The organism is Scytonema hofmannii PCC 7110, from assembly GCF_000346485.2.
Lineage (GTDB): Bacteria > Cyanobacteriota > Cyanobacteriia > Cyanobacteriales > Nostocaceae > Scytonema > Scytonema hofmannii.
The window spans coordinates 984702-1042372 of record NZ_KQ976354.1; the positions used below are offsets into that span (position 1 = coordinate 984702).

Genomic DNA, 57671 nt, shown 5'->3' on the forward strand with positions numbered 1-57671 from the left:
TGTGCTTGGAGAAGATTGATTTGTTCTGTCGTGACTGGGTCCCATATTCGAGCTACGCTATCTCTACCCACACTAGCTAAGGTATTGTTTTGTGGATTGAAGACAACTCCGGTGACAGGGGTATTTAGATGTCCTGGTAGGGTTCTTTTTTCTTTCCCAGTATCGGAGTCAAATACTAAGACTCGACCATCCTTAATCCCAGTCGCTAGGTTTTGTCCATCCCGACTAAAAGCGATCGCAGTTACGCCTACATCATCGTTTGATGATACGTTTTGTGCTAGGGTATAGCCATTTACTTGACTAAAGAAGAGTGCTAGTAGTAGGCTACAGCAAAAAAGAGACAAGTACTTTATATATCGTCTCATAATCTCATATCCTGATTTTTTGTTATGTGAAATGAATAATTAACCGCAGATGAACGCAGATGCACGCAGATGAAATCTCTTGATGTAAGGGGTCTAATGTTAAAAATTGAAAAAAATGTAGAGACTAAGCATGGCTAGTCTTTAGGGATTTCCAAGAAATAAATTACTCAATCTTGTGGTACGGGCGTCCCCGCCCGTTCTATACTCATGACGTTTAATGTGTAAATTTCATCTGTTTAAAGTTTTTAAGGTTGGACTTTGCAACTTTCTTTGCTTTATAGGTTGAGCAGGGTTACCTGCATAAATTGTCATCGGCTCTAAAGAATGCCCAGTCACACCACCAAGGGCTAGTACTGCTCCTAGTCCAACAGTCACTCCCGGTCCGATCGCGGACTTTGCAGCAATCCAGCTCCCTTCTTGAATGTAGATGGGGGCAGTTATCAATTTAAAATCCGGATGGCTCCAGTTATGATTGCCAGTACAAAGGTAGACGCCTTGGGAAAGGCAAACGTGGTTTTCGATGGTGACATGAGCTAAGTTGTCTATCCAAGTGTCTTCCCCAATCCATACAAAATCACCTATTGTTAAACGCCAAGGAAACTTTACCCGCACTCCTGGTTTTACGCGAACACCTTGACCGATTTGTGCTCCAAAACGACGAAGCACCCAAACTTTTATGCTAGAGAAAGGTATCACACGGCTTTCGACTAAGGGCGATCCCAGAAAATACCACAGAAGTTGTTTCCAGTAGGAAGCACCAGGGGTATAACTACCAAGGGAGTATCGATCTAAACGCATATGGTAAACAATTAAGAAAAAAGATGAGGAATTGCCGCCCGAATCAAAATTTTATGACTAAATCGGTTGACAAAGGCTGTTTGTTATAAATAGCTTTATAAGCTCTGGTTAACTTTTCAGCAGCACAATCCCAGGTATAGTTTTGGAATATGAAATGGCGAGCGCGGTTACCCATTGCTTTTGACATTTGAGGATGATTTAAACATTGAATCAAGCCATCAGCAATGCCATTAATATTGATATCCACAATAAGTGCTGCTTTAGCAATTTCTGCTTCAGGAAAATTGCAGCCAGTCGTAATGACACATGGCAACCCTGAAGCCATACCTTCTAGGACAGACATACTAAAACCTTCTGAATATGAAGGTGCAACATATAAATTGGCTGCAGCAAGAGCTGCATATTTTAACGATCCTGTCAGCATACCTGTAAAGGTAACTGCATCTAAACACCCCACCTGCTTAAAAGCGGTTTTAACTTTAGGTAAGTATCCGATACTATCTGGACCCGCTACAACTAAATGAGTTTGTGGAAATTTTTTATGAACTTTTGCAAAGGCAGGTGCAAGTAAGTCTAAACCTTTTTTAGGGTCAATACGACCAAGAAACAAAATCAAAGTTTTATTGTATGTGGAAGGAAATTGCTGATAAAAAATTTCTGGTTCTGGTAAGCTGATAAATTCTTGGCTATGAACTCCATTAGGAACAACAACAGGGTTTTTTAATCCAAGAGACTTAACATGACTGGCTTCAGAATTAGCAATCACTTGTATGGCTTTTGCTTTCTGAAGGGCTGGTTTTTCAACAAGATTAAAGTAAAGTTTCTTTTTCCAGGCTTTGTATGACATTGCCCAAGGCTCTAACATCCCGTGAGGGGTCATAACATATGGAACTCGATGCTGCTGACAGAGCCAATGAACAAAGGAAACAATTGGAGCAAAAATTGTATTGGTATGGACAATGTCGTAATCACTAATATGCTTTATAAGCCATTGAATTAAAGGTAAGCTAATAATAAAATCATTGCGATTCCAACAAGCAAAGTATTTGATTCTATAATTGTTCCCTTCTATCCATCTATTAAGAGGAACAGGGAGTTTCTCTGATTGATTAGCGTTTGTTGTGATGAAATCAACTTTAGTGCCAAAATTGCTCACTGATTCAACCAATTCTTTAACTGCCTTAGAAGTTCCACCATAATTGGAGCCAATATAAGGCGTGAAAATCAAAATTCTCATAACAAAATATCTACCTATTTAAGGTTTTGTATGTAGCATGAATTGCCTTGAAAAGACCATCAGCAAAATTTTGAGGACTACATTTATCTACTATCTTTTGGCTTAATTGTCCCATTTTTATTCTTGAAGCTGAATCCATTTGATGGATAGTTAACAAAGCACGAGTTATATCTTGTTGACTTTCTGGATCGAACAGCAGACCATTTTGGCGATCGCAAACAAGTTCACGAGCAGCTCCTACGGTATAACTACATAAGATTGGTAGCCCAGCTGCACAAGCTTCGTTAACGACTAAACCCCACTGTTCTTGCAACGCAGGATGTACAAAAGCGTTAGCTAATCCATACCAATATCCAATTGCTTGATAAGCAATAAAACCGGGTAAATGAACACAGTCCTGTAGTTTGTTTTCTCGGATTAGATTGCGAATATATGGTTCTTCTTCTCCACTACCACAAATCACAAGATCCCAAGCTTGTTTGGTACCAATTTGGTGGTAGTAAGTGGCGAAAGCTTTTACAAGACGGGATACATTTTTGCGTTGGAGCAACCGAGTCACAACAATGAAATAAGGTTTGGTGGGAATTCCAGGGTGTTTTTGCCTTGTCAAAGATTGCTCGAACCTTGCCGTTCGAGCAATCTCTGTGAAATAATCGTTATCAACCGCATCGTAACCTAGAAAAATTTGTTCTTGAGGAAAACCTAGCTTCGTTAGATAATCACGGTGTAGTTCTCCACCAACAAGTGCAGCATCATACTTTCTGATATAAAGCCAAAATTTGAGTTGCTCTTTCCACCATTGCCGTGTTTCATCATCCCACTTTGTTTCACTCATCACAATGGCTGGTACTTGTTCGCGTTTACACCACGTTAATGCCGCACGCGATATGGGAAATCCCCATCCAGGGATAACAACAATGTCTGGCTGAAGATGATTAAGAAAAAAAGGTATTAAAGAAGCAGCATTTTCTTGGATGTCGGTGAAGGAATCAGTTTTAGAGACAAGTGTTTCTAAAGGAAATGTTATTTCACGCTTTAAGTCCCCCCAAGGATGTTCTAAGGTATTATCTGTAACTTGAACTGCTGTTAAACACCACCCTTTTTGTTGACAAGCAGAATGTGCAGCACGCAGTCTAGCAGCATGATAGCTACCAACGTTCATAAATAGTATAACGATATGCATTTCTCTCGGAAAAATAGAGTGTAATGGTCTTAAAGGTTTAAATTTCCTAGTTTTTTAAAACTTTGTGAAAGACTTCCTGATATTTTTTGACATACAATTCATTACTAAAGCGGTTGCGAATCATCTCTCTTGAACTGAATTGAAATTTTTGATAGATGTCATTATGTTTTATTACCTGTAAACAATATTCTGCTAGTTCATTAACATTATGTTCTTGAATTAAATAACCATTTTCTTGATGAACTAAAACAGAGTTGGTTCCACCTTCTAAGACAGAAGCAACCACTGGAATACCATAACCCATTGCTTCCATGACTGTACGACCAAAAGCATCAGAATTGGAGTTAAATAACAATAAGTCTATAGCTTGATAAAAAGTCTCTATTTCCTTTTGCCAACCCAAAAATTTAACTTTCTTAGTTATCCCTAAATTATGAGCGAGTTCTTCCAACTCTTGACGGAGCGGACCATCACCAGCAATCAGGAAAAAGACATTTGGATAAGATTGAGAAACTTTGGCGCAAACCTGCAAAAAAACATCAAATCGCTTTCGCTCAATCAGCCAACCAGCATTACCAATCACAAAAGCGCGATCGGGAATTCCAAGAGTTTGACGAATTAACAGTTTTTTATCTTTGCTAACTAACGGTTGTAGCTGAGTTGAATTCTCAATTAAGTGTAATTTATGTTTGAGAAAAGGTGCTATCTGCGCGGTTTGCTCGAGTAGATAAGGCGAATGACAAATAATTGCATCATAATCATTACCAAAATATTTATAAAAGACTTTCCATCTTAATAAATTGGGATTATTATATTTATGACAAAAATGAATGCCAAGTATTTTTTTATGTTTATTACCTTTTATACTGAGACAACCGGTTAGGGTGGGACCTGTGACTAAAATGATGTCGCCTGAAAAGCGCTGAATTTTTCGTTTTAAAGAGAGGTGAGACTTATAACCAAAAGTTCCTTTATAGGAGTTATCTTCTACAGGTATATTTAAAGTTGTAAATATTTGTTGACCAGAACCTGAAGGTGTGACGCTTTGTATCTCCCACTTGATACCTTTATTCTGAGTTTCATTGACTAAAATGTAGGCAGCTTTTTCCATGCCTCCAAGGTTTAAACACTGAATTAAATTGAGAATTTTCATATTTTAATACTGAATTTATCTGTCAAAATTTTGTGATTGAATATACGAAAAATGATTCTTTTTTCTAGCATATAAAGCTACCAAACCTATAAAAATAGCTTGAAAGATAGCCTCTTGTAGAAATCTTCCTATACCATGTGTTAGACCAACCATTGCAGGACTTACGAGTCCCATATAAAGAATTCTACTAAAAGTACTTTTTTGATAAACAGATGATATCCAAAGATGCTTGAATAGGTAGGCTATCAATCCAAAAGTAAAGCATCCAAAGTAACTAAATTCTATAAAAGAATCGCCAACGCCAGTTATAGTGTAACCGTTAGGTATAGTATAACCATAGAAAGAGGAAAGATACTCAACATACTTATCAAATAAGTTCACTTGTAAAGATTTTTTTAATTCAAAACCGACAATTTGTCCGGGTACATATTGAAATATAATGCTATCCCAATAACCAGAACCAAAACCATATAAACCTGTACGTTCTACTACGTCCATCAATAATGCTGCATTTCTGATTTCTAAAAGCTCTCCTTTTAATAACTGGTTAAATGCCTTTTGCGCGATCGCTGAGACTGCTTGCCAATTACCGCTAAAAACTAAATTCCAAAAACCACTACGTACTTCACCAAATAGAGGAATCAGAATAGTCATGAAGATTAAAGCGGTAATAACTGACCATCTTGGTGGTATTAAGCGACGACCCATCCATAATGAAAGACCTATGATAATGATCAGCGTCATTGTCGGTTGACGACGACCACCAAGAACACTTTGTAATAGAGGCCAACTAGAAATTGCTGCACAAGTTAGATTAAGAACATTAGGACGCTTCAATAATTGCAACAGAAAAATGGCGAAAGCAATATTTATAACCTGACCTAAAAAAAGATATATGGTTGCTGGTCCTGTCCAGTTACCATTCGCTGCAGTTTGAACAGCAGTACGAGAAAGTAAAAAATTAAAGAAATAGCCCTGAGCCATCAAAGCTATTCCTCCTATAAACAACTTACGCTCATCAATCGCAATATTTAAATTTGACAACCAATTTCTATTCGGCTTCATCTCATAGCCGATGAAACAAGCAGCAGCACACATAGTTGAAAATAATAAGACTCGTTCTACAGATGCTAGAGATGCTGCACCTGGATTACTTATTAAGGCAAACGCTTGAGGTAGGAAAAAGGAAACAAACATACTACCCATAAAAAATGGATATTGGTAAATTCGTTCTACACGAATCACTCCCCAACCTAACAAACTGATGCAAACTATAATAAATAAATTTTGATACAATTCAGTCATTAAAGTAATATTACTCTCTCAATTTCTGTAAAACATCATCTTCTTTTTCTCTTCCTCTTACTTTGCGCTCTTTGCGTCTTTGCGGTTTTTTTCACTCGTCAATTGTTAGTTAATAAACTACTAGAGTGTCAATAGTGTTTTGAAGGGTTCGTAGTTGCGCTGTCTTCGCGCTTAGCGCAACTACGAACTTAAATTAGTAACCCTCAATTTAAACTTGACAGAGTACTACCTGCCTCAGTTTATTTTCTGATTCTTGCATTAAATTATCTAAATACTCTTGCGTGTTAGTTGTTTTTAAAGAAAGTTTTCTGGTGGTATACATATTCAACAGTTGATTGGCAATTGCATCTATTTCTCTAATAGGGACAATAGCACCATCAATTCCATCTCGGACAACGGAACCCGAATTGTCAGTCGTAATAGTAGGAACACCCGCAAGCAATGCTTCATAAGTTACCATTGCTGAACCTTCACAAATAGAAGGAAGTACAAATACATCCGCCCAATTATACAGATCTTTCATTTGAGCACGTGGAACTCTTCCCAAAAAATCGCACACATCACTGTATTCAGTAACACGCTGAGGGTTAATCTCTAAGGAGCCTATAACTTTACAAGTAAAAGGTATTTTTCCTTTAATTTGTCTCAGGGCTTTGAGTAAATAGGGAATCCCTTTCCGCAGGTTAACTGAACCGACAAATAATATTTTTAACCTATCATTACAATCTTGCGGTACAATTTCAAAAGATTGATGTTGTATTGATTGCTTATTTTTTAAGCGTCCTAATGGTACAACAGATATCTTTTTCCCATCTACTCCCCTAGCAATCAAGGAATTTTTGACAAAACTAGAGCCACAAATAATTTGATCTGCTAAGTCTTGTTCGCGTTGTTCTCGCTGCAATAGTTCTAAATCAGCATCACCTACTTTAAAGGGCGATAGCGACCAACCCAACCAGCGCTCCTCTTCTTCTAGTAAAAGTTTATGTACGAGTGACCATTCAGCGAGTGTTTGATCTAGAACACAGCGGATACCTCGTTTTTTGGCATATTCAAATAACTCTAGGCATGCACTATTAAATCCATAGATAGTATTGGCATCTCCTAAACCGTGTTGAAGAATTTGTTGGCAAAATTCTTGTCCCGCCCAAATAAATATTTTCGGTGCTTGTTCGGGTGAAGCTTTCTTCAAAGCTTGAAGATATTGATATCCTAATTTGGGGAAGTGAATGATTTGGGCATTTTTAAGTTCTGGTTCATATCTATCTAGACCTTTTTTAAGGAAATTGGGAAGATGATTGTAAATTCTAGGTCTTCGGAAGAAATTAGCAAATTCATTATGACCTGAGTAAAAGTCAGTGTAGAAACTATCCAAAATACCCCAATGATTAAATAGAAGAGGCTCTTGGTAATGTTTTCTGGCTCCTAGTTGTGCTACTAAAACCTTTGTATCAGACATTTTGATTGAGAATTTTTATTTGAAATTGCTGTATTGCCCACTTAGTCTAATTGAAAAATCTAATAAACATTCTGATGAAACCTCTTACATATTTAGAAAAATAGAGAATATAAACAAAATTCCATAATGGTATATAACATTGGGTTTTGTTGAGAAATAAAACGTCTCCATTATTAGCCTTTGAAAAGACTATGCAAGCAAATCCTAAAGATTTTAAGCGTTCTTTTATGGCTTCAACTTCTTTGTGAATGGGAAATACAAAATCGTGAAATTCAACAGTTAATTGTTTGACTTTACAAAGTGTTTCATCATTAATCGAGTTAAATAAATCAATTTCTGCACCTTCAATATCTACTTTTAGTAAATCTATACTTTGGATCTGACACTTTTTCATAAAACTTTCCAGAGAAATTCCTTCAACAGTAATCTTTTCTTTAACAGCACTAACAGCCCAGTTACCTATATGATTAAATTCTGGATTATCTGTCACGCAAAATTGTACTGGCTCATTTGAGTCAGATATTGCATAGTTAAATTTTTTGATTAAATGTGTTTCCTGAATCTTTTTGTGTAAAGAAGGTAGAGCTTCCACTGCATAGCATTGGCATCCAAATAGCTGACTGACTTCATGAGAGAACTGACCTAAATGAGCACCTAAGTCAATAACGACAGAGTCAGATTTGATTAAATTGGCGTAAAAGTGATGACCTCTAATTGAGACCAACCCAGATATATCTTGGATAGATTTCATAAGCTTAATTAATGTTGTGTATTGATTTATTTCAAAGAATCCAATTTGCTTTTTGAACAATGACTGAGCCTGAGAAACCAGGTATCTCCCAGATACCTGGTTTCTGACTCCCTTCGGTGCTATAAGACTACCGAAGACATATTCCTCTTTCTTCGTGCTCTTTGCGTCTTTGCGGTTCATTTAGATAGATAATCTTTAGGCGGGAAGGGAATATTTCAGGGTTTCTGATTTCACGATTCAATTAGGATTTCTATACTACATTGTTGTTTTATACGAAACTTCATACCATTTCCGATCGGATTTTTGAAATTTCAGTTTTAGTTGTTCGCCCTTACCACTCAAATATCTATCACTTTGACATTTAACAGTAGTAGAGCTTTGAGGAAATTTTACTTGTGCGTTACTTGCACCACCTATAATAAGAACCTCTTGCCCATTAACATAGCGTTCGGTACTCATATCGACGTTGATGATTGGATTACCTGTATGGTTATGTACTATAATTTCTTCACATTTTGGCTCAACAATGTAAGGTGGTTTCTGCCAGAAATTAGCTATTCCCTGTAATTCTCGTCGCTCAACCTTTATATATTGATTGTTGCGAAATAAGGGTCTCTCATTTGTCAAACTAGTAGATTGTTCAGGAGTTCGACAATTTTCAAAATGATTTTCTTCTATCACTATATTTTGGAAATCTCCAAAATAAAATATGCAAGCATTTTTCTCAAGCCGCTCGTTACAAAAATGATAATTATTGTAAATATAGATATTACTTATTTCACCTGTTAAATTTGCTGTAATTGATGGTTTAGTCTCTCCAATAATTTTATTGTTGACAAATTCAATATCATTGTTTTTTCTACTTGTTAAAAAAGCACTATCGCAATCATAAAAGTTATTATCTTTTATCAGAAGATTATTAATCTCAAAAGCACAAATACCAGAAAGTGATTTGTGAAATGAGCAGTTAGTAATGATGTGCTTATGAATGGACGGGAATTTACCTAGTGTTAAAACTAAACCATGATAAGTAGAATTTTGAAAGATACATTGCTCAAAATAATAAGACTTGTTGGGTGATAAAGCTGCATTTTCAACCCAAGCGGTTGCCGTTTGAGAAAATTCACAGTTAGTTACAATTAAATCTGCTTCAATACTCAGCATTGCCGCATTGGAATTATGCAATTTACTGTTTGATAAAATGACTTTTTGAATTCCATCTCCACCACCATAAATGACCTCTCCTCTAAAGTCATGCACGTAAACAGAATCAATAGTGATGTTGTCTAAGCTGGTATTAAAATCTAAAACAATCCCTTTATGGCTCAGATCCCAGCCATCTCCACTCATGGGGTCAGCTGGCCATTTATTATTTCCTGTGAATCCATTTATACCACCACTTAATTCTAAATTTTTGATGACAACATTTTTCCTTGGTTGTTTGGGGTTGAGAGTACCCTGAACCATAATTCCGTGACCCCTGACAACATTTCCATCAATAACAGACCAGTCTCCTCGACTATGAAGAACCGTTTTTCCAATACCATCCCCGAAAAGCACGATATTATCGTAGTTAATCACAATTGAAGATGGTTCTTTAACAGTTAAAGAAGGTGGAGTCACTTGATATTGACCTGCAGGTATGTAAACATTTCCGCCACCTTTTGTCCCAACTGAATTAATGGCAGACTGAATGGTAGCTGTGTTGGCTGCAATAATATTAGGGTCGTTAGTAATACCACTTGTGAGCGGTCCAAAGTCTACAACATTCACAAAATCTGTCGGTAAAATTTGAGCTTGTACAGATTGAATTGGGTGTAAATTTTTGGTTACAGCTTTTAATAGGGAAGTTTTACGTAGCAATCGTAACACACTGGCTAAGGAGCCTAAACTAATGAAAGCGATTAGAGTACGACGATTCAACATAACTACAATTGCCGTAGTAAATTTTCAAGAGCCTGGGCGCGAACTTGCCAAGTATTTTGCTGAGCAAATCTTAGTTGATGCAAGCTTTTTTCGTAGGCTTCAGGCTGTTGAGAAAAGGCTAGTTGCTTGCGTATGTACGTGACAGCATTTTCTACATTGTGAACAATAGTAATCCACTCAGGATATAAACGGCATTCTGGGATATCAGTACTGAGAATTGGGCGACCACTAGCAATACCATCCATAATTTTGGTAGGACAAGCGGCTTGATTAAACGAGTGCTGCACTACGTAGGGAATCCAATTGATTGCAAAAGATGAGTAATACTGTGCAACTTGGTCGGATGGGACTTTTCCAACATAACGGACATTAGGCATTTTAAGAACTGCCTTCAGGGCTGTATGCCAATCTGCGCTCATTTCTTCAGCAGATACATCGATACCACCAACAAAAACAAAGGTCACTTCTGGGCAAGCTTTTATGACATCATAAATCAAGTGCCAATCTAGACGATCGCCTAGGTTACCAACATATCCAACAGTCATTGCTTCTGGTGGGTTTTCTAGTTGGTTGTTTAAATAGGTTTCTACCGTTCCATGTGGGTAATGGTGTATGCGATCGCTTGCATAAGGATGATGTTTTTGAAGCGCCATTTGTTGGGAGTGGGAAGAGCAGAGCGTAATCGCAGCACGTTCTATTAATTCTTTTTCTTGTGCTAAGATTTGGTGCTTGCGGTTAGGTCGATACAGAGCATAATCATCAAAATTGTAGTATATTAACCGCTCTGAAGGAACCTTGCGAACCCAAGGGGCAAAGTGCGGTTCAGAAGCTACGATCCAAGGGCTTTGTCCTGAAATTTGTTTCAGTTGTTGGTACCAGCTTTTAACGAGTTGTTGTAAGTAGATTCTAAATAGCTTCTCTAATCGTCCTGCGTAGCCCGTGGGTAGTGTTTTAATTGACCGTTTGAGCAAGGGTGGAGGAGTGCGACTAGACCAATTGGGGCGGAGCCGATAGTAAGTTTGCCAATCATAAAAATGTACAGCGTGGGTAGAGTATTGTTGAGATAGAGCTTCTGCTAGACCATAAGCCCAAGGACTGTTTGCACCCAAAAATAGAAAACTTAGTTTTCCCATATAATTTATGTATATTTTTATCAGTTACTGAGTCTTGCGCTCACCAACCACGCAAATCTCTCAGCCAGTAACCAAGATAAGGCGATCGCCCAATAAATTCTCTAATGGCTGAACGTAAAGGGGTGGGCAAAAGCTGAAAACGTCGAATTGGAGGTTGATAAGCTGTTGGTTGCTGACCCCTTTGACTCCTTTCAATTGGTTCAAGGGTAGAAATGCGATCAATCAGAGATTCGTATCCCTTCCACATGACTGCTGCATTAAAGTTTGACCGTGCATGTTCAATCACAGCAGCATGAAAAGTTTGATAATTTTCACAAACATCAAGCACTGCTTTAGCCAAGGCTTGTGTGTTACCTAAAGGTACAAACAACCCTGTAGTTTTCGCCTTGACTATTTCTTTTGTTCCCGTGTTTATATCCCAGGCAACTGGTACACATCCCATACTCATTGCTTCAATTGTAGCCATACCAAATGGCTCAACTCGACTAAGCATCAGCAAAACTTTGGTTGATGCAGCAGTAGAAAAGATAAAGTCACGTTGAACATGACCGCGAACATGAATATGTTCGGAATTAGGCAACCGCTCAATTTGAGCCTTAAATTCTGCACTCACATGACCGAACCAATGTAACTTTCCTGCAAACCCCATTTTAACTAACTGTTTCCACAACTTCAGGACATCAAATGCTCCTTTGAGGGGATTATCACCACCCAAGAAAAGTAGGTCATTTTCCTGCAAAACGTTCAGTTCGATTTGTTCTGGGAAAACGCAACCGTTGGAAATCACAAAAAGTTTCTGAGTTTGTTTTAACCGATGTCGGAACTGATTAGCTACAGTCTCTGATACAGCAACTATTGCCTCTAAATTTTGTTCTTCTTTAAGGGCTTGATGCCAGTACTGAGAAGCAGTATCATGAACAACATAAACACACTTAGTGTTCGGGGGTACGTAAGGAATCGCAACATCAAATTCTCCACAGGCATTAAAAAATACCACGTCCTGTGGATTGTCTTTCAACCATCGCAGTAGAGCTGCGGGTGCTTCTGGTGCATTAGCATACAACCCTAAAGACGATACTTGGAAATTATTGTTAGTACTTATTCTAGTGGGTGTAGCCAGCAAGAGCATAGTTGTTTTATGCCCCGCTTTGGCAGCTTGTTCGCAACAAGATAAAGCAACAGGAGTGATTCCACCACTGCGATCGCTAGGAATTAGCCAACAGACTTTCATTGGTATGATTTGATTTTTCAGAATTTTCAAATTTATAAAGAATTATGATGCCGTGAGAATTGATTGATCTCACAACTTGTTTTGAACAGCGATCGCGCTCTGGCTAAGTTGAAATGAATCGTTATGAGAAACTAAATTTTCAACATTGGCACATTGTTGAATCATCTCAATATAAGAGGGACGAAGTTGCTCCCAACTAAATCGATTGTAGATGTTGCGATGACGAAGGTAATATTTAGACTCACTATAACCTTCTGCTAGTACCTGAGTTATTAAATTTGCTAAACTTCCTGTCAATTGAAAATTCGCTAAATATCCATCTTTTCCTACTACAAATTTGGTGATTGCATAATCATGTACCAAACAGGGAAGACCGTAAGACATCGCCTCTACAAGCACTCGTGGTAACCCTTCTCGTAAAGAAGCTAGTACAAAAAGATCGGCAACTTTATAATAACTCAAAACCTCATGCTGTTTAACAGTTCTTACTTGAAAATTCTCAGAACCTAATAATTGAACCCCAAGGTTAATAACTTCATAAGACTCTATGTCTTGTTGTCCCAATAATAAAAGATAAGGTCGTGGCTGAGGTAAGCTAGCAACCTCACGAATCAGATAATCCATTCGCTTGTGAGATTTATCAATCATTCCTACAGAAAGGATTAAGGGCTGATTGTCAGGTAATCCGAGCTTAACGCGTAAACTTTTCTGTTCAGAAGGCGTAAGTCTTTGTAATTGTGGTGAAATGTGGAACCCATAAGGAACCAAACTTTGGTTTTCTACTGGAACTCCTGCATCTAAAGCTTGTTGCAAGTGAAATGGAGTCAGTTGTTGTATGTAATCCCATCTTGGAAAAGGAGGTTCTTGTGGAGAGCCATTTGAGAATAAAAGTTTATATCTTTTTTTAGTGAAACGTCGCCAGTGCCAAAGCGCGTGACCTAAGTTGATATCACTGAAGTAGATTATGTCTGGGTTTTCTCGATAAATATGTGGTAACAGACTCAAAAAAAATGTCGATTGTTCTATGTTGTAGCCAGTTCTTCCTGTTAATTTACCTAGTTGAATAGCTTTCCCATCACTGCGAGGTAAATTCCACAAAGTCACCTCTTTCTCATGAGGTTGTCCGGCTCCTTTAAAGAGTGTTAGCTGAATCGAGGGTTCACCTATTAATGTATCAAAACATTCACGTGTAAACGACTCGAAACCACGCTGTACGTGTCCAAGCCCAGAGCAAGCTATAAAAACTTTAATCATATATATAGCAGTCCTATTTGAGTTGTAAAGTTATTAACCGCAAAGACGCAAAGAGCGCAAAGAAAAGAGAGAAGAGAGTATTTTACAAATGACTTAGTGAAAAGAAACCCGGTATCTGGGAGATACCGTGGTTTGGTGAGGCTCTGTGAATTTCATCTCAAACTTCTTTTAATTTGCCAAAGCAGCCATTCGGGTATTAAGAATTTGAAAGGTGCAAGCTGACCAAGGGGACTACTTGTATGACGAAAACCATGATTTTTGTACAGCTTCAACCAGTGATGTAAACGTTGTCTGATAGGCATGATTGTGAGATGAGATCGAATCAGTTGGTCAAAATCGAAATCACAACCATAAACGTGTGGTATAAAAACATCTGGTTCTTCAAGCAACATTCGATCTATTGCAGCTGATGGTGGAGTGTGTCTGGACACAGTCGCTGCAAGGTGATAAATTTTATCTAAAGAACTCAGCCAATATTCGCCTACGTGGGTTTGTAGAATTTTGTTTTTGGTTGCTTCTCCAAGGTTTAGCCGCAAATCTTCATCTTCTACTAACCGTGATAAAACTACCGTATATTCTTTAAGATCTCGCACGCGTATAAGATTACCCGTCAAACCGGGCATATCAGCACCTAGAATTTCACATATATCTGAGGAATAGGGGTATCGAGTTACCAACGGGACTCCGTAACTCCCTGCTTCTAGTAATGAAGTATTTGAGATAAAGGGGTATGAATCAACGTAAATGTCAGCAGCTTGGTAAAAAACAGCTGTGTCTAACCGCTCTGGTAATGAGATGATTCTCCCCTGAGTTCTCTCAATCGCATCCAACCAATCGTCTCTCTCTCCTGAACCAATGACAATCAGAACAGCTTGTTGATATTTTTGTAACAGGGGAACATGAGCATCAGCATAGCTTATGCCATCAATGGTTTGATACTTAGTTGCTCTAGCAATGGAAAGCAGCAAGACACCGTTCTCCGATAAACCTAGCTGTTGCTTTGCCTCTTGGCGAGAAAGTACCCTCTGAATAGGTTCCACAAGAGTCGGAAGCAGTGCGTTACGTTCTGGTTCAATTCCTCTGCGCTTTTGTGAAAGGCGCATCCCAGATTCACGGAGGTTTGCCAAAACATCGCAAATACTCCCTCCTAACCAAAAGTTATGGTCAGTGTGATTAAGAAAGATAATCGTTGGCAAATTTTCCCGATCCGCAAAGGCAATTATCGGAATAACATCGTAATTATATATATGTAGTACTATTGTATCTGCTGCTGCTGCAATTTCCCGCAATTGTTTTGCCCAAGAGATTAAACTGCCAATCGTTTCATTGAGTACGTATATCTTACCTCCACTCTTCGTTACCGCTTCACTGAGAAGTTTTGGTATGACTGCTCGTGGCTCCTCTGTGATGACAAGGGAATGATAACGTTCTGTATCCTGTTGAATCCAACGGCGCAGCATCCTACCATGTCCACCGAAACCCACTACACTGGTAGCAATATGGAGTACGTTCTTTGGTGTTGGGGGTGTAGCCTTACCCTTGTTTGAATAACAGTCTTTTGGCAGGGCTTTTCTGCCAATCTCTATGAGCACCTGTTCAAGTTCGGGACTGGCAAAAAGACCGCAATGATTGAAATTTGCACAAACAGCTGCCATTTTGGCATAGACAGCGGCTGCATCATAATTACCGCATCGGACAAAATCTCTCGCTTGTTCCAGCAAACTGCGGAACACCTGAAAATTTTTTTGAATGATGCGCTGACCTTCTTCTCGCCAAAGGTTGAGTCTATCGTTAGCGATCGTCTCCATATTATTCTCTTGCTAACTTTTGCAATCTTTTAGACTTTACAAATCGTTGTCAAAGTCCCGACGACACAATCTTGTTCTTGTTCAGTCATTTGATGGAACAATGGCAAAATTATGGAACGCTCCTGAGCCTGTTCGCTTTCAGTTAAGCGCTGACACTTTCCCTTTTGGCAATCACAGGTATTAGCATCTATTCCACAAGACCAAGCTTCACTTTGATATGCACTTTCGCGGTGAGCGCACATAATTCCACGCCGTGTCGAAATACCTGCATCTAACATCGCCTGCATGACTTGCACTTGGTCACACTTCTCTGGTAAACGTACACAATAGCTTTGCCAGTTGCTTCTTGTCCACGCTGGCTCAGTCGGTAATTTCAATCCTGGCACATCTGCTAACAGTTCCTGATATCGCTGTGCCAAATAACGGCGGCGTTCTACAATTTCTGGTAGGCGTTTGAGTTGTTCCCGCCCGACTGCTGCTTGGATATCAGTCATGCGATAGTTGAAACCCAACATGGGGTAAGACTCAAAAATAACTTGCTTGGCACCGTGACGCACTGTATCAGGAACGCTCATCCCATGTTGTCGCCAAAGGCGAAACAGCTTATCCCATTCAGGATTGTTTGTCGTTATCATCCCACCATCGCCAGTGGAAATCACTTTGCGGGGATGGAAGGAGAAACAGGCAATATCCCCATGGGGTTTGCCAATTTTTTCCCATTGCCCATCCCAAAGAATTTCACTGCCGATCGCACAAGCTGCATCTTCTATGACTGGTAACTCATAGCGACGGGCAACATCTAAGATGGCTTTGAGGTTACAAGGCATTCCCATCTGATGAACAATGAGAATAGCACGAGTGCGATCGCTAATCGCCGACTCAATTAATAACGGATTAATATTGTATGACTGCGGTTCAATATCCACAAACACGGGAATTGCGCCACAGTAACGAATACTATTAGCCGTAGCAATATAGGAGTGGCTGACGGTAATCACCTCGTCCCCAGGCTGCACACCGACAGCTAACAATGCCAGATGCAGTGCTGTGGTGCAATTAGAAACAGCACAAGCATACTTTGACCCCACATATGCTGCAAACTCCTGCTCAAAAGCCGCAACTTCGGGTCCTTGGGTAACCCAACCAGACAGAATAGGACGTTTAGCCGCCTCAACTTCTGCTTCACCCATCCATGGTTTAGCAATGGGAATACTTTGCATTTTCTCAGACATTGCTTGTTTCCTTTGCCAATTTTTGTTCCCGCCACCAATTGACCAAACGAGCCAATCCTTCTTCCAAGGAAACTTGTGCCTCAAAACCAAGTAATTTCTTAGCTTTGCTTGCGTCTGCAAGTCGGCGCTGCACGGCGTTCACTTTACGTTCTGGACCGTATTCTGGTTTTAAATCTGACCCCATCACTTTTGCTAGAGTACAAGCTAAGTCATTAAGACTGGTTTCAACGCCACTTGCAACGTTAAACACTTCGTCAGTCACATCCGCTTTAGCAGCCAAAATGTTAGCTCTGGCAATATCTTCAATATAAACAAAATCCATGGTCTGCTTACCATCACCAAAAATCAAGGGTGGCTGACCTGCGGCGATGCGATCCATCCAGCGAATCAACACCTCAGTATATACACCGTAAATATCCATGCGCGGACCGTAAACGTTGAAATAGCGCAACGCTACATAGTCTAAGCCATACATATCATAGAAACTGCGTAACAAACCCTCGTTAAAAGTCTTAGCCGCACCGTAGAGGGTGCGGTTATTATAAGGGTGATGGGATTCTGTCGTAGGAAACTCTTCTGCCATACCGTAAATGGAAGCGGATGAAGCCGCGACTACTTTTTTCACCCCGGCATTGACTGCTGCTTCCAATACATTAAAAGTCCCATCTGCCAGTACTTCCAAAGCCAGACGCGGTTCTTCAGCACATTGAGTGATACGGATAGCTGCTTGATGAAAGACGACATCTACACGTTGCATGACATCAGCTAACAGTTCGCGATCGCGAATGTCACCTTCAACAAGAACCAAATGCCCGTTTTCTCTTGCCCAAGCTAAGTTCTCACGCCGCCCACGTGTGAAGTTATCTAGGATAATAATCTCAGAAGTTCCTTCTTTAACTAGCAGATCGGCAATGTGTGAGCCAACCAAACCGGCTCCACCTGTAATCAAGACTCGTTTATTTGACATTTTCTTTTAACCTGATTATTTCCTGTTCCAGAGTTTGAATGCGTTCTAGTAAGTCAGATGCCTTTAGACCTAAAGTACTTTTAACAGACTTAATGATGTTTGCTGCTGCTGTCTTTTCTTCGCCTTCAAATTGAACTTCATAAATTCTTAGTACTCCATCCCCTGTCAGCACATCAACATAACCTTCTGTTTTCGATCTGTCGATTATTCTGCCTGGGATGCGTCCTATATAGGAAGGAGGATCGTTAACTATCTTGGCTTGCCATATCAGCAATTTTCGCCCAAGTAAGTGTGTATAAGCGCCAGGGAAGGGAAAGACTAATGCCCGAATCAGACAGTCTATGCTTCTGGTTGATGCAGACCAATTAATTTCACCATCTTCAGGAAGGCGAGTACAACCATAGGTAGCTTCGGCGTTATTTTGTACAGTTCCTTGATAACCATGTAATAATTTAATAACCGTTTCTCCTAAATGCTGTCGCTGAATCTCATTTAACTGGCGATATAGATCGGCTACAGTATCCTCATAACGAATGGGAATAAGTTTCTGAAAGAGAATATTTCCCCCATCTAGTTCAGCGCTGAGCTTATGAATTGCGATCGCTGCACAAGATTCATCATTAACGATCGCCCAATTCACATTGGCACGACCCCGATAATGAGGTAAGGGGGAATAATGAACATTGACAAAAGTAGACAGTTCAATGAGACCCGGTGGCAGAATGTAATTGTATGATGAAACCACCACACAATCTGGCTGAAATTTTAATACTAGCGATTTAATCTGCTCCTTGGAAGTCTCTGAAAATATTGGGATACCTGCTTTGTGAGCAAAATTAACAACAGGATCGTCTGTATTGGAATCGGGGTTTACATTTCTGACTACTGCTTGAACGTGGCATTTAGAAGCTAAAGATTCTAAAGCACTTAAGGTGGTAATACCCATTCCAATTAAAAGGACATTAGCCATTTCCAACTTACCCTTACAACAGTTGAACAAATTTCATTTCTGCGTCGCTGGAAGATTTCCGCCAAATCACTTCTGCGGCTTTCAGTCCTCCTGCTTGCAGACGGATAATTGGTTCTGGTCCCACTGCTGATGGCAAGATACCCATATGTCCTGGCTTTGGCTCAACTTCTGGGCATACAGGTATGTTATGGGATAAAAAGGCAGATCGATCTATGTCTCCCCAGTACTGAGCCACCAACGCTCCAGGCCAATATTTGGCGATCGCAGTTGCATCTGTTGCAGATAGTAGCGGTTCAAAGCGCAGTTGCAAAGCCACTAAGATAGCATCGTATGTTTTATCGGTTGGAGCAGCTGCCAAACTATCAACGGTATCTACACAAGCACCAGCATTGACTAAACCACGTTCAATAAAGGAACGAAAAGGGTTATCGCACAACAGCAAAATATGACTTGTGTAAACTGCGATCCCAGCGTCTAATAAGAGCTTCACTGCCATGATTCCCAAAAAGGAAAATACGTCTACAGATGGATGTTGCTCATTCACTCCAACCACATTGATACTTCGCTGGCGACAAGCTATCAAATCCACGTCTTCTGGTCTAAACTCCCATGCTTCATACATTAAGCCAATAACTGCATTTGGCTTCATCCAGGCAATCATTTCTGCATTAATAGGACGCACGTGTCCGCTATTGGTAATGATGTCGGCTTGGGCTACGACATCTTTGGATTTATTTGTGAGAAATTCGATCTGCTTGCTGACCCCTGCAATTTCAGCTATATGCTGTATATTTGCTTTTACCTCTTTTACAGTACCGTAACGGCTGTTCCGAGCGATCGCGAATACCTTATCTGCCCCTGCCATTGCTGCCAATACAGGTGTGACTGCATATGCTCCCGTTGCTGCTTCGGTTAGGACTGTCAGATCTTGAAGTTGCAAATCGCAACGCTGAATTGCCTGCTGCATTAAGGTAACAAGGCGGTGGGGATTTAAACCAGGACGCGTGTCGGACATTAAACTTTTACCCCTTGAGGAATTTTGATATTATCCGCAACAGTATAAATTTGTGCTGTTGTAAGTTCAGCGTACATTGGTAACGAAAGAACTTCTTTTGCGGCTTGTTCTGAATGAGGAAAATCTCCTGGCTTGTATTCTAAGTATGAGTAAGCTTTTTGTAAATGTACTGGAATGGGGTAGTGGATACCTGTTTGAATGCCTTGTTCCTGTAAACTCTGTTGTAGTGCATCTCGGTGCTGTGAGGCGATCGCATAAACATGATAAACGTGATGGCTGTAGGGCATAACAGTTGGAGTTGTGACACCTGTATCTGCCAATAATTGGTCGTACAGCGCTGCGTGAGTTCTCCGTGCTTCAGTCCACTTATCTAAATAGCGTAACTTCACCCGCAAAATAGCTCCCTGGATACCATCCATCCGATAGTTGTAACCCTTAAGAACATGGTGATATCTGCGTTCTTGCCCCCAGTCACGCAGCATTCGCATAGTCCGGGCATATTCAGGATTGCTAGTAACAACCATGCCTCCCTCACCATAAGCACCCAAGTTCTTACCAGGGTAAAAGCTGAAACATCCTATGTCCCCCAGACTACCAACTCGTTGCCCTTTATATTCTGCCCCATGAGCCTGAGCCGCATCTTCTATGACAATCAAATTATGACGTCGAGCAATCTCCAGAATTGGCTCCATATCTACTGGTTGACCGTACAAATGCACGGGCAAAATAGCTTTAGTGCGTTCGGTGATTGCTTTTTCGATTTGCGTAGTATCTATGGTGTAGGAAACAGGGTCAATATCTACGAAAACGGGTGTAGCACCAGTATAGTAAATTGCAGCAACGGTAGCAACAAAGGTGAAAGATACGGTTATGACTTCGTCACCAGGACCAACACCAGCTGCTAGTAATGCTAGGTGTAATGCACTCGTACCTGTATTGACAGCAATCCCGTAATCAGCGCCACAGTAGCCTGAAAATTCCTTCTCTAAATTGGCTACTTCATCTCCTAAAATAAATTGAGTGCTTTCCAGTACCTTGAGAACAGCAGAATTGATTTCATCTTTAATACTGGTATACTGAGATTTTAAATCCACAAATGGAATCATGCTGCTACCCTCGCTAAATCAAGTTCAACCAATCGACCTTGTCTCTTCATAGACTCTGAAGCAGCTTCAAGAATCCTGACGATTTGCAGTCCTACTTCTCCGTCTGTGATGGGACGTTCTCCTTTACGAATACAATCAAGGAAGTGTAACGCTTCTACTCGAATTGCTTCCGTCATCTCTAAATGTGGTGCCCACATATCCCCAGCGCGATAACCAATCAGCATCTGGTACACGCTCTCAGAATTGCCATTGACTGTCGTAATTCCTTTGTCGTAAATCTTGACTTTTTCACTAGGTTCTAAGTCATCGTAAACAATCATTTTTTGCGTACCGCCAATCAGCGTGCGCCGTACTTTCACTGGTGCTAACCAGTTGACATGGATATGAGCAATTAAATTACCTTCAAAGAATAATGTCAAGTAGGCAATGTTTTCTGGTTCTCCAGAAACATGACTCATACCTGTAGCAGAAACAGCATATGGTTGAGATGACAGTACATAGTTCATGATTGCAAGGTCGTGTACTGCCAAGTCCCAAATGACATTGACATCGTGCTGAAATAGCCCTAAATTGACTCGCACAGAATCGTAATAATAAATATCGCCTAAGACTTTGTTGGCAATTAGATCTCGCATTTTGCGTACAGCACCCGTGTAAACAAAGGTGTGATCCACCATCAACACTAAGTTACGGCGTTCTGCTTCCTCAATCAGCCTCATTGCTTGATCGGAGGTGGCTGTCATTGGTTTTTCTACAAGTACGTGCTTACCTGCTTGTAACGCTGCTAAGGCTAAGTCAAAATGTGTACTGACTGGAGTCGCGATCGCAACAGCATCAATCTTTGGGTCAGAAAACATATCTCGACAATCCGTCGTCACCTGAATAGACGGATAACGAGATTGTACTTTTGCCAGCAATTCTGGTTTAAAATCGCTGACCATTGTCACTTGAGAGCCGGGGATTTCTACAAAATTTCTGACTAAATTTGGACCCCAATAACCATAGCCAATGACACCAATATTAATGTTGTTTTCCATTGTTTCTTGCTCACTGTTTTATAAAGGATTGGACTTCTGACCAAAGCTAAGAAAATGAATAATTAACCGCAGATGCACGCAGATGTACGCAGATGAAATCTACTGATGGCAGAAGTTTATTAATTTCTTTTGAGGAGTTGGTTTTTCATATTTTTCAAGCTCATAGTAAAAGAAATTCCAAAAACTCCGATAATTAGATTATTTTCTGGAATCTGTTGGGGCTGTTTGGCAGTAAATAAAGCATAATTGGCTTTTTCATGACTTAGGGTAAAAATGTCTTGGCTTTCTCCTCTAAAGTTAGACCATCTCGTTATATAGTCATCTATTTTGTTGACTATAAATAGTGACTGATTACTAGCAATTATTCCTCTATAAGGAACTAAAACAGAGGAGCTATTATTGAGTTTTGATGGAATAGCTGGCTGACTATTCAGTAATAATGCTATATCGTCAACAACTTTTCTAGCTGCTGGTTGGTTGTTCCAAAAAGTAGGTGTATTGAAACCAGGGTTACTAGGGAAGCCAAACAAGTTGAGAAAAGTATCAGATTTGAAGGTTATATCATAAGTCACACCATCAACTACAAAGTCTTCAATTTTACTGACACTCCCCGTGCCATTGTATATGATTTGAGTGGCTTCAGCAGGATTTACAGTGGTTGTGATGGCAAAGCTACTAAGGATAGACACCACACTCCAAGTTAGTTTTGATTTCATGAACTCTAGCTTAGTTTCTTAATTGTTTAATCAAGGTGATGATTGAAAAACAAGTATTCTCTTCGCGCTCTTTGCGTCTTTGTGGTTAAAAAATGTTTTTGAACCGCAAAGACGCGAAGGACACGAAGGAAAATGACAGAGCTAGGTGAGCAAAGCCCTACCTACAGTACTTAAAATTTTTTACGAGTGATTTAGGATTCTTAGATCTGTCATTTCTAAGTTTTGACAGCGATCGCGAACATCAGCTACTTTCTTAGCTGGTACTCCCACGACAATGGCATAGTCAGGAACATCACAAGTAACGACAGCCCCAGCCCCAACGATTGCCTTTTCACCAATTGTCAGCCCTGGAAGAATCGTAGCATTACTTCCGATAGAAGCACCGTGCTTGACTTTTGTCTTGATTACACACCAGTCATCAGCTGTTTTTAAAGTGCCATCTTCATTAGTAGCGCGGGGGTAAAGGTCGTTAGTAAACATAACCCCATGACCAATGAAGACCTCATCTTCAAGAATGACGCCTTCACACAAGAAACTGTGGGATGAAATTTTACACCGACTTCCGACTTCAACATCTTTCTGGATTTCCACAAAAGCTCCAATTTTAGTGTCATTGCCGATTGTACAGCCATAGAGGTTAACTAAATTAGAGTGGAAAACTTTAACATTTCTACCCAACTTTACATCATTGTTTACTGCCATTCATTCACCTTTTCATGACTAGATGTGATGGATTTGTGCGTTGTCCAAACAGAATCTTCCAAATAAAGACACTCATCAGATTGCCATTGATACTCTTGCCGCTCAATATTATGCATGCTGACTTCAAACGGGCAAATTTCTCTGAGGTTCTCAAGCAAAGTGTCGCTACGGCGTTCTGAAAACCATGTTGTTAAGGTATATGAACCCATGTAGAGCCGGAATTTCGGTATTTCACATCTTATAACAAATGTTCCAGGCTCTCTACGAAAGGGCGCATCGGGTTCACAAAACCAAAAAATACAAATAGGTTGTTGAAAAGCACTGATGACTTGGAAGGAGAACCACAGACTCTCATGAGGATGAGTTACGTGTAAAGCAAACTCAAAGATAATTGGTTTTCCCCAACAATGAAAACCATCTCCTTCAGAGGTATGTACTCTCGCCCAACCCACATGATTACCCGTTTTTGTCAACGGAGCTTCGTAGTAAGCTGGTTGTTCATCAACAAGTTTTTGACCTGCGAGATATAATCTTACAGCTTGTTCGGTATTCCCATCGTACTGAACTTGTCCTTTAGAAAGGAGTATACATCGCTTGGTCAATTGGGCAATAGCCTGCATACTATGGCTGACAAACAAGACTGTCCGTCCTTCTTTTATGGCGACATCTTCCATTTTCCCAAGGCACTTCTTTTGAAATGCTGAATCTCCCACCGCCAGAACTTCATCCACAATTAAAATTTCTGGTTCTAAATGGGCTGCAACGGAAAAAGCAAGGCGCACATACATTCCAGAGGAATAACGTTTTACTGGAGTGTCTAAGAACTTTTCTACCTCGGCAAAAGCAACAATTTCATCAAATTTCTTCTTGATTTCGGATTTGCTCATACCTAAGACAGAACCATTGAGGTATATGTTCTCTCGTCCGGTCAGTTCTGGGTGAAAGCCGGTTCCTACTTCTAATAAACTGGCGACTCGTCCTTGAATAGTGATGGTTCCTTTGGTTGGTTCGGTAATTCGGCTTAGGACTTTTAGCAGTGTTGATTTTCCTGCTCCATTGCGTCCAATCACACCGATGGCTTCACCTTGCGAAATTTCAAAACCAACATCCTTCAATGCCCAAAACTCTTCACGAAATGAATTAAGTACTTTCTTACCAGAAGGTTTGAGAAAGCTTTTAGCGAGAGTTTTCGCTCCTGTGGCGATCGCATCCCGGAGAGATTTGTAACGATAGCGACTAGAATGTTCTTCTTGGTGATTGAGGATGTACTTTTTACCTAAATTTTCTACACTAATGACTGAATCAGACATCTGCTTTATTTCTCCTTAAATGACATCAGCAAACGTCCGTTCCATTTTACGGAAGTACCAAATGCCAGTAACTAGTAGAAGGGCTACTAACCCCACAGATAGGGTGAATCCGGGCAAATACAGTTTCGACTCTCCACCTAAAATTGCCCAACGAAAGCCATCAATCACGCTGACCATTGGATTTAAAGAATACAGCAATCGCCACTTTTCTGGAACAATGCTGCTACTAAAACCTACAGGCGATATGTATAGCCCAAACTGGACAATAAACGGTACAATGTAGCGAAAATCTCGGTACTCAACATTCAGGGCTGCTAACCACAGTCCCGCGCCTATAGCTGCAGCAAATGCGATCGAGGTAAACAACGGCAACGTTAAAATTCGCCAATCTGGTACAAAATTGTACCATGCCATTAACCCAAGCAAAATCATGCCAGAAACCATAAAGTCTACAAAACTGACTATGACTGCACTGACAGGCACAATCAGACGCGGAAAATAGATTTTTGAGACAAGATTGGCATTAGCAATCAAGCTATTGCTACATTCACTAAGTGAATTGGCAAAAAATTGCCAAGGCAACATAGCAGCAAACACCAGAATGGGATATGGTACACCTTGAGAAGGTAGCTTTGCTAAACTACCAAACACTACAGTGAACACGACCATCGTTAAAAATGGTCGGATAAGTGCCCAAGCAAGACCAATTGCAGTTTGTTTGTAGCGCACCAAAATATCACGCCAAGCCAGAAAATAAAAAAGTTCTTGATAGCGCCATAAATCTTGCCAATACTGGCGTTCGGTGTGTCCCGCCTCAATAACTAGTTTTTGTTTAGAAGCAATCTCTTGATTCCGCATAAATTATTGCTGCCTTAATTGCTTAATCCATAAATTTATAATCATTGATGTTTTTATAGGTGAGAAAACGCGCTTGCCTGCGAGTAAACTCTCCCACAGAAGGGTTCCCTTCTGGGGAAATCACCCCTGTTGCTTGCTGCCAAAGTTCTGATGGTGCCACTGAAATTTCATAAGTGCGGTTATCACGCTTGCGGACGTGATACCATTTTGTTTCCTCACATTCTTGGCACCAAAAAGCCTCTATCCACTCTCCATCTAGAGGGACTGCTGTCTGACTTGCTACTAACAGCATTGCATTGCGTCGGCTTATGCCCCTCGCTTCTAATTGACTCGAGCGATCTGCATATAACTGATGTTTAGAACTCATACTGTCGAGATAACAACTATGGATTGGACAGTAAATAGCTCGTCTTTTTGAACGTTTTCGATTTCGATCGCACCTTCTCTGCAATTTGACCTCCCACGGCAATAAAAAAAGGAAGGTTACATTGGATAGACTGAGATCAAAACGACCATCAAAGCCCAGCGCCCAAATTTACTAAAGATTATTAAATTTCCAACAATTAAGCAATTGTTTTAGTTTTTGTTTAATTGTAGATTATCTCAAAATTCTTACTTATGTTTTTCTTGGTTTTGCTGTGTTTTTTTTGCTCTCTTTGTTTTTTAATGCTTTTCTAAGATTATTATACGAAACCTCACTAAATATACTTAAGTATATTGTTTAATTACTATAAATTTTTCGTTGTAAAAATAATAAGAAATTATGAAGATTATATAAATTAATGCTAGCAAGGTTGTTTATTACTTTTAACTTATGGTTTGCGAGAAACAAGATCCCCGACTTCTCAAAGAAGTCGGGGATCTAAACACAGTCGATATTGCCTTTAAAGCACAACTTTCTCCAAAACCTTCAAGTACTGCTGAGAGATAATTTGAGGGGTAAAATGGGATTGCATATACTTACGACCTGCCATCCCCATATGCTTTGCAAGCTGACGATCGTTACTTAGCAAGCGAATAAACTGAGCTAAGCCTTGACTATCTCCATTTTCAAAAACACCACCGCAGTTAGCGTCTGTAATCATTTGCCACAAATAAGAATATTGAGAACAAACCACTGCCATTGGTCGTCCAGTTGCCAAAGCTGGATACAGTTTGCTAGGAGCAACTAGGCTTTCCATACCCGCGTCTACACTAACCAAAGACACATCACAAGCTGTCAGAGAATAAGGGAGCACTTCTTTGTCTTGATAGGGTAAAAACACCATATTATCTAGCTTGAGTTGATGTGACTCTCTACGCAAATCCTCACCTTTTGCGCCACCACCAATGAATACAAACTGAATAGGCTCATCTTTTAAAAGTTTTGCCGCTCCTAAAATAGTTTCCATGTCATGGCAGCGACCCATATTTCCTGAGTAGAGAACAGTGAACTTTTCGACTAGCTTATGCTTCCAGGCAAACCAGTTTTGCTGCTTAGGTATAGGCACAATCAAGTCGGGGTCACCCCAACTGTGAATTACGAAAATTTTATCTGCTACCTGTGGGCAATGAGATATTATTCGTACTTTCATCGCAGGGCTTAAAACTATGATTGCCTTAGCTTTTAGCCAAATCTTTTTGTTAATAGCTCGCCAAAGACCGATTAGCCAATGATCTTTAGATATTACACCTAAAGAAATCGCAATATCTGGATACAGGTCATAGAGGATACAAACATAAGGAAGTTGAAAGATGGTATCTGCTAAATATCCGAGAATAGTCAAAAATGGAGGTGCTGTAGTCAGCAACAAAACATTACAACGTCGGCTTGTTTTAAACAGATGGAGTATTGCTCGCAAGGTGAATAAGACTCCACTAATCGCTTTACCGCGAATTCTCCCCAACCAAAGCTGAGCAGAACGCGATCGCTGAATTAAGATTCGTCCAAATTGTTCAACTGTTGGGGCAGAAGAGGTCTTAAAAGCATATCCGGGTTGACTTGTAAAAACCTCAACCTCTACACCCTGCTGCCCTAAGTTTTTAACGAGTTCCTCAATTAACTGTCCGGTAGGAGCGTAGTCGGGTGGAAAGAACTGGGTAATGACAGATAATCTGATGCTCTGTTTAGCCTTAATAGACTCTTGAGATTTACTCCCTCCTATATAAGTAGAGCTAGACTGCAACAATTTTTCATTAATCCGGTGTCTGGGTGTCATCGAATCCGTCCTTAAGAAAGTTTTTAATCATGAAGCTACAAACCTCAAGATATCAATTAGTAAAAATCCAGCTAGTGGGCTGTCTCATAAGTTCTGGTGGATAAGTTTGCTTAGATCCCCGACTTCTTGAAGAAGTCGGGGATCTTAATCCCCTCAAAATTAATGTGGTGGACTACTAGAGCGCCAGTAAAGTCGTCAAGATGGAGGCAAAAAACCCGGTTTCTTCGCCTGCAAAGCTTGATATCTCGTTGACTCAACTTAAAGAAACTGGGTTTTTGGTATTACTGTACTGACGCTCTAGGCTAGATTTTATACAAAAAAACCTATTTACACGAACTAAATTAGTGAAATAGGTTTAGATAACTTAGTTGACAATACCTTGTAGCATCAAGAAACATGATGTAGTATACTAAGTCAAGCCTATTTGGCGTTGCATAGATACACTTTCTCCGGCAATCGGTTCTCTTGATTGTTCTATACCACAAACAAAGAGAGATCCGTTGGACAGACTGAGATCGAAACGACCCTCAAAGCCTAAATCCTAAAATTAACAAAAAACTATTCAATTTAAAGGCATAAAACTTACTCTGCTTGTAATACTAGTGATTGGACAATTCTTGCCAAAATCTCTTCGTCACAAAACCTAGTATTCAGCTCATAGATTTAACTTTTTCCCAGCCACCTAACTCCCTTTAAGTATTACACCTAGATTAGAGTTCTTAATCCTCATTACAACATATACAACATTTTTTTATTTATAGATAGATAAGTTATGTTATTTTTGTTGAAATATCTCTGAGCTAGAAAAATTTAAAAAACTGAAGTTATTCTAAGCCTTTACATGTGTAAGTAAGCTTCTGTAAAAAGCTCCTACACGAAGTCTTTTTTTACCAAAATAACTTAAGTGTGCTTACGCTACCTCATACATGACGAAGTTTTAGATAACTATACTTTATATTTAGTATTTTGTTTCATTTTATTATCCTGTACCATACACAGAGCATACCACAGTTTAACTTTAGGTAGATATATAGTTATGCATAAAAATAAATTATGTGAATTTACTTAATAGAACCCTCAAAAAATTTTCATATACTGAAAGTAAAATACGATTTTATCAGTAAAATTACTTATACTATTTGTTGTATAATAAATACAAAAAACTCCATATTTTGATACTTTAAGCTTTAAGAAAGGGATATAGGATATTTAAAGAGGTATTATTTAAGTCTACATAGTCATGTCAAAATTTATATTAGAATTGCTTATATTAAACTTTTTTTTACATGACTTAACTATACGAAAAAGCTGTAACCTTTTTATCAACCCTAGTGTAAAAAATCTAATTTAAACTTTTATTAGCTTGATACTGGCATAATAATGAGCAGTCAATTTTGTGTAGACAGACATAACAGAGCTTTGCTGCAGAGGGAAATCGGGTTTTTACCTCAGTAACCAGTGACCAGTAACCAGTGACCAGTGACCAGTGACCAGTGACCAGTGACCAGTGACCAGTGACCAGTGACCAGTGACCAGTGACTGTTCTGATTAGTTAACTTTAATTGTGCGAACATAAAGTTTTACCGAAATCAGAGTATTTATCTAGAACCATATAGCCTAATCTGATATGATTAAATTCTTGCCCTTGGTCGCTTCAAAGCAGCCACACTCTGTGAACATCTGATAAACCCACAGTAAATCCTACTTAGTTGCCATTTCAACGACCATTTCCTGTGCTTTACAAATCCTGCTTTTATTTTTTTATTATTGCTTTCATTAATAAATCATGGAGAATCATTCTTCTCAATCCCTAAGTTCTGAGCAGAATAAGAACTCAGTCGCAATAGTCCCTTACACTCAAGCTCCTCCGTGGTCTGAAGCACAAGGAGATGATTGGAATCTACATGAATTTTTGGGTATTATACGGCGACGAGGGCTAGTTATTGCAGCCATAACCATGGTTGTGATGGGTGCTGTTGTCTATTCAACTTTGAAACAGAAACCAGTCTATGAAGGCAATTTTCGGCTGTTAGTAGAGCCTCTCAATCAAGAGAGCACATTGCTAGGTCTTACCTCTAGCAAACAAAACTCTAACTCAAGCCAGCCCAATCTCGATTACGAGAGCCAAATACAAGTTCTTAAAAGTCCTGGGCTGATAACAGGCATTGCGAAGCTCTTAGAGCGATCGGAGCCAAACATTAACTATAGTTCTCTTGTAAATTCTCTGACTATTACTCGCTTAGGTGAAACCAAGATTATAGAAGTGCGCTATCAAAGTAACGATCCTAAACAGATCAAAGTGGTGCTAGATCGGGTTGCTCAAACTTACTTAAAGTACAGTCTTGAAGAAAGGCAAACAAGCTTGCGTCAAGGACTTCAGTTTGTGGAAAAACAACTGAAGTCTATGCAGATGCGAGTCGATCAGTTGCAAAAAGAACAGCAAATTTTTCGACAAAAGTATAAGTTAACCGATCCAGATGTTCAGGGAGCACAAATAAGCGATCGAGCTAATTCTCTGGCACAACAAAGATTAACCGTGGATCAGCAGTTAGCAACATCCCGTGCTAAATTAACCAGTCTACAGAAACAAACTGGAGAGTTAGCGGCGCTAAATGGAGCAACAGTGTATCAGCAGCTTATGAGTCAGGTGCGTCAATTAGACACTCAGATAGCTACTGAATTAACTCGGTTTCAAGAGGATAGCCCACCCGTTCAAGCATTGAAAGAAAAACGCGAAAAACTGTTGCCCTTACTCAGCCAAGAAGCAGGACGTTTTTTAAATGTAGAAATGGCTAAGCTAACCACTGAAGTACAGACGTTAGAGGTGCAAAGCCAAGAGCTGGCAAAAGCGGAACAGAAACTCGAACAACAACGCAAGCAGTTACCAGTATTGGCACGAAAGTACACTGAATCACAACGAAAATTACAGGTTGCAACTGAAAGTTTGAACCGTTTTCTCAGTACCCGCGAATCTCTCCAAATTCAGGTAGCTCAGACAGAACTTCCTTGGCAATTAATTCAAGCACCTATTCAACCAACAGCACCTGTATCTCCTGACATCCGTCGTAGTTTGATATCGGGATTTGTCCTCAGTTTGATTTTGGGTATCAGTGCTGCACTACTTATAGAGAAAATGGACAATACCTACCATAGTCTTGATGCCCTCAAGAAAAAAGTTAAAGAACCGATATTGGGAGCTCTACCCTTTGAAAAACAAGTTCAAAATATTCCAGTTGGTACCTCTAAGCCAAAAATTTCCATCAAGGTAGTACCAGATTCTTTTTCTAAACACATTTATCCATTAACTGCAACGACTGAACAGAGATCTAACAAGTATTCCACAAAATTTTTGGAAGCTTTGCGTGTACTATATACAAATATTCAACTGCTGAGTTTCGATCGCCCTATCCGTTCCCTAGTAGTGAGCTCGGCAATGCTAGAAGACGGCAAGTCTACGGTGGCATTCCATTTAGCTCAGACAGCAGCAGCTATGGGTCACAGAGTATTACTTGTAGACGCCGATATGCGCCGACCCGTGATTCACAGCCTATCAGATTTAAATAACCAATGGGGATTAAGTAACTTAGTTTCGACAAATTTACCAGTGGTAGAAGTCATCCGGCAACCATCATGTGTCAGTCAACTATCTGTACTGACTGCTGGACCCGTACCACCTGACCCGACAAAATTGCTTTCCTCTGAAAAGATGAAGCGATTGATAGAAAGTTTTCATAGCAGCTTTGATTTAGTGATTTATGATGCTCCTCCTTTGGTTGGACTAGCGGATGCTAGCTTACTAGCACCTCACACAGATGGTATTTTGCTGGTAGCAAGACTACACAAAACAAACTGTTTAGTATTGAAACAAGCTTTGGATAATTTAAAACGATCTCGCATGACCGTCTTAGGGATTGTTGCTAACGGTCAAACAACTGGTAGTCTACTATATTGATTTTGATGGGTTAAGTTGGTGTAGTGGTGTAGAACCGGTTAAAGGATACAAGCAGGTATATGAGGCAAACGCATCAACTTACTGCAATTATTGAGCGTGAAGGAGATGATTATGTCGCACTTTGCCCAGAACTCGATATTGCCAAGGTCATACGATTGAGGAAGCACGAAATAATTTGGTTGAAGCATTAGAACTATTCTTTGAGGCTGCAGATCCATCTGAAATTCAGCAACGCCAGCTATTTTACTTGATGTCGTCGCAAAGATAGCGATCGCTCTTGTATACGTTTGAACAATATTGAAGTGACAGTTCCCCTACGTTGTTTTACGCAGGGGGTAATTGGAACTGAGCCAATGCGAGTGAAGACTTTTGCGGCTCAAACCAGCATTACGCAATACCCAAGACTTTCCGCAGCACAGCTTGGTCTTCTAGCTTGGCTTTGAGACGACCATTTTCCAAATCACGAATCCAGCTTTGGCTTTTACCTGCCAATTTTGCCAATTCCCTCTGGGAAAGATTCAAATTTTGTCTTGCTTGCAGGATTTGTTCACCAAGCAAATATCCTGCTGTGCTTTTTGACTTTTTTTTGTTCTTAGTAGCAGTTCGTTGCTTTTTGTCTGGTTCAGTAGTCTGATGTTCCCACTCCTGAGGTAACTCAAAGGATAATATTCGAGCATTCATGAGCATATTCCACTTACCACGGGGACTTGCATCTGTTAGACGGGTATTACCACTTGCATCATTAATCCAAAACTCTAAGGCTTCATCTGGATCTTCGGGGATATCGACTAATTTTGCCCACAACGGCTGAATCTCTGGTGGGTATGTCACGGGGTCGAATGTCGGTTTCATGCCATAATGGTTAAGGACTTCCAAATCATTTTCAAAAGTCCGTAGCAGCCGCTTGCGTTCCTCTCTCTGTCTACAAGCAACAGAGATTTTCTCTTCGCCGTAAGCTACGCGCAGTAGGGTAGGAACTGTGATGCGTTGTTCTTTACCCATTTTGGTTTTAAACAACAGCCATAACATTAGTCGTGCTGTACCCTCATGTTGCTGCCAAATACTCATGACTGTGGTTAACAGGGATTTAGGCAAACTGCCATATTGATAAAATGCAGTTCTTTCCTTACAACCTTGTTTATTTAAGAAATATTGAGACCAGATACCTGCTCTCACTTTAAAAGTTAACCCAGTTAAATATTTACACCCAATATTATCTTCTTGAAAGTGATGCTGAACTTCTATCAAATGCCACAATCGGCTGTCTTGTACAGAAAACCCCTTAATATAACCTTGCTGGGGCCAATTTATGGAAACAATCAGCGAACAAGCCTGCTGAACTAAATTTTTCATCAACCCTAGCTTAGCGGCTTTACTCAAGTCTTTGCGCTTCTCCATCCCCAAATATTTCTCAATTTGGCGGTCATCAATCGTAAATTCTTGGTTCCAAGGCTTATCCAAAGCTGTTATATGAGCAGCAAAAATCAGGTTGATACAAGCCGATTTAATATCAAGATTCTCTATTGCCTCTAATTCAGTCAACAGTTTACCCTTGTTGTGTAAATCAGAGAAATGAAAAGAGATTTCTCCTTTTCCTTGATTAACTTGTCGGCGATAAGACACCTTCTGAGATTCATCAATTGCCCAAGGTAGTGAAGTTCTTTGAGCGAGAACATTACAAGCTTCCCATATGACTAGTGATGATGCAAACGGATGGCTCTTACCGTTAGCGAATAAATCAGGGCTAGTGACTTCTCTCAGGTCAATTTTGCATCTCCCTCTTTTTGCCTGTAAAGGAATTGGTGACTGCGTTGGACAAACAATGACACATTGAGGTTTGGGGTAATAGCCTTCGCAATTGTTACAAAGACTAGGGTCAATCCAGTATTCATCGTTCTCTAGTTTGATAGCACCAGTAGGACATTGGGGACGGCAATTGTCACATCCAACGCAACTGTTGTTAGGAATTGTATAAGGCATGAGGCTTCTTCCCACTCTAATCGTTGAGATGTTTGGCTCAGTCTCCCCTAGATGTGTCCTTTATCCTCTCCACTCTTCACCGCATTATTTTCTGGCAAAAATGGATTTTTTACCGTACTCATTACCCACATCTTGATTGGGACAATGCATCCAATTGGAAGCTATTTAAGGTTTTTAACCAGAGCCTGTTTTTTTAGTTTACTACTTTATAACATTTCATAAATATTTCTAAAAATGTGTTATTGATGAGCTAAAAAAGTTTTCGTTAACTACGCTTAAGAAGTAATTCTATAACACTTATGGGTGATTCGTTAGTGACTTTAATAAGTGTTAATCTCGAACATTTAATATAAATAATTTTTAGTTTTTTATTCGATTATTAATATTATTAATATTTTTTTATTGTTATCCTTATGTTAGATAAATAACATTTTCAAGTATTAAAAAAGAGATGATTTTATAATAGTTTTACAGAAACAGAAAGAATCAATAATTTTGTATAGCTCAATACTCTTTACCATAGCAATCCTAACTGAATCGTGAAATAAAGAAACCCGGTATCTCCCAGATACCGGGTTTCTGAGGCTTATTAATTGTTCAAAAATCAAATAGGATTCCTACATTATCTAGATTATAGAAAATCATTTATTGCTAAATAATATCATCAAGTTGTAGGTTGATGCAATGTTTTTAGTTGTGTTTTAGCGAAGATAACGCAACTAAAAACGTTTTTAAAACTGCCTCTTTACCTTGATTTTGATAAGAAATAATCGCATTTAAATGCCAAACAAAATACTCTTAAATTTTGTAAGTCAGAAAACTTTAATGAAATGAGAGATTGTTGGAAGAAGTTAAGAATGCAAAAATAACCTTATGTTAATATGAACGAAAGAGTCACATTTGTAGATGTACTGACAGAAGGGAAAATCATGGCAACAGTAACAGGATTGACATTTGGTGGTAAAACTTGGACACCTAAATTTGTTGAAGCAATTGACCAAGAAAAATGCATCGGCTGTGGCAGATGTTTTAAAATTTGCGGACACAATGTGCTGCTGCTGAAAGCAATGAATGAAGAAGGTGAATTTGTAGAAGATGAAGAAGATGATGAAATTGAAAAGAAGGTTATGACGATCGCTAACAGAGACAATTGTATTGGTTGTGAAGCGTGTGCCAAAATTTGCTCTAAAAATTGCTACACCCATACTGCTTTAAATAACTAAGGATGAAGCAAGGTTTTTAGAGAGGAATTTAGATATAGGACTCCTATTTGATTTTTGAAATATACGTAGGTAGGGCTTTGCCGCACACAAGCTTTATATGGTGGGCATTGCCCACTTTACTGAAATTATTTTCATAAATCATAAATGATTTCTATATTTACAGTGACTCAGCAAAAAGTTCGCAGTAAACAAAAACGAAAATCACAATTTGTCTGCTATTAACATATTAAACCTTGCGACCAATACCCTAATCAATTGTTAAGACTAGAGTGGTTTTCTCTACTACTGGTTTATCTTGAAGAAGAAGGCTTCTCTGTCCTAAAGTAGAGAGATAGTCTCAATGAGAGTAGATAGTAGTTAGTGGTTAGAAAGCAACTAACAACTAACAAATAACTACTAACAACTAACAACCAACCCTTAACCCGTTCTTTGTAAAGAGCAGGCATTTATGCAACAAATTCCTGTTTCACTATTGACCCTAGTTGCTGGAATGGTCGTCACGATTTTCAGCATTTGGGTTGGACAAAACCATAGTTTATTACCAGTACAAGCATCGCAACAAGCGCCTCTGGTAGATGGGTTTTTTAACGTTATGGTCTCCATTGCTACTGCTTTGTTTGTTGTAGTAGAAGGAACCATTTTGCTTTTTCTAGTTCAGTTTCGTCGCCGTCGCGGAGACGATACAGATGGCGTACACGTAGAAGGAAACCTTCCCTTAGAAGTTTTTTGGACTGCGATTCCATCAATTATTGTTATTTGTCTTGGAATCTACAGTGTTGATGTTTATCAACAGATGGGAGGGTTATCAGCAGGACATCATTCCCCATCTCATGTAGCCCAAATGCCAGGAAGTGCGATTGCTGCTACTTTGAGCGATCCCTCATCAAGTCAGTCAGAAATAGCAACGGCTTCCTCAGCAACTCCAAAATATGGCTTTGGAGCAACTCCACAAAAACAAAATAACCCAGCTGACTTGGTTGTTAACGTTTCGGGAATGCAATTTGCTTGGGTATTTAACTATCCTGCGAGTGGTATAAGTACAGGAGAATTACACGTTCCTGTTGGCACAGATGTACAACTTAACATCTCTGCAACCGATGTGATTCACTCTTTTTGGGTTCCACAATTTCGTTTGAAGCAAGATGCAATTCCCGGTATTCCTACCGAGTTGAGATTTGTAGCTACCAAACCAGGTACTTATCCTATAGTTTGTACTGAATTGTGCGGCGGCTACCACGGTTCAATGCGATCTTCTGTTGTTGTTCACAACTCCAAAGAAGAGTTTGACAGCTGGTTGAAAGAAAACCTCGTCGCTCAAAAGCAAGAATTGCAAGAAGCTGTTGCAATGAAACCTGCAAATTTATCAACATCCGAGTTTCTCGCCCCTTATGTTCGAGACATGGGAATCCAAAGCGAAACTCTCAAGTCATTGGTTGGTAGTTAGTAGGGGCGCAAGGCATTACGCCCGTACAGTAGTTAGTAGTTAGTAGTTGGTAAAAAATCTAACTAACAATTAACAACTAACGATGACAGGCGAGACGCCTGTCCTACACAACTCAGGCGAGACGCCTGTCCTACACAACTAACCACTAACAGAGGAAAAAATATGACCCAAGTAGGACTTCCACCCAACACTCCACCAGAAAAGAATCAAAGCGAAATTCAAGTAGCTGCACATCAAATCCATTCCTCGCATCCTCCAGCATGGAAATGGTATGACTACTTCACGTTTAATACCGATCACAAAGTGATTGGTATCCAATATCTAGTAACGGCATTTCTGTTTTACCTCATTGGTGGGCTGATGGCTGTTGCCATGCGTGCTGAATTGGCAACCCCAGATGCAGATTTGCTTGACCCTAACTTGTATAACGCTTTCATGACCAATCACGGGACGATCATGATTTTTTTATGGATCGTACCTAGTGCAATTGGTGGATTTGGGAACTTTTTAGTGCCATTGATGATTGGTGCTAGAGATATGGCTTTCCCGAAACTGAATGCGATCGCTTTTTGGTTAAACCCACCCGCAGGATTGCTAATACTTTCTAGTTTCTTATTTGGCGGTTCGCAATCTGGTTGGACAGCTTACCCTCCTTTGAGCTTGGTTACCGCCAACACCGCCCAAACCCTGTGGATACTTGCCATCGTTTTGGTAGGAACTTCCTCAATTTTAGGATCGCTGAACTTTGTCATCACCATTTGGAAGATGAAAATTCCTAGCATGAAATGGGATCAACTCCCTCTATTCTGCTGGGCGATTATGGCAACTTCTGTATTGGCACTTGTGTCTACTCCAGTCTTAGCCGCAGGGTTAATACTGCTGTTGTTCGATCTTAATTTTGGTACATCGTTTTTTAAACCAGATGCAGGTGGTAACGTCGTTATTTACCAGCACTTGTTTTGGTTCTACTCCCACCCAGCAGTTTATTTGATGATTCTGCCTATCTTCGGCATTATGTCCGAAGTCATTCCAGTTCACGCTCGCAAGTCAATCTTTGGATATAAAGCGATCGCTTATTCAAGTTTGGCAATTTGCGTTGTGGGTTTGGTCGTCTGGGTACACCATATGTTTACCAGTGGTACACCGGGCTGGATGCGGATGTTCTTCACAATCTCCACACTAATCGTTGCTGTGCCAACTGGCGTCAAGATTTTTGGTTGGGTTGCTACCCTTTGGGGAGGCAAAATTCGCTTCACATCAGCCATGCTTTTCGCCCTCGGCTTGTTATCCATGTTTGTCATGGGTGGTTTGAGTGGTGTGACCATGGGAACTGCTCCCTTTGACGTTCACGTTCACGATACATACTACGTTGTAGCGCACTTCCACTACGTCTTATTTGGTGGTTCTGTATTTGGTATTTATGCTGGCATCTATCACTGGTTCCCCAAAATGACGGGACGGATGCTCAATGAACCTTTAGGACGCATTCACTTTATCCTTACCCTGATTGGTACTAACCTGACCTTCCTACCCATGCACGAATTGGGTTTGCAAGGAATGCCTCGAAGAGTTGCGATGTACGATCCCCAATTTATCTCGCTCAATCAGATTTGTACTTACGGTTCCTACATCTTAGCGCTATCGGTGATTCCATTCACCCTCAATATCATCTGGAGTTGGATTGCCGGCAGAAAAGCTGGAGACAACCCCTGGAATGCATTAACCTTAGAATGGACAACAAGTTCACCACCCTTAGTTGAAAACTGGGAAGTTCTACCCGTTCTGACACAAGGTCCTTACGACTACGGCTTGGATAGCCACAATGCTGCTCCACAAAATAGTGAAAAAGCTGTTCCAGCACAGTAGTTCCTCTTTCCCAGGTTACAGCCTGGGAACATCTTCCTTGAGGCTCAGCCTCCGATGATTGAACCAAAGATTTATTCAAGCTTCAACATGGACGCAGCAAAGAATATCAACAACCCCATTGCTCTCGAGACAACAACGAGCGCAACGCACCACGAAGAGCATCCAGATTTACGTCTTTTAGGACTGTCAGCATTCCTCGTCTCTGAATCCTTAATGTTTGGCGGCTTTTTCGCCACCTATTTGTTCTTTCGAGGTAATGCTACAGTTTGGCCTCCAGAAGGAACAGAAGTAGAACTGTTGTTACCTACAATCAATACCATTATTCTGGTATCAAGTAGCTTTGTCATTCACTTAGGTGATGCTGCTATTAAGAAAAATGATGTCCGAGGAATGCAAAAGTGGTACAAAATCACTGCACTTATGGGCGCAATTTTCTTACTCGGCCAAATCATTGAGTACTTAACCTTAGGATATGGTCTAACCACCAATATCTTTTCTAACTGTTTTTATTTAATGACTGGATTCCACGGATTACATGTTTTTGTGGGACTGTTATTGATTTTAGGCGTGTTATGGCGTTCCCGTCGTCCCGGTCACTATTCTGCTACCAAACACACCGGTATTGAAATGGCAGAAATTTACTGGCACTTTGTGGACATCATTTGGATTGTTCTTTTCACCCTGCTGTATATTCTGACGCAGTTTTAAGGAGGGAATGGTGAGTAGGGAGTGGTGAGTGGGAAGTATAACTTTTCCCCATTCCCAACTCCCTATTCCCTATTCCCCATTAGGAGAATTTTATGCAAATTGAAGCAAACAAATTTTCATGGTTTCAAATTCCAGAGGACGTCAAAAAGTTATTGATACTCGCAGCAGAAAACTGGGAGAATACTTTGGAATCCGAGAAATATATGAATCAAGCCTTAGTCCAAACAGGAGCCAATACAGATCTTTTAGTAGCCGCTTATAGATATTTTTTTTACAAAAATAATTACATAATGGCACTGCAAACAGCAACCAAAGTTATAGATATAATTAAAGAAGCAGAACAGCTACCAACTCAATGGGAGCAACTTAAACCAATATTAACTAGTCGCAAAGATGATTGTACCATTAGATTATACCTCAATGCATATTCTGCTTCTAGTTTAGTTTTAGCGAAGCTAGGAGAAATAGAGTCAGCGAAAGAAATTAGTGCTAGAGTCAAAGAAATAGATGATAAAAATGAGTTTGGGGCTGGCATTTTATATGATATTTTGACACGTCCCAAAGAAGAAGACTAACCAATTTTGGATTTTGAACCGCAGATGGACGCAGATAAACGCGGACAATATGAGATATTTATCTGCGTTCGTCCGCTACAGGCTGCGGTTACACTTTTAAAATTATAATCCAAAACTCAAAATCTAAAATTAATTGATTCTTAAAAATTATGAAAGGTAGGGATTGGTTTGTCACGGATGACGGACAGTATCAAGCATGTCAATCGGTTAGGGCATGGGATTTATTAAGAGAGAATTATCGTCTCTACCGATTTCTAACTGAAGTAGAAGATGTTCTTAATAGTGTTGAGGACGAAACTAGCCAACTTCCAGAACTTCGCATGTTGGTTAGGCGGTTAATTGTGAACTCTTACTGGGTACAAAGTCGATATTTAGAACCTTGTACCAAAACAGGAACTTCTATTCTACTCTTGTATGATGAATTAGGGTTTCCATTTACCGTACAAACTGTGACATTTGCACCAGGAACTGTGTCAACAATTCACAATCATGGAACTTGGGGTGTAGTCGCCGTATTAAAAGGAGAAGAGAGAAATACTTTTTGGCAGCGAATTCCTCATTCAGAACATAAAGACAAAATTGACCGAACTGGAGAACTCACTCTCTTTCCAGGAGATATTATTAGCTTTACTCCTGATGCTATTCACAGTGTAGAAGCAGTTGGTGATAAACCAACTGTGACTTTTAATATTTACGGGGAAACTCGTATGAAAGAAAGATTTGAGTTTGATCCAGCTAACTTCACTGCTAAAAATTTTTAACTCAATGCAAAGCTTTCTCACCCAATCCAAAATCCAAAATCTAAAATCCAAAATGGTAGAACTTTATGGCAAGAATCATTTTTTATGAAAAACCAGGCTGTAGAGGTAGTGTTAAGCAAAAAACTCTACTAACTGCTGCAGGTCATCAAGTTGTAGCTTACAATTTATTGACTGAACCTTGGACTGCTGAACGTTTGCGCTCATTTTTTGGCGATCGCCCTGTGTCTGAATGGTTTAATCGTACTGCTCCACGGGTTCAATCTGGTGAGGTCGTTCCTGACAAGTTAGATGCTGAAAGCGCTTTGCTCTTGATGCTTCAAGACCCTATACTCATTCGTCGTCCTTTGATTGAAGTGGGCGATCGTCGTGAAGTTGGGTTTGATGTGGAACTACTTGATGGATGGATTGGCTTAAAGCCTGCGGATGAGTCTCTTAAAGAAGTGAGTGAAACTCTGATGCAACAAGACTTGCAAAATTGTGCTCACGGTCACGGTCATGAACACGGACAAGGTGAGCACAAACACGGACAAGGTTCTTGCAAACACTAGAGTACCGGTCAGATTATCATTACCTGTAAAAAACAGTCATCAGGCTGATTTGAAGAAACGAATAATCTCGCGGACATGGTCTAAAAATTGTCCATCAGTGGAAAGTTGCGCTATAGCTTGTCGTGCTTCTCTTGCCAAACGTTCGTGTTCCGTCTGATTGGTAGCACGTAACTCTTCAACATTAGCAGCAAGACGGGCTAGTTCTTTACGAGTTTCTTCTGTGTAAACTTGCTGATTCGCAGCAAGAGAATAGGGCTGTTCTGGATTCAGTTGTTCTTCCAACCGCTTCGCAGTATCTTCAAGAGTACTGAAGCGAGAACGGAGTTCCACTATATCTTGACGCGGATATGTCCATTCTTGGCGAATCATTGTCAACCTTGCATAGAGATACTCGTAAGCGCTGACAGCAGGGCGCAACCCAGTCAATAACAAAGCAGCACCAGAACCGATGTAACCGACGGCACTAATACCAGCCGCAGCAAGAATATAAAGAGCGATCGCTGAGAGTAAGTGTAAAGCAATGGCAACCAAAAGCGATCGCTTAGCCAAAACCTTGACATACGCCAACTGTTTTTCATCCACTGGAATGCCTTTTTCAGTAGATTGCGTACCCTCCGCCAAAACTTCTTTTGCTTGAAAATGCACATTCCAAGGTACAGTTACGATCGCGAGCAGCCACCAAAAACTTGCACCCCCAATAACCCAATCCAGGAAATTCCCAGTAGGTATGTGAAACCATTGCAGTAAGCTAAAAACCAGCAGTACGAAAACCAAAACGCCAATACTGGAACTGATAAAAAAGGTAAAATACATTCTGCCATATCTCCGATCGCGCTATTACTTCCATCATTGCCGTGAATTAGAAGTAAAGCAGAAATGCTTGTGATGGTTTATGAACTACTCCGCCGCATAGGCGGACGGAGTTTCAAGAACCCCGCCACCTACTTGACTAAGCTTTTGACGCTTCGCCTGCCCCAGTTGCTTCATCCCGCCAGTCCGCTTACGCTTTTTGGAGGATGAAGTAGAGCTGAAACATCCACAGTCTGAGAGGCTCGTTCCAAACCCCTTTTGTTGATTTGTCGCTACGTTGTACATAACCATAGCAGACCCACGGTCACGGGCAACCTCGAAACCACACTCGCAAATGTGATATCGATTCGCGAGCTTTGCCCATTCCTTATTGACTTTGCCACAGTTAGGACAGCGTTGCGACGGTTTAACTTGTTTAGTAGGAAGCACAATCATCAAGCCTCCTTTCTGTTCGATTTTGTAAGCAATCATTTGGTTGAGTGCTCCAAAACCAACAGAAAGTATGGATTTATTCAATCCAGCTTTTTGCTTTTTGCGCTTGCTACCCTTCTTTGCTTTGCGCGTCATCCCTTTAGTATTGAGTTCTTCAGTGACACCGATGTCATAACGACTAGCAATATCTGATGTCACCTTGTGCTGCCAATTTTTGCGTTGATTTGCAATCTTAGCTTGTAATTTAGAAACTTGCTTTCTTGCTTTTTTCCAACGCCTAGAAGACTTGATTTTCTTTTGATGATTTGGCGCACGTTTGCGACGCAAAGCTTTTGACAAATGTTTAATTCTAGCTTCAGATTTTTTGGTAAATTGAGGATTTTCTACTTCAGCAAACTCTTTACCATCGTACAAAGTTAATGCTGTGGCTGTCCCCAAATCAAAAGCTACAATTTTCTCGTATTTTAAGTCAGACTCAGAACCAAACTTTGGTTCCTCAACCTCAATATCAACGGTAAAAGATGCGAACCACTGATTTTTCCCAGGCTTGTAGGAAATAGTCAAAGTTGTGGGAATTCCCCAGTCCTTGGCTTTTCCTCTCATCCTGATAGTGATACCCAAATCATTGAGGGTAACATTTCCGTGCTTACCTTCGGTGTTAGCTTTCCATCCTGACTTAGCTGGATACGTCCATCCCAAATATTTGTGGATTGACTTGAATAATGGTCTTTTCCGCAGTCCTTTGAAAAAGGCATTGTAAGCCAAATCAACACGTTTGACAGTAGCTTGCATTGCTTGAGAATGCAAATAGTCAAACTCTACCCATTCTTTTTTGAACTCTGGCAAGCAATTTTGTTGTTCGAGATAAGTAACGCTCTTTTGATTTGCCTTCCACTCATAACGACGGTGAGCAATGCAGGCATTATACAGATATGCATGGTCACGTCTGGCTTGGAACAATTTGATTTCTTGTTCTTTGTTTGGGTAGAGTCGAAATACATATCTTCTAGTTACCATCATTGCTCACCTCCTTACTTTTGCTTGACTCGAAGTTTTTGACTAAAATTAGTATAACATGACTTTTAGATATGACAAGAAATTTTTATGACAAAGCTAAGGAGCGGTTCACACGTTGTTTTCTCTATTCACTTGCATATAGTATTCGTTACTAAATACAGGCGGAAAGTATTTACATCACAGATGATTGTGGACATGAAAGAAGTTTTTGAAAGAGTGCTGGTAGCAAATAACTCCAAGCTTGAAGACTGCAATGGTGAATCAGACCACGTTCACTTATTAGTTGACCTACACCCAGACAATAATATTTCTGATTTAGTGGCATCCCTAAAATCAGCAAGTAGTCGCGTACTGCGAGAAAAATATAAACCTGTTATTGATAAATACTACTGGGGTAAAGCCAAACTTTGGCACGACTCTAAATGTATTGTGTCTTGCGGTGGTGCGCCACTAGAAGTCGTCAAAGATTATATACAAAACCAGTCAGGAGGAAGAATGGAAAAGATAGGGGCATCGAACCCCTAACTTTTCACAGCACACTATCCCCACCGTGTAGTTATCTATAACTTATAAATAATCTTGCACAACAACAACAACGATTATTTATGAGTTCTTTTTCTTAAGCTGTGTTAATATTAACAGGGTCACTGATTAAATAACTCCGCCAAGAACCTTTAACCCCACTTTCAGGAAGCAGTAAACGCCAAGTTTTACCTTCTCTTTGAAGTTGTAGGTAAAGTTCAAAAGGTTTTTGAGATTGCTTTATTTGCCGTTTTGGTAACTTGAATGCAAGATCGTAGGTTCCTCGAACGCGATAAGTGAGTAAGTTTTGAATCGTTAGGGGTTGTTCTTGAGTAATTGATAGCCGATTAATTTCAAATCCTTGAAAATTTAAATCGAGTTGTTGGCTGAGTCGTTGCTGAGTCTGCTCTACCTCAAGCCTAAGTGCTTTTTGAACCAATTGGGAAGTTGGTGCAAGTACACTCGTCGTACATGCACTCAGAAATCCCAATAGGATTAGGCTGACAATAAACCTCATTCTTACTGAGTCTCCTCTATGTTCGTATTTATACTAATTTAATAGACGTATTCCCAAAGAACAGAAAACCGGAGTTAATTAGAATCATACGTAAAACAAGCTGTTTTTTCAAGTTTTATCAAAAACTGATTTATACAAAATTGTTGAGGCTGTTAATTTGACTGAGTCTAGAAAGATAATTCCGTGTTGCTCCTAAGTAATTTTATTGACTTAGGTAACGCTTCTTTAAGAAAAAAATATCCGGAGGGCAAGTTTTGAAGCCTGAATATTTGAATACAGTAAGACATTGCTGCTGAATCAACTGTTTTGTAAAGTTACTAAAAAATTTGATAAAAATATAACTTTTAAAAAAATAATTTGCGTAAAATAACTTACAAAACACGTCATCAATAGTGTTATAAAATTTACAAATAAAACAATGACTATTGCTACGCAAGTACGTAATCGGCTATTCAAAAATCTCTATGAGATATCATTTGTAAAAAATAGTGCTGAGTTAGAGTATCAATTTTCTGTAAAAAATCATACTAGAAAGCTGCCTGCTCTATCCACTACTGACTGGGAGCTAGTGGAGACGCTGAATACGGAGGGAGTTGTCATCACCTCATTAGAGGCACTCTCAATTCCTTCAACTCCGCAAATGTTTGAGGCAGCAAAAAATCTGATGCCAAAGATACCAACAATAACGTCTGGGGATAAAAATGACTACGTCGTTCATGCTACTTCTCAGCAAATGATGGAATCTCCAGAAATCTTTCTCTGGGGATTAGAACAACGTTTACTCAATATTGTTGAGAATTATCTTGGTTTGCCAGTAGCCTATCACGGCACCTACTTTCGTAGAGATATAGCCAACAACGTTGAGAAGAAATCAAGGTTGTGGCACATAGACTCAGAAGACCGAAAATTGCTCAAAATCATTATTTACCTGAATGATATCAATGAGGATAACGGTCCTTTTCAATATATTCCGCTGTCTTTAACTCCAGAAGTCACTCGTGCTCTTAGATATAAGCATGGCTATATTAAAGACAAAACCATGCGACGGGTCATCTCGCCGTCAAATTACAGATCTTGCACTGGCTCGGCTGGAACAGTTGTTTTTGCTGGCACTGCAAGCGTTTTTCATCGCGGAAAGATACCTGTTGCTTCAGATAGATTGGCTGTATTTTACGACTATACTTCCAGGCAACCAAAGTTCCCATTTTATTGCAAGTCTTCCCTACCAGAGGAAGATTTGGTTCTCCTTTCTAAAAGGTTTTCCGAACAACAGAAGCAGTGCGTTTTTTGGCGACAGTAGTTTTTTTGGTATTACTTAAGATAAAACAGCAATCCAATACCTACGATCGCGATCGCAGCACCTGCAATTGCTCTCAAACTCACTCTCTCTCCCATCCAAATGGAGAGAGGAATCACAAATAGCGGGCTAGTCTGCATCAGAGTCGTAGCAATTCCGGCGGCTGTAAATTTCACAGCAGTCTGTTGCAACCAAATTCCTAAAAAAGTACCGCAGAAGGAAGCAAAGATAGCTGCCATCACAACTTGCCTTGAGTGTAATGTTTTTCCCTTATGGTTACCTTGCCTATTGCGTAAGGCTATCCATCCCAAGAGAACTAACTCGGCGGCACTCAAACGCAGTAAAGCTGCCCACAATGGGTTGATATTGTGATCGATAAATGCTGCTCTTGAAAGCACCATTCCGGTAGCATTTGTGACGACTGCTAGCAAACCAAAGCCTATTCCCTTCCAAAAAGGAGATGCCCAGAAATGTACTGCAACATTCCCCGTATTCCCATGTCCCTGTGTCCCTATCCCTTCATTAGAAGTTCGTTCTGTTATCACCCAACCTACTCCCAAAATAGTTAGCAGAATTCCGCACCAAGCACCCAAATTTATGTTTTCTTGTAGAAAAATTAGAGCTAGTAAGGCTGCAATTGGTGGAGCAAGGGTTCCCATAACTAGGACGCGACGCGCCCCTAAATAATTTATGGCTGCTAAAAAGGCTGTATCTCCCAAGCTAATACCCACAATGCCGCTTGTCAGGAGTAAACACAACGGCAAGACAGAAATGTTAGGCAACCATTCTCCAGTTATCGGGATGGTAAGTAAAAGGAACGCGATCGCAATAATCCCTTTAAGCAAATTCAGTTGTAACGGCGGAATACGCTCTCCCAATCGACCATAAATCGTCGATGCTAAAGCCCACAGACACGCAGCAGACAAAGCTGCGATTTCGCCTTGAAAATCTGTCACTGGAAATGTTAAAAAAATATTAAAATTATTATTTATCACTTTTCAAGGTGGAAAATTTTATAATATTTTAAGATAAACACTCTTACAAACCTTAGCACTCAATGTACGCAACTGCTAAATTTTTTCTAGACAAACTTTAGCACTCCAAGGGCTTTAATGCTAATTTTTGATGGCATAGAGCTTAGCACTCACAAGACTTTAGTGCCAATATTCCTAGTAATTGACTAACTTCTTTCAGAAGGCAAACAATTGTTTTTGAATCAAACATTTTTACAACTCAAAACTGCATATAAAGCATTCAAAAATTTGGAGGATGAGAATGAAATACGCATTCGATATTGTAGGCGTGTCTCCAGTTTTGGATTTTTTTACTCACCAACAGCAGAGTTGGCAAAAATCCCAGGATTTAGCTTTGGAATATGTTGTCAGCCACAAATGCACACTTGATGCATTTATTAAATCCGTAGAAACCGTACCTTCAAAGTGGGGTTGGGAGAAAGATGAGGTTATTAACAGTGTAATTAATTTTTGGATGAATCATTCAGAGAGTATTGAGTACTGGAAATCACGTTTAATAGATGCAGGAAGCGATAATTTACTGGTTGCAAGAGTTGCAGACATCAAGGCTTTACAAGTGGAGTTTGACTCTCTACTACAAGATAGATAGTATTAGATCCCCGACTTCTTTGATATCGGGGATCGAGACTACTGTTAAGCATGAACCAAATGAGCAATAGCAGTAGCCAACACGTTGGGTTCAACGGGCTTAGACATATGAAGCGTGAAGCCAGTCCCAAGCGATTGTTTTCGAGCCGTGTCACCCGAAAATGCAGTGAGAGCGATCGCTGGTACTTGACCACCTCGTTCGGGTGGTAAAGATCGGATTTCCCTAATCAGAGTATAGCCATCTATACCTGGCAATCCGATATCGCTAATTAGTAAATGTGGCGGTTGTTCAATCAACGATGTCAGCGCCTCATGTGCAGACGCAACAGCACGGACAGAAGCACCATAGTTTTCTAGGAGGACAACTAAAAAATCCCGATTATCTTGCTCATAATCCACAACAAGTACGCGAACTCCGCTTAAATCCACAACATCATTATTTTGAGCAGTGTCTTGATTTGTTAAGGAAGGAGAATGTAGTAATGGGATCTTCACAGTAAAAGTAGCGCCCTTGCTATCACCAAGACTTTCCGCTTGAACTGTTCCACCATGTAGTTCAACCATGTGACGAACGATAGGAAGACCTAAGCCTAACCCACCAAACTTCCTTGAGTAACTGCTATCTTGCTGGCGAAAATAATCAAATATGTAGGGTAAAAATTCTGGTTTAATACCTTTGCCTGTATCGCTTACTTGAATTTGAGCATATGAATCAATCTTTTCTAAACGAATTGTAACGCGTCCTGTAGATGGTGTAAATTTAACAGCATTAGAAAGCAAGTTCCAAATGACTTGTCGCAAACGCTTGGGATCGCCAAACACCAGACCTACATTGCTATCGAGTACAGTGACTATCTCAATTGATTTAGCGCGAGCTGCAAGACGCACGCTTTCAATGGCAGATGCTATCGTAGTTGTCAGATCGACAGCAACAGGGTTCACAGTTAATTTACCACTCAAAATTTTAGATACACTGAGTAAGTCATTCACAAGTTGTATCTGCAAGCGAGCGTTACGTTCAATAGTTACTAAAGCTTCAGAGGATTTAACAGGATCTAGCTTGCCACTTTGTAAAAGTTTTACCCAGCCTAATATGGGATTCAGTGGTGTTCGCAGTTCGTGGGAGAGAACGGAGAGAAACTCATCTTTGATACGGTTGGCTGCTTGAGCTTGTTCCAAAAGTTTAGTCCGCTCTTCTTCCGCCCGTTTAAGTTCGGTAATATCTCTTAAAGACACAAGATATGCTGTTTTTCCAGACCACTCAATTTCCACCACACGCATTTGAGCAATTTTGTCCGAGCAAGAGTCTACTACACTGCTTCGTTTATTGCAACTACGAATATCAACTTCTGTATTGTCACCACAAACAACAGGAAAGCCAAACAATTCACCTAACAGTTCCTCCGGTTTGCGACCAAAGAGATCCAGGGCTGCAGGGTTGATAAAACGTACAATACCTTGCTTGTCAACAACTATAATCCCATCAGCATTCTTAGCAATCAGCGTTTGCAACTGTATTTCAATTCTTTGCGCTGCTGCTTCAATCTGTTGGGAATGCTCTTTTTGCTGTCTGAGTTCTACTGTCTGTTTTTGCAGTTCTTGTTCTAAATCAATTTTTTGCGATCTATTCTTTGCTGGTGGTGTTTTTTTAGCAATTACCTGTTCTATAATTTTAGGAAGTCGTGCCAATTCATCTTGTAATAAGTAGTCTGTGGCTCCTGTTTTCATACACTTTACAGCCATAGAGACGCTATTTGTGCTGTTAAAAATGATAAAGGGAACATTTAGCCCTTCTGCTTGTGCCAAAAGCAATGCCTCTAAAGCCTCCATGTCTTTCAGGCGATATTCAGCAATAATGGCGTCCCATCCTAAATGTATATGAGAAAGATAATCTACTTTTGTTGAGATACACTTATACTTATAATTCTTTGCAAAGCTTCCCTGGTTTAACAACGCCAGGATATTCTTAGTTTTTTCAGGCAAGGCCAATAGAAGCAGGATATTAAATTGAGCATCCACTTTTTTAGGTTAAGTTGGTGAGTTGTTTATTATTATGAATAAATCATAATCACTTTTTGAGTCGAGAGCATATTACCCAAAGGCTTAAGTTTGTAACTCTTTCTATAGGAACAGAAGAGCTAATGCGTAATCTCTCACGATCGCTCTTGCGGAATATTCAGATCTAATACGACTGTTGGAGTGTCTGATAAATCCCCAACAATGCGTACTTTTGGCAAAGGCAATTCTTTGATTAAAGTAGGGGTCAATAAAATCTTTTCCGCTTCAGCAACCAGGGGCTGCTCGAGCACATCAATAATAATTATCTCATGTTTATTTTTCAGATGTAACTCACACAACTGAATTAAATTGGAGATGGCTTGCTGAGACCTATGTGTATATCCGGTAATGTAAAGTTTGAGCAAATATTTATCACTCATTGGTCCCTTCAGTCATAACCTGCGTGTATTTACTTTTCTTCATCGGAATTATTATAAGTTTGAATAATGTTATTTTTATTCAGACCAACGAAGTATTTCTGTTAACCGATGGTTAGGGAGACGAAGCGTCTCTATTATGCCAATAAGTTATTTGAACTATGTCTAAATACTTATAATCAAGAACCCCGACTTCTTAAAGAAGTCGGGGTTCTGAGTCTTTCAATTCCTACAAAACAGATAGGATTGCTATAGATAGAATTAGCCACAGTTATTTGATTGAAGATGCTGCCAATCAGTTCCAACACTAAGAGATGGTAACTGCAGTCAATTTTTATAGTCGTATGTAATTTTGTTAATAGGAACTGAAAACATTAGTCTGCGAGTTTGGTAGAGGTATTTCTTCTCTCCTCCTTTAAATGCTGAATCTGCAAGGCGACTACTTCAAGTCCCTCCAAATGAGTTATGAGGGCGGTTACTTAACCTCTACCGAGAGATTCACGCAATTATACCGATCTCAGACCATTCTTTTCTCAGTATAACAGAGGTAGCTTACCGTCTTTCAAGATGGCTTACTGTATTCATAGAGGGAAATATGCCAGAGACGTTTTTATCAACTGGCTGTGATTCTAGTTTATTACAAGAAATTAGTGCGTGTCTTTGCCAAACAATTATTACTATTCAAGAACAACAGCCAGAGTTACTAGTTGAGAAGTATAGAAATGTTGCTTGGCGTAGCGATCGCACTCAATCTAGTTTAAAAGCTAAAATAACAGAAGTGTTTGCTAAATATCAAGACGAAGATACACGATTTGAGCAGTTACAAAATTTCTTAAAATCTCTGTTAATTCCTCAAGCTTTCCATTCAAAAATATTAATTTTCTAGAAAAAATTTGTCAAATAATTTTCTTGTTCAAAATAAATCTTCATCCAGTATTAACTCTATTGATGAGTTAGAGCAAGCTTTAAGAGTAATTTTGAAAAGTTTAATCAATCAATCCCAAGAAGGTTACGTTATTCAAGGGATTTTAGGAGGTGAACTACATAAACGATATGGAGAAGGAATAAACAAAATGCTTAAACGGTTACAATTTGATGGTAATTTTACACAATTCTTAGAGTTTTCTAAATCAGTTAAACTGGACAAAACTGAAAAAAATTATCGAATTACTCTAATCTAGATGCTCTAGTACTTCGCCACACTAAGTTTGCTAGGTAAAACAACATTCAAACTCATCATATGTCCCTCTTACTTTGTGCTATGAGCGTCTTTGTGGTTTTTTAATAACCTAGCAGGCGTTGATGTGGCGGACTACTAGTACTTGACTCTAAGCCAAAAAGTATTATGTAAAATTTTATGAAGAAAGGTAAATAATTGTATACAAAATAAAGTCGTCGTTATTGTTGGTGTCGCTGGTGGATTGATAAGCAATCCAAAATACATTAATCAAGTATTTAAAACTACACCATCGCATCAATTGGGATAATCTGTAAGTAAATTTTCAGTTTTTAAAAGAAATGTTAAGAATTATTACTGATTTTGACGGTCCTATTATTGATGTTTCCGAACGTTACTACCGTGTTTATGAATACTGCTTGCAGAAAATCCGACGCCCTGGACAACAAGTTCGAGAACTCTCTAAAGCAGAATTTTGGCAAATGAAGCGATCGCGTGTTCCGGAAAAGCAAATTGGTGTTATATCTGGTCTTGATGAAGCGCAAGCACAAGAATTTTCTCAACTGCGAAAGCAAACCGTCCATACCCAACCTTATTTCGAGTACGATACGTTAGCCCACGGTGCGGTTGAGACTCTCTCAAAAGTTCAAAGTGCTGGTATTGACTTGGTTGTCATGACAATGCGTAGAGAACGGGAACTGGACTATGCTTTCAAAAAATACGATTTAGGTAGATTTTTTCCAGAAACCCGTTGTTACTGCCTCAGCAACGATTACATCAAAACTCGCGACACTGATGATAAACCTTTGTTAATGGCAAGAGCTATAAGGGAACTTCCCCCTGCGATTAACACTTGGATGGTGGGAGATACGGAAGCTGATATCATTTCTGCCAAAAAGCAAGGCATTAAGGTGATAGCTGTGGAATGCGGCATTCGCGATCGCGCCCAACAAGAACTTTACCACCCAGATTTAATTGTAAAAGATTTCAGTTCTGCAGTGAATTCACTTCTAGAGCAGTCATTGCAACCGATTAGTTAATTGCTAATGGCTAATCGATAATAGCAATTAGCCATTAGCGGTTGAACAGTAAGCCTTAAATCTATGTAAATCTGGTTAATCTTGGTTTTCCCAATTGGCTAACCAGATTTCTAACTCTTCTCGTAGCTTAATTTTCCAATCGGGGATTGCCATGATTCTTTCTCTGAGTCCCGGCTTGAGGTTAATTTGCAATGCAGAGCGGTCAAGTGGAGCATTTGACACAAAACCTTGTTTGTTATTTTTCTGAAAAGGCATTGATGTTTATTATATATGTTGATATAGTAACACATATCAGTCATAAAAGGGAAATATCAAATGGCTTTGAGCAAAAAACAACGACAAACTGAATACACTTATACTCAGGTTGTTCCTGTTGTTTTTTGCTCTGACTCTTCACAAGTAGACCGAATCATGCATTTGTGTGGCATCCCTAGATCCCTGACTTATAACAAACTCGGTTCCTTACAAGGATGGGGATTGGATTGGAAAAAAGCAGATTCCATTGTCAGAGCGATAATTAAACCAGAACGGGTTAATCTACCCAGTAAATTATGGGAGTGGTCAGTTAATGACACCATGAAAGCAATTTCTGCACAACAGTCAGCAGCCAAAGTTTTTCTAATACAGGAAATATGGCGTAAATATCCCATAACTAGCAATACTCTACAACGATTGAAGTGGGTAGAAGAGAATAAAGGTAAGAAAAAGGGAGATGAACTGAAAGCCGTTAAACAGAAAGGCTTGGAATTATTTCCACCTTGTTCAGTTGAAATAGCTCGAAATAGATTATTTGAGTTATTAAACACAGATCCAACTCAAGATAATTGGCTCCATCGTAAATTCCGCGCTCGATATCAACGAGGACACACATTTGTCAGAAATCAAATAGTTTACCAGAGTCAAGGCTACGTCTGTAAGCGGATTAACCGTCACTCTGTTGAGTTACAAATCCAAGGGCTAGAGCGTGGTAAAAGAATCATCCTAAAACTAAGATGCCGTTATATCATTAAAGGTCAGATTCGAGTCATTCTTAATGAACTTGGTTCACTTGAAGTACACTGTACGAGATCGCTCTGGCTAATTCTACCTTCGGGTAAGCCTACTCAAAAATTGGGAATTGATAAAGGTTATACAGAAGGATTTTATACTTCAGAGGGAAAAACGATTGCACCTGGTCTTGGTAAATTGATGACTGAAAAAACCGAGCGCATTGCCAAGACCAATCGCAATCGATATCGAATTAGAGCTTTTGGGGAAAGCATTGCACCACAAGATCCTCAAAAGGCTTCCCGTATCCTAAAAAATAATTTAGGTTATAAAGTAAAGTCTCGGAAATTAAAGCGCGAGAAAGAAACCATTAAAAATTTTATTCGCTCTGATTTACGACGGAATATCACAACGCCCGTCGATATCATTTGCGAGGATCTCACTCAACCAATTCAGGGTAAGCAACAAGCGAAACGCATCAACCGCAAGCTGAACTCTTGGATGAAGGGAGAATTACAGGCTTCATTGGAGAAAATCTCTGTGGAGACAGGATCGACAAGATCGTTTGTCAATCCTGCTTACACGTCGCAAGTAGATCATCTGACTGGAACGCTATTAGGTTCTAGAAAAGGAGATCGCTTTATTCGTTACACGGGGGACGTGATTCAAGCCGATTGGAATGCATCGATAAATATTTGCATTCGAGCCACAGACAACAATATCACAAGATATATGAAATCGGGTGATGTTGAATCTGAGTTATTAACTCGGACTGTGGGATACTTAGCTTCTATTGGGAAGTCGGTGACTGATGCATTAAATCTTGGGTGGCTTAAACCTAAATTTAAAGCAAAAGCGCTCAAACTTGAAGAAAAGTATCACTCTTAGGGGTAGCGAGTTAGGTCACTCTCCAATGGCTGGAAGTTTAAACCAATTAAACAACAACGCTCTAACAGCAGTAACCAGTGTGGATGATACCAGCAATTAAAGACATTTCTACGTATTGCATAGCTTTGCCTAGATTTAGTTTACCCCATTAGCTACTTTAAAAAACTACTAATAAGCCATAGCAACACAAACGCTACAACCGTAGAGAACTGATTTTGATTTAGATTAATAAATTGTTGTATTTGCGGCACTATCCAGGCTGCAAGGAGTCCTCCTACTATCAGACCCAGAATTAAACCGAGAAGCGTAAATAGAACAGATCGACCAAATTTACCTTCCTTGCGACTTAGAAAGTAAATACAGACACCAATGCCTAACAGCAGTGCCATTTGCAACACGGGATCGCCACCAGCTCGATAAAACACGCTGATAGTACTTAAACCAAGATACCAAACCCCTGGTAGTAAGATATCCTGAGGCATTGGCTTATCTAACATTTTTTGCAGCCACAAAGGCGATTGCTCGCGTGGGCTTTGGGTTTCTTTAGGGGGTGCTTGTACAAGCCTTTCTGGATACCGGATGCGTTCTGGAACTTTGATTTTGCCTTCCTGGCGCATTTTCAAGCGCTCCATTAAAATCGCATCATATGCCGCCTCTATGACTTCTAGACGCTTTGCATCACCACTGTACTGTTCCAGTAGACGACTGCGAACATCTTGAATTTCATCGAAGCTCGCATCCTCAGATACCCCAAGTTTTTCGTAAGGATTTTGCTCACTCATCTAAAAACTTCCGGAAGTGTGGAAACCGTGCGGCTGTCTTCCCACGGAGGAAACACGACACGGCCTAATTTATTAGGCGTTACCCATACCGCCTTGGAGGTACTCAATTCCGTGTAGTTTTGCGTTCTACTTTCGTTCGGGCAGTTACGAACTAAAATCTTTCCCTCTGTCGGCATATGATTTTTGCTCAAATGAGCTTCGCTTTCGCGGTAATGTGAGCCTTGCCAAGGTTATTAGTCGGTACTTTTTAGACAGCACTGGCTTACCCCTCGTAAACCTGTTTAACCATCTAATTCCAGAGCTACAGACTGGCCTGATTGCATCCGTAGGTGGGACTTTAACACTTACTAATAACGTAGTACTCCGGGTACTTAGGCGGGTCAGCTAACTAAAACTTGGGGGCGCGAAGCCCCGTCACTTTAGTGCGGGGTGCTGACGGAAGTTTGTAACTTTAGCCTCAATCGGCGGCAATCTTTTGTTAAAGAAAAACTACTTTAAGTTGAAGTTGGTTGGAACGAATGCTTTGATTAATTCGTATAACCTACCTGGATATTAACATGGGCAACTTCTATTGACCTAGTAGTTTTAACTATAGACACTTTAACACATGAAAAGAACTCCGTGTATCCCCTCATGCCGTTCCTTCACTGTGGCTTTACTCTAGAATTTGAGCAAAAAGTACATTCAAGGCATTTTTGATGAAAAACTATCTTTTCTTTTTTAGATTTGGCAACTTAGCTGTACCATAGTCCAGTTTTAAATAATTAGCCTCCTAATTCCTTGTGTCATCTAGCCGCATATCGATTTAAAATTAAGACTGTTTTAAATTTCTGCGTCGGGGTAGCAGAGTGTCCGGTGACTACCCACTTGCCATGGCTAAGGTTGAGAGCATCTGCTAACAGGACACAAGGTTAACCACAGAAACCTAAATTTCATCTCAAGGGTGGCATTGCCAAAGTCTTCGCGCTTTATTTGTTAAAAATCCTGATTACTACACTAGTATTTGAATAATCAGGGCATAAGTGCCTTAGCCTTGTAAATTCATATGACTCTCAAAGTGGAAACCGTAGCATCTACGGAATCCGTCTGTTAATCCTATAAATTTTTTTTTGTGCAAAGTGATGGTCATGGCTCCTGCCAAGATTCTTGTTGTTGACGACGATCCTGCGGTTCGGAATTTAATCCAACGCTTCCTGATCAAACAGAGCTATCAGGTAGAAGCAGCCGAAGATGGTAAAACCGCCCTGGCGCTCTTTGAGCAATTTAACCCGGATTTGGTAATATTGGATGTCAATTTACCAGACGTAATCGGGTTTAACCTCTGCCAAGAGATGCAAAGTCGAAATGGCGTTTTTGTGCTCATGCTTACTAGCCGCGCCGATGAAGCTGATAAAATTCGGGGTTTTTCAAAAGGCGCTGATGACTACCTCACCAAACCATTTGGTTTGGGAGAACTAGAAGTTAGGGTCGCAGCCATTTTAAGGCGACAGCGTGTCGTAACTACGGCAGAACAAAAACGCTTGGTGTTTGAAAAGTTAATGATCGACCCCGTGCGGCGAGAAGTTACACTTAACAGCCTACCAGTACCCCTAACTGCTCTAGAGTTTGATTTGTTACATTTCTTAGCTAGCCATCCAGGTCGAGTTTGGCGGCGGGCTGAACTTATTCAGGAGGTTTGGGATTATGAATATGTCGGCGACCAACGGGTTGTAGACGTACATATAGGTCAAATTCGCAAAAAAATTGAAGCGGATGCTAGTCAACCCGCCTTGATTCAGACCGTGCGTGGTGTTGGATATAAGTTTGAATGCCCCTCTCAACCCCAACAGGGTGACAAAATTCAATAGCATTCATTCATGCCTATTGTTAGGTGCAGCAAAACAAAGTGAATGGCAACTGCTTTCTTGGGAAAAATGGAAAAGTCCCATGCGCTAATCTCTCCTAACTGCAATTATTACTCTCTTGAAGAACTCGGGACTGGCGAGTGGGGAAGTTTCCCAATCCCCACTCGCCAATCTTTTGGAAATAGGGACTGGCGAGTGGTAGAGACGCGCCATGGCGCGTCTCTACAGGAGTAGGGGGAAGAAATTTTCATGCCCTCGTTGTGGGCGCTCGCCCGTGGGTATCTAGCTTGAAAAAACTTCGAGCGGTGTGTTGTACCGCTCGAAGTTTTTATATTTCTTTGATTTTGCCTAAATTTAATGCACGAGAGAATCTCTTATCCCCAAACTCTTTCTGACCAATCAAGTAATTAACAATGGTGAAATAAAGTTTCTAAGTAAACACGAGCCGCACGGCGATCGCTTTCTCCATTTTGAAGTAAAAACAGGGACAGAGCTGCTGTCATGACGCGGTTTTGATCCCAATCAGGATGTGTTTCTAGATAAATTTTGAGAGATTCGTGGAGTGCTTCCGGAATTTCAGTAAAGATTCCAACTGTCGTATTCATGAGATTTTTCTCCTTTGAAGTTCATCATTGAGGTAACCTTGCTTGTAGTGGAGCCACCAGAGGGAACACAAACCCAAGAGCCTTCTGGCAGCAAACAATGGATGCTTAGGTAAATTTACACAGCAACTCAAAGGACTAAAAGAGCAAGCCGCACCATTTTGCGCCAAAAGGGGGTAGGGTTGTCAATGCTGCGAAATGTTAAGAAGTCATCTATAGAAAATCAGGACTTACGCAAATCTAAGGGTTTCAGGTTAGTTTTTGTAACATTTCTTAATGTTAACTCAGTCTTCAGAGTTGGATAACAGTAGAAGTAAAAAATCCCCAATGGAACAGCAAAAGCTCATAACATCATCAAGCCTCTGTGGAAAACAACATAATACCTGTGGAAACCTTGTGGAATGAGTGAGGAAAATTAGGACGAATGATAAGAATTACAAACAGTGACCAGTGACCAGTGACCAGTGACCAGTGACCAGTGACCAGTGACCAGTGACCAGTGAGATTTAATAGGGCTGCAACTCATGATTTTGCAGCCCTGCTGATTGGGAATACGCTCGCAATTTTGCTACACCTTAACCAAATGGGGAGTAGGGGTAAAAACTTTTAAGATTCACCGTAGAGCTTTCTTAATCCAAAATCCAAAATTCTTTATTTCCGCCTTTCTTGCAACTTGCGATAAACTGCTTTGATATCAACGTTATGATGAGCCAATGCAACAAGAGCATGGTAAAATAGATCCGCAACCTCCCCGGCGATCGCATCTGGTTCATCATCCTTAAAAGCCATCACAACCTCAGCACTTTCTTCGCCGATCTTTTTCAAAATTTTGTTATCACCACCTGCCAACAACTTACAGGTATAAGAATCTTCTTTTGGATTGTCGCGGCGATCGCAAATCACAGAAAAAATTTGTGACAGTGTACTC

The 57671-nt window shown here is 40.0% G+C and carries 54 protein-coding genes (2 of these 54 cut by a window edge); 17 read left to right on the top strand and 37 right to left on the bottom strand.

Going from position 1 to position 57671, the window contains the following annotated elements; all coding sequences use genetic code 11:
* The 26 genes from WA1_RS04245 to WA1_RS59365 all read right to left on the bottom strand — a co-directional run.
* Window positions 1-365: the 5' portion of a DUF4082 domain-containing protein gene (locus WA1_RS04245; protein ID WP_017743298.1), read on the bottom strand. The gene continues 4174 nt to the left of window position 1, outside the view; 365 of the gene's 4539 nt are visible here — the first part of the coding sequence; its start codon is at window positions 363-365; its stop codon lies beyond the left edge, outside the window.
* Window positions 366-593: 228 nt separating this feature from the next.
* The gene (locus tag WA1_RS04250; RefSeq protein WP_017743297.1) at window positions 594-1163 is read right to left on the bottom strand and encodes a WcaF family extracellular polysaccharide biosynthesis acetyltransferase; all 570 of its coding nucleotides are present in this window, start codon (window positions 1161-1163) and stop codon (window positions 594-596) included.
* A 43-nt stretch (window positions 1164-1206) separates the two neighbouring features.
* Entirely contained in the window at window positions 1207-2400 is a 1194-nt protein-coding gene (locus tag WA1_RS04255) for a glycosyltransferase (protein ID WP_017743296.1), read from the bottom strand.
* A 10-nt stretch (window positions 2401-2410) separates the two neighbouring features.
* Complete coding sequence (locus WA1_RS04260; RefSeq protein ID WP_017743295.1) at window positions 2411-3562, bottom strand: glycosyltransferase family 4 protein; 1152 nt, start codon at window positions 3560-3562, stop codon at window positions 2411-2413.
* Between the two features lie 67 nt (window positions 3563-3629).
* Window positions 3630-4736, bottom strand: a complete 1107-nt coding sequence (locus WA1_RS04265) for a glycosyltransferase family 4 protein (RefSeq protein ID WP_017743294.1) — start codon at window positions 4734-4736, stop codon at window positions 3630-3632.
* A 15-nt stretch (window positions 4737-4751) separates the two neighbouring features.
* A complete protein-coding gene (locus WA1_RS04270; protein WP_017743293.1) occupies window positions 4752-6041 on the bottom strand; it encodes a hypothetical protein in 1290 nt (429 codons plus the stop codon).
* A gap of 208 nt (window positions 6042-6249) precedes the next feature.
* Window positions 6250-7500 (bottom strand): glycosyltransferase family 4 protein, encoded by a 1251-nt coding sequence (locus tag WA1_RS04275; RefSeq protein WP_017743292.1) that lies wholly within the window; start codon window positions 7498-7500, stop codon window positions 6250-6252.
* Between the two features lie 46 nt (window positions 7501-7546).
* On the bottom strand, window positions 7547-8251 hold the full coding sequence (locus WA1_RS04280) for an FkbM family methyltransferase (RefSeq protein WP_158516592.1): 705 nt from the start codon (window positions 8249-8251) through the stop codon (window positions 7547-7549).
* Between the two features lie 255 nt (window positions 8252-8506).
* The gene (locus tag WA1_RS04285; RefSeq protein ID WP_158516593.1) at window positions 8507-10024 is read right to left on the bottom strand and encodes a right-handed parallel beta-helix repeat-containing protein; all 1518 of its coding nucleotides are present in this window, start codon (window positions 10022-10024) and stop codon (window positions 8507-8509) included.
* A 155-nt stretch (window positions 10025-10179) separates the two neighbouring features.
* Window positions 10180-11310: a glycosyltransferase gene (locus WA1_RS04290; RefSeq protein WP_017743289.1), complete on the bottom strand. Its 1131-nt coding sequence runs from the start codon at window positions 11308-11310 to the stop codon at window positions 10180-10182.
* 40 nt (window positions 11311-11350) lie between these two features.
* A complete protein-coding gene (locus WA1_RS04295; protein WP_017743288.1) occupies window positions 11351-12541 on the bottom strand; it encodes a glycosyltransferase family 4 protein in 1191 nt (396 codons plus the stop codon).
* A 69-nt stretch (window positions 12542-12610) separates the two neighbouring features.
* Complete coding sequence (locus tag WA1_RS04300) at window positions 12611-13795, bottom strand: glycosyltransferase family 4 protein (protein ID WP_017743287.1); 1185 nt, start codon at window positions 13793-13795, stop codon at window positions 12611-12613.
* A gap of 152 nt (window positions 13796-13947) precedes the next feature.
* Window positions 13948-15603 (bottom strand): glycosyltransferase, encoded by a 1656-nt coding sequence (locus WA1_RS04305; RefSeq protein WP_017743286.1) that lies wholly within the window; start codon window positions 15601-15603, stop codon window positions 13948-13950.
* 29 nt (window positions 15604-15632) lie between these two features.
* Window positions 15633-16835: a DegT/DnrJ/EryC1/StrS family aminotransferase gene (locus WA1_RS04310; RefSeq protein ID WP_017743285.1), complete on the bottom strand. Its 1203-nt coding sequence runs from the start codon at window positions 16833-16835 to the stop codon at window positions 15633-15635.
* Window positions 16828-17802: an SDR family NAD(P)-dependent oxidoreductase gene (locus WA1_RS04315; RefSeq protein ID WP_017743284.1), complete on the bottom strand. Its 975-nt coding sequence runs from the start codon at window positions 17800-17802 to the stop codon at window positions 16828-16830. The genes WA1_RS04310 and WA1_RS04315 overlap by 8 nt, the downstream gene beginning before the upstream one ends.
* Entirely contained in the window at window positions 17792-18772 is a 981-nt protein-coding gene (locus WA1_RS04320) for a methionyl-tRNA formyltransferase (protein WP_017743283.1), read from the bottom strand. The genes WA1_RS04315 and WA1_RS04320 overlap by 11 nt, the downstream gene beginning before the upstream one ends.
* Window positions 18773-18785: 13 nt before the next feature.
* Window positions 18786-19787, bottom strand: a complete 1002-nt coding sequence (locus WA1_RS04325) for a hypothetical protein (protein ID WP_017743282.1) — start codon at window positions 19785-19787, stop codon at window positions 18786-18788.
* Entirely contained in the window at window positions 19787-20893 is a 1107-nt protein-coding gene (locus WA1_RS04330; RefSeq protein ID WP_017743281.1) for a DegT/DnrJ/EryC1/StrS family aminotransferase, read from the bottom strand. The genes WA1_RS04325 and WA1_RS04330 overlap by 1 nt, the downstream gene beginning before the upstream one ends.
* Window positions 20890-21930: a Gfo/Idh/MocA family protein gene (locus WA1_RS04335; RefSeq protein ID WP_017743280.1), complete on the bottom strand. Its 1041-nt coding sequence runs from the start codon at window positions 21928-21930 to the stop codon at window positions 20890-20892. The genes WA1_RS04330 and WA1_RS04335 overlap by 4 nt, the downstream gene beginning before the upstream one ends.
* A gap of 119 nt (window positions 21931-22049) precedes the next feature.
* Window positions 22050-22646, bottom strand: a complete 597-nt coding sequence (locus WA1_RS04340; RefSeq protein ID WP_017743279.1) for a hypothetical protein — start codon at window positions 22644-22646, stop codon at window positions 22050-22052.
* Between the two features lie 180 nt (window positions 22647-22826).
* Window positions 22827-23348, bottom strand: a complete 522-nt coding sequence (locus WA1_RS04345; RefSeq protein WP_017743278.1) for an acyltransferase — start codon at window positions 23346-23348, stop codon at window positions 22827-22829.
* Entirely contained in the window at window positions 23339-24658 is a 1320-nt protein-coding gene (locus WA1_RS04350; RefSeq protein WP_017743277.1) for an ABC transporter ATP-binding protein, read from the bottom strand. Before WA1_RS04350 ends, WA1_RS04345 begins: the two co-directional genes overlap by 10 nt.
* Before the next feature lie 15 nt (window positions 24659-24673).
* Window positions 24674-25516 (bottom strand): ABC transporter permease, encoded by an 843-nt coding sequence (locus WA1_RS04355; protein ID WP_017743276.1) that lies wholly within the window; start codon window positions 25514-25516, stop codon window positions 24674-24676.
* 22 nt (window positions 25517-25538) lie between these two features.
* A complete protein-coding gene (locus tag WA1_RS04360) occupies window positions 25539-25967 on the bottom strand; it encodes a hypothetical protein (protein ID WP_026134636.1) in 429 nt (142 codons plus the stop codon).
* 433 nt (window positions 25968-26400) lie between these two features.
* Complete coding sequence (locus WA1_RS04365; protein WP_017743274.1) at window positions 26401-27714, bottom strand: glycosyltransferase family 4 protein; 1314 nt, start codon at window positions 27712-27714, stop codon at window positions 26401-26403.
* Between the two features lie 1448 nt (window positions 27715-29162).
* On the bottom strand, window positions 29163-29288 hold the full coding sequence (locus WA1_RS59365; RefSeq protein ID WP_272819063.1) for a hypothetical protein: 126 nt from the start codon (window positions 29286-29288) through the stop codon (window positions 29163-29165).
* A 212-nt stretch (window positions 29289-29500) separates the two neighbouring features.
* Here WA1_RS59365 and WA1_RS04370 point away from each other — a divergent pair, with 212 nt between their 5' ends.
* Both WA1_RS04370 and WA1_RS59370 read left to right on the top strand, forming a co-directional pair.
* Window positions 29501-31666, top strand: coding sequence for a GumC family protein (locus WA1_RS04370; RefSeq protein WP_017743273.1), 2166 nt, complete (start codon window positions 29501-29503; stop codon window positions 31664-31666).
* 59 nt (window positions 31667-31725) lie between these two features.
* The gene (locus tag WA1_RS59370; RefSeq protein ID WP_272819064.1) at window positions 31726-31857 is read left to right on the top strand and encodes a hypothetical protein; all 132 of its coding nucleotides are present in this window, start codon (window positions 31726-31728) and stop codon (window positions 31855-31857) included.
* A gap of 196 nt (window positions 31858-32053) precedes the next feature.
* On the opposite strand, the gene WA1_RS04380 is transcribed toward WA1_RS59370, so the two are convergent.
* Window positions 32054-33646: a helix-turn-helix domain-containing protein gene (locus tag WA1_RS04380; protein ID WP_017743272.1), complete on the bottom strand. Its 1593-nt coding sequence runs from the start codon at window positions 33644-33646 to the stop codon at window positions 32054-32056.
* Window positions 33647-34575: 929 nt separating this feature from the next.
* On the opposite strand from WA1_RS04380, the gene fdxB reads away from it, so the two are divergent.
* From fdxB to WA1_RS04415, 7 genes are all read left to right on the top strand, one after another.
* Window positions 34576-34869, top strand: a complete 294-nt coding sequence (fdxB, locus tag WA1_RS04385) for a ferredoxin III, nif-specific (protein ID WP_026134635.1) — start codon at window positions 34576-34578, stop codon at window positions 34867-34869.
* 448 nt (window positions 34870-35317) lie between these two features.
* Window positions 35318-36313: a cytochrome c oxidase subunit II gene (locus WA1_RS04390; protein ID WP_017743270.1), complete on the top strand. Its 996-nt coding sequence runs from the start codon at window positions 35318-35320 to the stop codon at window positions 36311-36313.
* Between the two features lie 162 nt (window positions 36314-36475).
* Complete coding sequence (gene ctaD, locus WA1_RS04395; RefSeq protein WP_017743269.1) at window positions 36476-38179, top strand: cytochrome c oxidase subunit I; 1704 nt, start codon at window positions 36476-36478, stop codon at window positions 38177-38179.
* An 87-nt stretch (window positions 38180-38266) separates the two neighbouring features.
* Window positions 38267-38887 carry a cytochrome c oxidase subunit 3 gene (locus WA1_RS04400; protein ID WP_419183583.1) on the top strand — a complete coding sequence of 207 codons (621 nt, stop codon included), beginning with the start codon at window positions 38267-38269 and terminating at the stop codon, window positions 38885-38887.
* 92 nt (window positions 38888-38979) lie between these two features.
* Complete coding sequence (locus WA1_RS04405) at window positions 38980-39462, top strand: hypothetical protein (protein ID WP_017743267.1); 483 nt, start codon at window positions 38980-38982, stop codon at window positions 39460-39462.
* A 149-nt stretch (window positions 39463-39611) separates the two neighbouring features.
* The gene (locus tag WA1_RS04410) at window positions 39612-40223 is read left to right on the top strand and encodes a cysteine dioxygenase family protein (RefSeq protein ID WP_017743266.1); all 612 of its coding nucleotides are present in this window, start codon (window positions 39612-39614) and stop codon (window positions 40221-40223) included.
* Window positions 40224-40288: 65 nt separating this feature from the next.
* Window positions 40289-40771: an ArsC/Spx/MgsR family protein gene (locus WA1_RS04415; protein ID WP_017743265.1), complete on the top strand. Its 483-nt coding sequence runs from the start codon at window positions 40289-40291 to the stop codon at window positions 40769-40771.
* Window positions 40772-40810: 39 nt separating this feature from the next.
* Here the strand turns inward: WA1_RS04415 and WA1_RS04420 are convergent, their stop codons facing one another.
* Both WA1_RS04420 and WA1_RS04425 read right to left on the bottom strand, forming a co-directional pair.
* Entirely contained in the window at window positions 40811-41584 is a 774-nt protein-coding gene (locus WA1_RS04420; RefSeq protein ID WP_017743264.1) for a hypothetical protein, read from the bottom strand.
* An 84-nt stretch (window positions 41585-41668) separates the two neighbouring features.
* Window positions 41669-43033, bottom strand: coding sequence for an RNA-guided endonuclease InsQ/TnpB family protein (locus WA1_RS04425; protein ID WP_272819065.1), 1365 nt, complete (start codon window positions 43031-43033; stop codon window positions 41669-41671).
* Between the two features lie 84 nt (window positions 43034-43117).
* Between WA1_RS04425 and tnpA the strand changes: the two genes are divergently transcribed.
* Window positions 43118-43555, top strand: a complete 438-nt coding sequence (gene tnpA, locus WA1_RS04430) for an IS200/IS605 family transposase (protein ID WP_017743262.1) — start codon at window positions 43118-43120, stop codon at window positions 43553-43555.
* Between the two features lie 94 nt (window positions 43556-43649).
* On the opposite strand, the gene WA1_RS04435 is transcribed toward tnpA, so the two are convergent.
* Window positions 43650-44069: a hypothetical protein gene (locus tag WA1_RS04435; protein WP_017743261.1), complete on the bottom strand. Its 420-nt coding sequence runs from the start codon at window positions 44067-44069 to the stop codon at window positions 43650-43652.
* A 418-nt stretch (window positions 44070-44487) separates the two neighbouring features.
* Here WA1_RS04435 and WA1_RS04440 point away from each other — a divergent pair, with 418 nt between their 5' ends.
* Window positions 44488-45369 (top strand): phytanoyl-CoA dioxygenase family protein, encoded by an 882-nt coding sequence (locus WA1_RS04440; RefSeq protein WP_017743260.1) that lies wholly within the window; start codon window positions 44488-44490, stop codon window positions 45367-45369.
* Window positions 45370-45380: 11 nt separating this feature from the next.
* Here the strand turns inward: WA1_RS04440 and WA1_RS04445 are convergent, their stop codons facing one another.
* Window positions 45381-46322 (bottom strand): DMT family transporter, encoded by a 942-nt coding sequence (locus WA1_RS04445; RefSeq protein WP_051077046.1) that lies wholly within the window; start codon window positions 46320-46322, stop codon window positions 45381-45383.
* A gap of 319 nt (window positions 46323-46641) precedes the next feature.
* On the opposite strand from WA1_RS04445, the gene WA1_RS04450 reads away from it, so the two are divergent.
* Window positions 46642-46989: a hypothetical protein gene (locus WA1_RS04450; RefSeq protein WP_017743258.1), complete on the top strand. Its 348-nt coding sequence runs from the start codon at window positions 46642-46644 to the stop codon at window positions 46987-46989.
* Window positions 46990-47033: 44 nt separating this feature from the next.
* On the opposite strand, the gene WA1_RS04455 is transcribed toward WA1_RS04450, so the two are convergent.
* On the bottom strand, window positions 47034-49007 hold the full coding sequence (locus tag WA1_RS04455; RefSeq protein WP_017743257.1) for an ATP-binding protein: 1974 nt from the start codon (window positions 49005-49007) through the stop codon (window positions 47034-47036).
* 134 nt (window positions 49008-49141) lie between these two features.
* Window positions 49142-49426 (bottom strand): circadian clock KaiB family protein, encoded by a 285-nt coding sequence (locus WA1_RS04460; RefSeq protein WP_017743256.1) that lies wholly within the window; start codon window positions 49424-49426, stop codon window positions 49142-49144.
* A 592-nt stretch (window positions 49427-50018) separates the two neighbouring features.
* Here WA1_RS04460 and WA1_RS04465 point away from each other — a divergent pair.
* The 3 genes from WA1_RS04465 to WA1_RS04475 all read left to right on the top strand — a co-directional run bounded on the left by WA1_RS04465 (window position 50019) and on the right by WA1_RS04475 (window position 51640).
* On the top strand, window positions 50019-50309 hold the full coding sequence (locus WA1_RS04465; RefSeq protein ID WP_017743255.1) for a hypothetical protein: 291 nt from the start codon (window positions 50019-50021) through the stop codon (window positions 50307-50309).
* A gap of 7 nt (window positions 50310-50316) precedes the next feature.
* Window positions 50317-50604 carry a hypothetical protein gene (locus WA1_RS04470; protein WP_017743254.1) on the top strand — a complete coding sequence of 96 codons (288 nt, stop codon included), beginning with the start codon at window positions 50317-50319 and terminating at the stop codon, window positions 50602-50604.
* 337 nt (window positions 50605-50941) lie between these two features.
* Window positions 50942-51640: an HAD family hydrolase gene (locus WA1_RS04475; protein ID WP_017743253.1), complete on the top strand. Its 699-nt coding sequence runs from the start codon at window positions 50942-50944 to the stop codon at window positions 51638-51640.
* 75 nt (window positions 51641-51715) lie between these two features.
* Here the strand turns inward: WA1_RS04475 and WA1_RS04480 are convergent, their stop codons facing one another.
* Window positions 51716-51895, bottom strand: a complete 180-nt coding sequence (locus tag WA1_RS04480) for a hypothetical protein (RefSeq protein ID WP_017743252.1) — start codon at window positions 51893-51895, stop codon at window positions 51716-51718.
* A gap of 60 nt (window positions 51896-51955) precedes the next feature.
* Between WA1_RS04480 and WA1_RS04485 the strand changes: the two genes are divergently transcribed.
* Window positions 51956-53515, top strand: a complete 1560-nt coding sequence (locus WA1_RS04485; protein WP_017743251.1) for a transposase — start codon at window positions 51956-51958, stop codon at window positions 53513-53515.
* 152 nt (window positions 53516-53667) lie between these two features.
* Here the strand turns inward: WA1_RS04485 and WA1_RS04490 are convergent, their stop codons facing one another.
* On the bottom strand, window positions 53668-54297 hold the full coding sequence (locus WA1_RS04490; protein WP_017743250.1) for a CPP1-like family protein: 630 nt from the start codon (window positions 54295-54297) through the stop codon (window positions 53668-53670).
* A 1127-nt stretch (window positions 54298-55424) separates the two neighbouring features.
* Between WA1_RS04490 and WA1_RS04495 the strand changes: the two genes are divergently transcribed.
* Window positions 55425-56144, top strand: coding sequence for a response regulator transcription factor (locus WA1_RS04495; RefSeq protein ID WP_017743249.1), 720 nt, complete (start codon window positions 55425-55427; stop codon window positions 56142-56144).
* A gap of 404 nt (window positions 56145-56548) precedes the next feature.
* Here WA1_RS04495 and WA1_RS04505 read toward each other — a convergent pair whose 3' ends face one another.
* Both WA1_RS04505 and hisIE read right to left on the bottom strand, forming a co-directional pair.
* A complete protein-coding gene (locus WA1_RS04505; RefSeq protein WP_017743247.1) occupies window positions 56549-56746 on the bottom strand; it encodes a DUF2811 domain-containing protein in 198 nt (65 codons plus the stop codon).
* 648 nt (window positions 56747-57394) lie between these two features.
* On the bottom strand, window positions 57395-57671 hold the 3' portion of the coding sequence (gene hisIE, locus WA1_RS04510; RefSeq protein ID WP_017743246.1) for a bifunctional phosphoribosyl-AMP cyclohydrolase/phosphoribosyl-ATP diphosphatase HisIE. Its footprint extends 374 nt past the window's final position; 277 of the gene's 651 nt are visible here — the last part of the coding sequence; its start codon lies off the right edge, out of view; it ends in the stop codon at window positions 57395-57397.

Excerpts from the sequence above, each read along its gene's own strand:
- WA1_RS04250 (WP_017743297.1), bottom strand. The coding sequence starts at position 1,163 with ATGCGTTTAGATCGATACTCCCTTGGTAGTTATACCCCTGGTGCTTCC.
- WA1_RS04255 (WP_017743296.1), bottom strand. The coding sequence starts at position 2,400 with ATGAGAATTTTGATTTTCACGCCTTATATTGGCTCCAATTATGGTGGA.
- WA1_RS04260 (WP_017743295.1), bottom strand. The coding sequence starts at position 3,562 with ATGAACGTTGGTAGCTATCATGCTGCTAGACTGCGTGCTGCACATTCT.
- WA1_RS04265 (WP_017743294.1), bottom strand. The coding sequence starts at position 4,736 with ATGAAAATTCTCAATTTAATTCAGTGTTTAAACCTTGGAGGCATGGAA.
- WA1_RS04270 (WP_017743293.1), bottom strand. The coding sequence starts at position 6,041 with ATGACTGAATTGTATCAAAATTTATTTATTATAGTTTGCATCAGTTTG.
- WA1_RS04275 (WP_017743292.1), bottom strand. The coding sequence starts at position 7,500 with ATGTCTGATACAAAGGTTTTAGTAGCACAACTAGGAGCCAGAAAACAT.
- WA1_RS04280 (WP_158516592.1), bottom strand. The coding sequence starts at position 8,251 with ATGAAATCTATCCAAGATATATCTGGGTTGGTCTCAATTAGAGGTCAT.
- WA1_RS04290 (WP_017743289.1), bottom strand. The coding sequence starts at position 11,310 with ATGGGAAAACTAAGTTTTCTATTTTTGGGTGCAAACAGTCCTTGGGCT.
- WA1_RS04295 (WP_017743288.1), bottom strand. The coding sequence starts at position 12,541 with ATGAAAGTCTGTTGGCTAATTCCTAGCGATCGCAGTGGTGGAATCACT.
- WA1_RS04300 (WP_017743287.1), bottom strand. The coding sequence starts at position 13,795 with ATGATTAAAGTTTTTATAGCTTGCTCTGGGCTTGGACACGTACAGCGT.
- WA1_RS04305 (WP_017743286.1), bottom strand. The coding sequence starts at position 15,603 with ATGGAGACGATCGCTAACGATAGACTCAACCTTTGGCGAGAAGAAGGT.
- WA1_RS04310 (WP_017743285.1), bottom strand. The coding sequence starts at position 16,835 with ATGTCTGAGAAAATGCAAAGTATTCCCATTGCTAAACCATGGATGGGT.
- WA1_RS04315 (WP_017743284.1), bottom strand. The coding sequence starts at position 17,802 with ATGTCAAATAAACGAGTCTTGATTACAGGTGGAGCCGGTTTGGTTGGC.
- WA1_RS04320 (WP_017743283.1), bottom strand. The coding sequence starts at position 18,772 with ATGGCTAATGTCCTTTTAATTGGAATGGGTATTACCACCTTAAGTGCT.
- WA1_RS04325 (WP_017743282.1), bottom strand. The coding sequence starts at position 19,787 with ATGTCCGACACGCGTCCTGGTTTAAATCCCCACCGCCTTGTTACCTTA.
- WA1_RS04330 (WP_017743281.1), bottom strand. The coding sequence starts at position 20,893 with ATGATTCCATTTGTGGATTTAAAATCTCAGTATACCAGTATTAAAGAT.
- WA1_RS04335 (WP_017743280.1), bottom strand. The coding sequence starts at position 21,930 with ATGGAAAACAACATTAATATTGGTGTCATTGGCTATGGTTATTGGGGT.
- WA1_RS04340 (WP_017743279.1), bottom strand. The coding sequence starts at position 22,646 with ATGAAATCAAAACTAACTTGGAGTGTGGTGTCTATCCTTAGTAGCTTT.
- WA1_RS04345 (WP_017743278.1), bottom strand. The coding sequence starts at position 23,348 with ATGGCAGTAAACAATGATGTAAAGTTGGGTAGAAATGTTAAAGTTTTC.
- WA1_RS04350 (WP_017743277.1), bottom strand. The coding sequence starts at position 24,658 with ATGTCTGATTCAGTCATTAGTGTAGAAAATTTAGGTAAAAAGTACATC.
- WA1_RS04355 (WP_017743276.1), bottom strand. The coding sequence starts at position 25,516 with ATGCGGAATCAAGAGATTGCTTCTAAACAAAAACTAGTTATTGAGGCG.
- WA1_RS04365 (WP_017743274.1), bottom strand. The coding sequence starts at position 27,714 with ATGACACCCAGACACCGGATTAATGAAAAATTGTTGCAGTCTAGCTCT.
- WA1_RS59365 (WP_272819063.1), bottom strand. The coding sequence starts at position 29,288 with ATGTTCGCACAATTAAAGTTAACTAATCAGAACAGTCACTGGTCACTG.
- WA1_RS04370 (WP_017743273.1), top strand. The coding sequence starts at position 29,501 with ATGGAGAATCATTCTTCTCAATCCCTAAGTTCTGAGCAGAATAAGAAC.
- WA1_RS59370 (WP_272819064.1), top strand. The coding sequence starts at position 31,726 with ATGAGGCAAACGCATCAACTTACTGCAATTATTGAGCGTGAAGGAGAT.
- WA1_RS04380 (WP_017743272.1), bottom strand. The coding sequence starts at position 33,646 with ATGCCTTATACAATTCCTAACAACAGTTGCGTTGGATGTGACAATTGC.
- fdxB (WP_026134635.1), top strand. The coding sequence starts at position 34,576 with ATGGCAACAGTAACAGGATTGACATTTGGTGGTAAAACTTGGACACCT.
- WA1_RS04390 (WP_017743270.1), top strand. The coding sequence starts at position 35,318 with ATGCAACAAATTCCTGTTTCACTATTGACCCTAGTTGCTGGAATGGTC.
- ctaD (WP_017743269.1), top strand. The coding sequence starts at position 36,476 with ATGACCCAAGTAGGACTTCCACCCAACACTCCACCAGAAAAGAATCAA.
- WA1_RS04400 (WP_419183583.1), top strand. The coding sequence starts at position 38,267 with ATGGACGCAGCAAAGAATATCAACAACCCCATTGCTCTCGAGACAACA.
- WA1_RS04405 (WP_017743267.1), top strand. The coding sequence starts at position 38,980 with ATGCAAATTGAAGCAAACAAATTTTCATGGTTTCAAATTCCAGAGGAC.
- WA1_RS04410 (WP_017743266.1), top strand. The coding sequence starts at position 39,612 with ATGAAAGGTAGGGATTGGTTTGTCACGGATGACGGACAGTATCAAGCA.
- WA1_RS04415 (WP_017743265.1), top strand. The coding sequence starts at position 40,289 with ATGGCAAGAATCATTTTTTATGAAAAACCAGGCTGTAGAGGTAGTGTT.
- WA1_RS04420 (WP_017743264.1), bottom strand. The coding sequence starts at position 41,584 with ATGTATTTTACCTTTTTTATCAGTTCCAGTATTGGCGTTTTGGTTTTC.
- WA1_RS04425 (WP_272819065.1), bottom strand. The coding sequence starts at position 43,033 with ATGATGGTAACTAGAAGATATGTATTTCGACTCTACCCAAACAAAGAA.
- tnpA (WP_017743262.1), top strand. The coding sequence starts at position 43,118 with ATGACAAAGCTAAGGAGCGGTTCACACGTTGTTTTCTCTATTCACTTG.
- WA1_RS04435 (WP_017743261.1), bottom strand. The coding sequence starts at position 44,069 with ATGAGGTTTATTGTCAGCCTAATCCTATTGGGATTTCTGAGTGCATGT.
- WA1_RS04440 (WP_017743260.1), top strand. The coding sequence starts at position 44,488 with ATGACTATTGCTACGCAAGTACGTAATCGGCTATTCAAAAATCTCTAT.
- WA1_RS04450 (WP_017743258.1), top strand. The coding sequence starts at position 46,642 with ATGAAATACGCATTCGATATTGTAGGCGTGTCTCCAGTTTTGGATTTT.
- WA1_RS04460 (WP_017743256.1), bottom strand. The coding sequence starts at position 49,426 with ATGAGTGATAAATATTTGCTCAAACTTTACATTACCGGATATACACAT.
- WA1_RS04465 (WP_017743255.1), top strand. The coding sequence starts at position 50,019 with ATGCCAGAGACGTTTTTATCAACTGGCTGTGATTCTAGTTTATTACAA.
- WA1_RS04475 (WP_017743253.1), top strand. The coding sequence starts at position 50,942 with ATGTTAAGAATTATTACTGATTTTGACGGTCCTATTATTGATGTTTCC.
- WA1_RS04480 (WP_017743252.1), bottom strand. The coding sequence starts at position 51,895 with ATGCCTTTTCAGAAAAATAACAAACAAGGTTTTGTGTCAAATGCTCCA.
- WA1_RS04485 (WP_017743251.1), top strand. The coding sequence starts at position 51,956 with ATGGCTTTGAGCAAAAAACAACGACAAACTGAATACACTTATACTCAG.
- WA1_RS04490 (WP_017743250.1), bottom strand. The coding sequence starts at position 54,297 with ATGAGTGAGCAAAATCCTTACGAAAAACTTGGGGTATCTGAGGATGCG.
- WA1_RS04495 (WP_017743249.1), top strand. The coding sequence starts at position 55,425 with ATGGCTCCTGCCAAGATTCTTGTTGTTGACGACGATCCTGCGGTTCGG.
- WA1_RS04505 (WP_017743247.1), bottom strand. The coding sequence starts at position 56,746 with ATGAATACGACAGTTGGAATCTTTACTGAAATTCCGGAAGCACTCCAC.